Source organism: Xylanibacter ruminicola (genome assembly GCF_900107775.1).
Lineage (GTDB): Bacteria > Bacteroidota > Bacteroidia > Bacteroidales > Bacteroidaceae > Prevotella > Prevotella ruminicola_C.
Genome location: NZ_FNRF01000004.1, coordinates 173,015 through 229,899, shown reverse-complemented (window position 1 = coordinate 229,899; position 56,885 = coordinate 173,015). Strand labels below are relative to the sequence as shown.

The following is a 56,885-nucleotide window of genomic DNA, read 5'->3' as shown; positions in this document are numbered from 1 at the left end:
GAGGAGTGGCGATGAGTAGTCGAGTATACGGATGCCGTAGTCGGTGTAGTTGCTGATGTTCTCGTGCTCGGCATATATCAGCAGGCGGCGCCAGTCAATCAGGCGTGCATCCACCTCCTTGGCCTCTTGCTCCACCCAGCGCTTATCGCCCAGAATACCAGCCTTGATAATCACCTTCAGGGCACGACGGGTGAGATCGTCCATCAGTTCGAGGGTGTTCGAGTCGAGTATCTTCTGATAGATGGCAAATGTTTGGGCAGCCATCTCGGCTGTACTGATGGTGTTGGTGGTTACGGCGTTGTGAACCTCTTCTACACGTGGGTTCCACCCAAGGGCCATAAACCCCAGTCGCTCCATCTTGCCCATGGTGATCACGGCATAGGCGCCCTCGATAAACTCGCTCTGTACCAGCGTCATAGCGGCACGCTGCTGGGCGGGCAGCATCTGCAAGGCAAAAGGCTGCAGCTGTCCGTGAGGTGTTACTACGGTGCGTATGTTCAACTTTCTGGCGCAGCGCATGGCTTTGGTCTGCACCATTTGGTTGGCACCGTGAATGTGGATGATATCGGCCTGCACGTCGCGAGCCTGTTGGTAGAAGGATTTGCTGTTATCGGCCACTACCACGGTGGCACTCTGTCGTAATCCCTCTACCAACAGCTGTACATGACGTTGTATCAGCTCGTTATTCTTTGGGTAGATATGTAATATATTCATATCTGCAGAACTGGTTTTTCCAGAAAATGCGCCAACGCAAAGCCTGACGCTGAACAAACGATGGCTTGAGCTCGAAGTACTTCAGCACATCGAAGGCTGCCGATTTCTTGATAACGATAAAATCGTAACGCCCCCAGCGGTAGTGGTGGCGCTTTCGGGTTCTCACCTTCTTGAGTCGGCGCTCTATGCGTGTAACATGGTCACTGGCATCATCTACATCGTAGAACGCCTGCAGTTTAATGCCTTTCTTGGTAAGATAGCCTAACGTCAGGTCGGCCGTATCACTCAGGTTGTCGTTGATGCCCTGCAGGATAGTTTCGTTGACGGGCGCATGACTGGCGTTGGCAAAGATTAGCCAATCGTTTTTAGCTGCCTTGATGCCAATGTTGTAGGCCTGCTTCTTGCTGATGGCATGACCTTCGGATTTTGGCAGAAAGGTGGTATAGAGGTTGGGGTAATCTTTTTTGAGAAGCTTGAGTATATCAGGCGTCTCGTCGGTAGAAGACTCATCTACCACCACAACCTCGTAGCCAGGCTGGTACTGCTGCGTGAGGAAGGCCGTTAGGTTTTCCTGCAGCTCGTACGCCTGGTCGTACACGGTCATGATAACAGAGAATCTCCGTTCGTCTTTATTCATTGTATAATTTTTACATTTTTACATTTTGCTTACAGCTCATCGCTCATGTAGCCCTTTGGCAGGCGGCGACAGTTGTACTGCGACGCCATAATCTCGCCATAGGCACCAGCCGATCGGATGGCCAGCAAATCGCCGCGCTTAGCCTTGTTCAGGTCGATCTGCTTAGCAAACACGTCGGTGCTCTCGCAGATAGGACCTACCACATCATAGGCCTCGGGTGCTTCGTCGCTGGTGATATTCTCGATCTTATGGTATGCCTGGTAGAGTGCCGGGCGGATGAGGTCGGTGAAGCCTGCATCGACAATGGCAAACTTCTTAACTGCACCTTCCTTAATATATAAGGTACGTGTGATAAGGCTACCGCACTGAGCCACAACGGCACGTCCCAGCTCAAAGTGCAGGGTTTGTCCGGGCTGCAGTTTCAGCTTCTTGGCATAGGTGTCGAAGTAAGCCTTGAAATCGGGAATGGGCACACGGTTGGGGTGCGCATAGTCGATACCCAGTCCACCACCCACGTTGATATGCTCAACACGGATGCGATGACTGATAAGCTCCTGCTGCAACTCGTTTACGCGATTGCAGAGTGCCTCGAAATCGCCCATATCCAATATCTGCGAACCAATATGGAAGTGCAAGCCTACAAATTTTACGTTCTCCATCTTCTCGGCCTCGCGAATCACCTTTACCATATCGCCCATAGCGATGCCGAACTTATTCTCGGCCAGTCCGGTGGTGATGTTAGCGTGGGTGTGGGCACCCACATTGGGATTCAAACGGAAAGCCACGCGAGCCACCTTGCCCTTCTGGGCTGCCAGCTCGTTGATAACCTCGAGCTCGGGGATGCTCTCTACGTTAAAACAGAAGATGTCGTTGTCCAGTCCAAGTTTGATTTCCCAATCGCTCTTACCTACACCAGCATAAACGATTTTCTCCTTGGGGAAGCCTGCCTTGATTGATGCTTCAACCTCACCGCCGCTCACGCAATCGGCACCCAGTCCGGCTTCGCGTATGATGCGCAGAATGCGTGGGTTGGCATTTGCCTTCACGGCATAGTGCACTACAAAGCCTTCGTGCTTGCTGGCTTCGTTGTTAATCGTTTGTAGTGTCTGGCGCAGCAGAGATGTGTCGTAGTAGTAGAAAGGTGTCTCCATCTCGTTGAACCTCTCTACTGGGAATATTCCTTTAGCCATTGTCTTGTTTGTCTCTTTCTAATTTCAATTCTTACATTTTTTAATTTTTACATCTTTACTTTTTAAAGATGGTGTCGCTCAGCTTCTGCAGGGCACGCTTCTTATCCTCCTCGCGAATCAGGAACGAGATGTTGTAGTTAGAACCACCGTAGCTTACCATGCGAACGGGGATATCCTTCAGCGCGTCGAGGGCGATAGTCTCGAAGCCAACATTGCTCCAATCCAGGTCGCCAACCACACAGATAATGCACATGTTGGTATCAACGGTAACGGTACCGTACTTCTTCAACTCATCCACAATCTCGCCCAGGTGAGCGCTGTTGTCGATACTCATCGATACACCAACCTCTGAGGTACAAACCATGTCGATAGGAGTCTGATAGCTCTCGAAAATCTCGAATACCTTACGCAGGAAACCTGTAGCCAGCAGCATGCGAGAAGACTTGATTTTGATTGCGGTGATATTGTCCTTAGCAGCGATGGCCTTAATCTTGCCATACTCGGTCTTGTTGCTGATGGTGGTACCCTCAGCCTCAGGATCCATGGTGTTGAGCAAGCGAACGGGGATACCTGCATATTTGGCAGGCTGCACGCAGGTGGGGTGCAGAATCTTTGCACCAAAGTAAGCCAGCTCGGCTGCCTCCTCAAAGTGCAGCTGGTGTACAGGCTCTGTGCCGTCAACCACACGTGGGTCGTTGTTGTGCATACCGTCGATATCGGTCCAGATCTGAATCTCATCAGCACCGATAGCAGCACCAATCAGCGAGGCTGTGTAGTCGCTACCACCACGCTGCAGGTTATCAATCTCGCCATAAGCGTTGCGGCAGATAAAACCCTGGGTAAGGAATACCTGAACACCCTCGTGCTCCTGCATCAGCGCAGCCAGCTTCTCCTTGATATAAACAGGATCGGGCTCGGCATTCTTATCAGTACGCATAAAGTCGAGTGCATTCAGCAGTACGGCCTTGATACCAATCTCGTTCATGTAGTTAACCACCATGTTGGTCGACATCATCTCGCCCTGAGCCACAATACTCTTCTCCTCGAAAGAAGTAAAGAGCTCCTTGGTGAACGAGCGCAGGTAGTCGAACTCGCTCTTCAGGAACTCGCGGGTTGCGGCCTTGGTCTCGTCCTTGCTGTAAAGCTCGTCAACATGCTTGTCGTACTTCTGCTCCAAGCGGTTAATCACCTCGTTAGCACCATCGGGGTTCTTCTTGTAGAGATAGTCGGAAATCTCGACAAGACTGTTGGTGGTGCCCGACATAGCTGAGAGCACTACGAAAACGGGTTCGTTAAACTTGGTAACAAGTGCTGTTACCTCCTTCATTCTCTCTGGTGAGCCGACGGATGTTCCGCCGAATTTCATTACTTTCATAAGCCTTATATATTTTTCAATGTTCAATCTTCAATGTTCAATGTTCAATGATCTCATGCCTTTGGCTTGATAATCACCTGTTCCATTTTGCCATCCTGGCACTGGAAGGCTTTGCCTGGGTACTTGTTTACCAAGCCGATGTTGTGGGTCGACATGATAACGGCAGTACCTGTTTCGGCGATGCTCTTCAGCAGCTGCATAATGCTGTCGGCAGTCTCCTTGTCCAGATTGCCTGTAGGCTCGTCGGCGATGATGAGCTTAGGATGGTTCAAGATGGCGCGGGCGATGGCCACACGCTGCTGCTCGCCACCCGACAGTTCGTTGGGCATCTTAAACAGCTTCTCGTCCAGTCCTATCTGCTCCATCACCTCGCTGATGCGGTTGTTGATGGCATCGTTATCTTTCCAACCTGTGGCCTTGAGCACAAAGCGCAGGTTCTTATATACGGTGCGGTCGCTGAGCAGTTGGAAGTTCTGGAACACCACGCCCAGGTCGCGGCGCAAGCCTGGAATATCTTTTCGACGGATGGTCTTCAGGTCGCGCTCCAGCACAATAGCCTCGTCGGCTTCGTCGACATCCAGTTCGCCGTAGAGTGTCTTCAGGAGCGAGCTTTTACCCGAGCCTACGCGACCAATCACGTAAACCATCTCGCCCTCGTTAACCTCAAGGTTCACCCCCTCGAGCACCTTAATGCCCGAATCCTGGTAAACGTTTACATTCTTATACGATATCAGCATACCTAATGCTTAATGTTTAATCTTTAATGTTTAATGTATAATGTTATTTCATCTTGCCTGCAGCTTTAGCTTCGCGGCGCTGCTTGTCCCAGTTGGGATCGTGGCGCTTGTGCAGCTCGTCGGCCACCTGCTCTATACGCAAACCCTTGCTGGTGAGCAGTACGGTGAGGTGATACAGCAGGTCGCTGGCCTCGTAAACCAGGTGCTCGTCGGTACCGTTAGTAGCCTCGATCACTGTCTCCAAAGCCTCTTCGCCCACCTTCTGGGCAATCTTGTTGATACCATCCTTAAACAGTTTGGTGGTATAGCTGCCCTCGGGCATCTCCTGATGGCGCTTGTCGATAAAGTCCTGCAACTCGGTCAGGAATGTAACACCGCTGTCGTTGGTCTCGCCCCAACAAGTGTCGGTACCTGTGTGACAGGTTGGTCCGTCGGGGGTTGCCTTCACCAGCAGGGTATCGTTATCGCAGTCCACTTTGATATCTACCAGATGCAGGAAGTTGCCGCTGGTCTCGCCTTTGGTCCAAAGGCAGTTACGACTGCGACTCCAGAATGTAACCTTCTTGGTATCGATGGTTTTCTGGTAGGCTTCCTCGTTCATATAGCCCAGCATTAGCACGTTCTTAGTCTGGGCATCCTGGATAATAGCGGGCACTAGGCCTCCGCTCTTTTCAAAATCTATCTTCATTTTTTAATTTTTACATTTTTGCATTTTTACATTCTTACGTTGATGCCTTCAGCCTTCAGGTAGGCTTTCAGTTCGGGGATGGGAATCTCGCCGAAGTGGAACACACTGGCGGCGAGGGCGGCATCGGCATGACCATCGATAAAGGTATCGCGGAAATGCTCTTTTTTGCCTGCACCACCGCTGGCGATGATGGGGATTGAGAGGTTGTCGGCCAACTCGCGCAGAGCCTCGTTGGCATAGCCTTCTTTCACACCGTCGTGATCCATACTGGTAAACAGTATCTCGCCTGCACCACGCTCCTGGGCCTCGTGTGCCCATTCAAACAGGCCGCGCTCAGTACGCTCGCGTCCGCCTTTCAGGTAGCAATGCCAGCCATCGGCATCAAAACGGGCATCGATGGCCACAACGCATACCTGCGAACCAAAACGACTGGTAATCTCGCTAATCAGTTCGGGGCGGCGGATGGCAGCGCTGTTCACGCTCACCTTATCTGCTCCGGCATATAACAGGCGCTCAACATCAGCCAACTCGTTAATGCCACCACCCACAGTAAAGGGGATATTTATCTCTTTGGCCACACGTGTTACCATATCGGTAAACGTTTTGCGGCCCTCGAAGCTGGCGGTGATATCCAGGAAGCAGAGCTCGTCGGCACCTTGCTCGCTGTAGGCCTTACCCAGTTCAACCGGGTCGCCAGCCGAGCGCAGGTTTACAAAGTTGGTGCCTTTAACGGTCTCACCGTCTTTTACATCCAAACAGGGTATGATTCGTTTTGCTAATCCCATAATCATTTATTTAGTTTGATCAGTTCGCGAAGGTCAATCTTACCTTCGTAAATGGCCTTGCCGAACACAACGGCTGGTACGCCGATAGCTTCGAGGGCCTTGATATCTTCGATACACGATACACCGCCACTGGCAATCAAGTGCAAATCGGGATACTCTTTCATTACACTAGCGTAGAGCTCGAAGGCTGGACCGCCGAGGGTGCCGTCTTTCGAAATCTCTGTGCACAATACGTTCTTCACACCAGCATTCACGTATTTCTTGAGGAAAGGCAGCAGGTCTTCTTCCGAATCCTCCTTCCAGCCGTTGATGCTGATTTTGCCATTGCGCACATCGGCACCCAGAATCATGCGGTCGGGACCGTATTTCTGTAGCCACCAGGTAAACAGGTTGGGCTGGGTAACAGCAATAGAACCAACGGTTACCATCTGTGCGCCAGCATCAAAGGCAGCCTCGATATCGGTATGGGTCTTAATTCCACCACCGAAATCTACTTCGAGTGATGTTTCTGACGTGACCTGAGTGAGCACCTTGCTGTTAACAATATGTTTTGATTTGGCGCCATCAAGATCTACCATGTGCAGACGCTTAAAGCCGATGCGTTCAAACTCGCGGGCCATCTCTAATGGCTCGCCGTACTCGGTTTTCTGGTCGTAGTCGCCCTTGGTCAGTCGTACACACTTACCAGCAATAATGTCGATAGCGGGAATCAGTTCAATCATAAATCGATGAAGTTTTTAATGATTTGTTCACCCACCTTACCACTTTTTTCGGGGTGGAACTGGCAGGTATAGAAATTATCCTTGTGCATAGAGGCCGAGTAGGGCAGAATGTAGTCTGCCGTAGCGATGGTCTCGTTACACACAGGCACATAGTAGGAGTGTACAAAGTAAACGTAAGGGTGCTGGCCTAAATTTTTTAGAATCGGGTTATCGCTTACCCGCAACTCCTGCCATCCCATGCAAGGTACCTTATCCTCATGGCGCTGGGGCTGGAAACGTTTTACTTCGGCATCAAAAATGCCTATACACTCGGTATCGCCCTCCTCAGAGTGGCGACATAATAGTTGCTGACCTACGCAGATGCCGAAAACGGGCTGCTTCAGGTCGCGTATCAGCAGGTCGAGCTTGCGGGCACGCAGATAGTCCATCGCTTCGCCAGCATGACCCTGTCCAGGAAACAGCACCTTATCGGCCTTCATCAGCAGTTCGGCATCGTCGGTCAGCGTGGGTTCTATACCCAGGCGCTTCAGTGCGTTCACCACCGAATAGATATTTCCTGCGTTATATTTTACTATTGCTACATTCATGAGAAAATAATCGTCTTGTTCTTGTATGTGAGGATTTTGCGCTGGATGTGCTTGCTCACAGCGTGTGAGAGCACGATTTTCTCCAAGTCCTTACCCTTCAGCACTAAGCTCTCGGGGGTGTCCTTGTGGGTAATGCGGGTAACATCCTGCTCGATGATTGGACCGGCATCCAGCTCGGCTGTAACATAGTGGCTGGTGGCACCGATAATCTTTACACCGCGCTCGTAAGCCTGATGATAGGGCTTGGCACCGATAAAGGCAGGCAGGAACGAGTGGTGGATGTTGATGATATGATGCGGATACTCGGCTATCATCTCGTCGCTGATAATCTGCATATAGCGGGCCAGCACGATAAACGAGATATCCTCTTTCTTCAGCAGCTCCATCTCGGCCTTCTCTACCTCCTCCTTGTTACTGTGGTCTTTCTTAATGCTCCACACGTAGTAAGGTATGCCAAACTGCTCGGCTACGTAGCGCAAATCCTCGTGATTAGATACGATACAAGGAATGTCGCACTTAAACTCGCCAGCCTTCCAACGTGCCAGCAAGTCGTACAGACAGTGACTCATCTTACTAACGAAGATAGCCATACGTGGACGCTTATCGCTGAAGTACAAGCTGAATTTCATTTGGTAACGCTGCGCATAAAGGGTGGTGATGTACTCGTAAATCTTGTCGCGAGGAATCATAAATCCTTCCAGTTCCCACTCAATACGCATAAAAAACATGCCGTCCACCTTGTCAACATACTGATCCAGGTAAACGATATTTCCCTTATTATCGGTGATAAACTTAGTTACTTCCGAAATAATGCCCTGCTGATCGGGGCAGTGGAGTAGCAGAATTGCTGTTGTTTCCATCTCTACATCTTTATTTTTTTACCTATAAAATTCAAGGTGCAAAGATAAATAAAAAGATTGTAAAAACTGCCGAAATTTGAATAAATATCTAAACTTTGCCAAAAATAGTGCTCTAAATCGTAAAATATGCGTTTTTTTTGCTAATTTTGCAGCCGAATTGATAGTAAATAACACGAAATTGTATCATTATGGAATATATGTCGCAAGAAGGCTGGGACAAGCTCGTAGCCGAATTGAAACAACTGGAGACGGTAGATTTACCTGCTTGTAAGGATGCCATCAGCGAGGCGCGTGATAAGGGCGACCTGAGCGAGAACTTTGAGTATCATGCAGCCAAGCGCGAGCAGGGCCGCCTGTTGGGTCGTATCAGCTTTCTGCAGAAGGTGCTCGAGAATGCACGCGTGATTGATACCTCGCTGTTGGGTAAGGATTGCGTGGGACTTCTGAGTAAGGTTGAGATGACCAATTTAAATAACAATGCTAAGATGACTTACACCATCGCCAGTCCCCACGAGGCAAACCTGCGCGAGGGTAAAATCAGTATCAAGTCGCCTATCGCTCAGGCCCTGCTGAATAAGAAGGTTGGCGATGTGGTAGAGGTACGTGTGCCCGCTGGTATGGTGAAGCTTAAGATTGAGAATATCACAATGGAATAATTAACACAAAAATTATGAAAAAGATTGTATTGATTACAGGTGCCACAAGTGGCATTGGTGAGGCTTGTGCCCGCAAGTTTGCCCAGAATGGCGACAAGGTGATTTTGACTGGACGTAATCAGGCCCGTATGACTGTGATTGCCGACGAGCTGAAGGCCCAGGGTGCCGAGGTGCTTACCTTGATGTTTGACGTGCGCGACCGTGAGGCTGCCCGTCAGGCTATCGAGAGTCTGCCTGCTGAGTGGCAGGAGATCGACGTGCTGGTGAACAACGCCGGACTGGCCTTAGGTCTGGAGCCCGAATTCGAGGGTAACAGCGATGATTGGGACGGTATGATTGATACCAACGTAAAGGGACTTCTGACTATGACCCGCCTGATTGTGCCTGGTATGGTGGCACGTGATCGCGGACATGTGATTAATATGGGTTCGGTAGCTGGTGATGCTGCCTACGCTGGCGGTAACGTGTACTGTGCTACCAAGGCTGCCGTTAAGGCGCTGAGCGATGGACTGCGTATCGATGTGGCTAACACCGCCGTACGTGTAACCAACCTGAAGCCCGGACTGGTAGAGACCAACTTCAGCAACATCCGTTTCCACGGCGACGAGGAGCGCGCTGCCAATGTATATAAAGGTATCAAACCTCTTACCGGCGACGATATTGCCGATGTAGCTGTTTACGCTGCAAACGCTCCCGCTCACGTGCAGATAGCCGAAGTGCTGATTCTGGCTACCCATCAGGCAAGCGGAAGCGTGATTGTTCGCAAATAAAATCTATGCGGCTGCGCTGTTTATTGCGCGGTGGCTTGTTTCATCCCCTCAACAAACTTGGCTTGTAACTGTGCGGCCAGTAGGTTGTGGGGATTTAATTTGAGTGCTTTCTCAAAGTTCTGCAGCACATCCAGATAGTACTTCTGTCCGTTTTGGGATGGGTTCTGCACAATACGCGTCATGTACAGGAAACCACGCAGGGTACATAGATCCGACTGGTCAGTACCTTCCATCTGTGCCATCTGCTCGATGGTCTGTTCGGCCTGTGCCAGCATCGGCTCTGTCTGGGCTGCATGCGGGTTGGTGATGGCGAAATTCAAACTGGCCAAAGCCAACTTGTACTTAGGTGCCACGCTGTCGGGCTGCATGGCCTCCAGGCGCTTCAGCATGCCAATCTGGTTCAGCATCTCATCGGCCGATGGCTGCTGTGCCTGTTGGGCATTCAGGTTCATCACGCTTGCAAAAACTAACACTACTGTAGCAACTACGTGCTTAGAAATTTGATACATCATAAGCTTTATTGTTTTTAAGTGAAACTAAAACTGTTATATAAAAAAATCTGTCGCGATTGGAGATGATGCCCCTTCCCTGGGCATCGTAACGATGAATGTTGGTGCGGCCCAACACGTTGTTCAGCGAGGTGTAGATAATCACCTTGGGACTGAGCAGATACGTCAGGTTTACATCTACGCTGTTGTAATGCGGGGTGGTGCCCTGGGCAAAATGGCGCCCTGTGGCATAGCTCTCGGCCACACCTAAGATACATTTGCCAATGCTGTATTTTGCTGACAGGCGTAGGTTGTGTCGCGAGGCAAAGCTGGGTGTGCACAGTTCGGTATAATCCTGATACAAGCGCTCCGAATCGTTCAGCGAGTAGGCCAGGGTGGTAGTCAGGCGTGGCGAGATGGAGTGATCTTCTACATAGATATCTACACCCTTGCTGGTGCCGTAACCCTCGGCCTGCCACTGGTTCTGCTGCCATAAAGGCAGATGGCGATAACGCTTGTAATAAGGCTCGATACGCAGCAGGCTCGATGTGCCTTTGTACTGCATGCTCAGTATCAGGTGGTCGGCTGTGCTCTGCCCTAAGGTGTAATCGCTCTGGGCCAGCTGGTCGTCGTTAGGTGTCTGACTGTATCGGCCTGCCACCAGCGATACCTGCCACTGCTTGTTGGGTATATAGCTTAGCGTGGCGCGTGGCATCAGCTGCCAACGGGTGCGCATCAGTTCGGCACGGGCCGAGAGGTTTACAAATACCTTTGGCATCACACGCAACTGGGCATCGGCATGGGCACCAAATATGTTGTAATCAAGGGTGTACTGATAAGGCATGAAGTCCAGCGTGCTGTGGCGCAGGTAGTCTTCAATACCTGTCGACAGCTTCAAGCGGTCGTTTACCACCTTGCGCAGTTCGGCTTTCAGGTGTACCTCGTTGCGATGGTTGCGGTAGTGGTCACCAGCGCTTACGGCATCGTCGATATGGTTCCAAACACTCGAGTTGGCTATGCCTGCAAACAGCGTGGTGCCGCGAGCGATAGGTGCCTTGTAAGTCAGGTTGGCATAGATGTTATGCTCCTTCAGACTCAGATGGCGATCGTCCTCGTGCAATCCTACCGAAGTCAGGTCGTAACCCACGTACGATTTCAGCACGCCGCCACGTGTATATTCCTTTTTATATTGCGCTTCGCCCGAAAGCTTGCGATAAGGTCGGGTAAAATCCTGGCGCTGGGTAAACAATCGGTCGTACAGGGCCATGCTGGTATAAGTGGCGTTAAACGATAGGGCGCTGTTGGTAAAGGTTTTGGTACCGCCTATATTCCAATCTACCAGCGAGGCACTTACACCCAACTTATCGCTGGTAGCCATATCGGTAGTCTCCATTGGCAGCACGGCACTCAGCGCCTGTCCGTACTCGCCGTTGTAGCCACCTAAAGTAAAATTGATGCCCTTAAACAGAAATGGTGAAAAGCGGCCACGCACGGCGGTATTCTCGGTATTGGTGCTGTAGGGCACCAGCACGTGCATGCCGTTAACAAATGTCTGGCACTCGTCGCTTTCGCCACCACGTACGTACAGCTTGCCGTCTTCGCCCACCTTCTGGGTGCCGGGCAGCGACTGCAGGGCGGCTACCACGTCGCCACATGAGTTGCCACTCATCACCACATCCAGCGCGTCCATCGTTTTAAAACCGTCGCTCTTGCCAAAGCTGTAGGTGCTGGCTGTTACCACCACCTCGCTGATGGCTGTGGCACGTTCCTGCAGGCGTACATTTATATCCTTCAGTGTGCTTACAGGGGCGGTGCGGGTGTAGTCGTCGTAACCCATATAGGTCACCTTCAGTGTTACGTCGCCCGTCTGGGTGGTCTTAAAACTGAATCGACCTAAGGTATCGGTCAGACATCCGTCTATCGTACCTACAATAAATACATTGGCGGCGGGCAGGGGGGCGCGTCCGTCAGTAACTGTTCCCGTTACGGTGGTTTGTGCGGCCAGGTTGCAGGCCCAGAGCAAACCGATGATGATATGTGCAAACTTCTGTTTCATGCCGCAAATGTACGGCACGTTTTTCATAGTTCCAAATTTTGCTGACCATCAGCTAAAACTACTGACGGAAAGCTAGCTGCGCTGACGAATGACGCGTTTTGAGGACGAATGACTAAGCAATAAAATCCTTCAGCCGGGGTACGTATTGGCGCGATACAGGTATGGTGGTATAGCTGTTTGTAAGGCGCAACTGGTAACCGTTGCTGTTGCCCTTGGCCTGGGTGATATTATTCACGTTTACCACAAACGATCGGTGGCACTGAAAGATATTCTCGTACTGTCGCAACTCGTCGATGGCTGCCGATAGGGTGGTGTGCAGTTCAACGGTGGTTGGCTTGTTGTCGCGCAGGTAACACACGGCAATATTGTTTTTCTGCGCCTCAATATATAATAGGTTATTAATGGGCAGCTCCAGATCGTTGCCACGCACGTTCTGGTCGTGTATCGTGATAGTAATGTCGCGCTGTTCCTCGGTGGTATTACTTAGCAGTGCTTCCATCTGGTGCTTCAGATAGCGGTTGTACTCTATGCCTACCGATATGGCTGTGATGGCGGCGCCTATAATCAATGTCCACCACAGGAACTGAAGGAACACGCCCGCACTGAAGGGCACGCTGAACATCAGTACCAACAGCATGAAATTGCCGATGGCAATAAACAGTATCAGTCCTAACACCGCTGCAGCATCGTGCCATACGCGCAGGGTATTAACCAGTTTGGGTAAGTTTTGCATCACCGTGTAGCCGTACACTATGTAGCACACCATCGTTACCAAGCCGAAAGCGGCTGCCACCAGGCATTTGTTGCCCTGATACTGACTGAATCCGAATGGTTGCAGTAAGTAGAGTATGGCCCAGATAATCACACCGTATATCACACTGTCTCTCAACCAGTGTTTGCTTTGCCCAAAGGGGTATTTTCGTGTCAACAGATTCTTCATCCTGCGTTAAAGTTTCAAGTTTCTGGCCACAAAGGTACAACTTTTTCGTAAATTCCTCAAAGAAATAGGGATTTTCCTATCCGTCGTATCGAAAATTTTCGCATCTTTGCACCGTTGAATCAATCAAAACATTAAAGCGTATGAAAGAGAATCGACTGATTGCATCGGCACTGATAGCTATAGGCATCGTGCTTTTGGGTGTGTTTATCAAGGCTGGTATTGATAACTTTGCCAACAAGGATCGTAAGGTAACGGTTAAGGGCCTGGCCGAGCGCGAGGTGCCTGCCGATAAGGTTACATGGAGCATTGGCACCAAGGTTACTGGTAACGACCTGCCCCTGCTGTACGAGAACATTAACCTGCAAACCAACAAGATTAAGAAGTTCCTGACCCAGAACGGACTCGAAGAGAAGGAGATAACGGTGAATCCGCCTACCATCAGCGACTTGGAGGCACGCGAGTGGGGCGACAACCAGAAGAACTTCCGCTACATTGTTAATACCACTATTACTGTGGCCACCAACAAGGTAACCGAGGTTAATAAGGCCATCTTTAAGCAGGCCGAACTACTGAAGCAGGGTGTGGCTATCGAGAACAGCAATCCGCAGTACGAGTATGCCTCGTTCCAGCAGATGAAGCCTGAGATGATGGCCGAAGCTATTAAGAATGCTCAGAAAACCGCCGTGCAGTTTGCTGAGGCCAGCAATAGCGAGCTGGGACAGATTCAGACAGCCGGTCAGGGCCAGTTCGAGATCGAGGATCGCGATCAAAACACACCTTACATCAAGAAACTGCGCGTGGTAACCACCATTACCTATTCGCTCAAAGATTAATCAGCACCTATTGGTGTTTCAGATAATCGCTGGGCGAGGTGCCGTAGGTATCACGGAAGTATTGAGCAAACATCTTTGGCGAGAGTCCCACCATGTTGGCCACCTCAGAAATATTGGTGCGCCCCTGGTCCAGGAGGCTCTTGCCACGCTTGATGCGGATGGTTCGGATAAACTCTATTGGCGACTTGCCCACGATGGCCATTAGTTTTTTGTAGAGTGTGCCGCGTGTCATGCCCAGATTGCTACTAAGCTGTACTACCGAGTAGGCCGGATTGCTGATGTTGGCCTCTACCTCTGTCAAAACATGACTGATAAGCTCTTCGTCGAGCGAGCTGACGGTAATCTCGCTTGGGGTGATGTCGATACCCGTAGCCACCTGCTGGTGTACATGTTGTGTCCACTCCAGAATCTTGCTGATACGTAACTTTAGCACATTAAGACTGAAAGGCTTGGTAAGATAGTCGGCCACGCCTTCCTGCAGTCCTGCTACGATATCCTCCTCGCTGCTCTTGGCTGTGAGCAGGATAACGGGTATGTGCGAATAACGGATGTTTTTGCGTATGTGTTGTACCAGTTCCATACCATCCATTACAGGCATCATCACATCGCTTATAATCATGCTAACACTATCGTTCTTGGCCAGCTGTTCTAATGCCTCCTTGCCGTTGGCTGCTAAAAGCACTTGGTACTCGTCGCTCAAACTGCGCTGTAGAAACAGGCGCGCATCCGAATTGTCCTCAACTACCAGAATGGTGAGTTGTTTGGGTGAATCGCTTACTGTTTGTGGGGTGGGGATGGTAGACAAAGCAGGAAAATCCTCGTTCTGGCTGGAACTTGCAGCTGTGGGCTCGGTGTATGGCAGTTTGATGGTAAATATGGTGCCTACAGGTTTGTTGTCGGTCACCTGGATGCTGCCGCCCATCATCTCTACATACAGGCGTACAATGTGCAGTCCCAACCCGCTGCCCTCTTGCTCTTGTCCGTGCGTTTCCTGTACAAATCGGTTGAAAATGCTGCGTTTATTCTTGATACCAATGCCAGTATCGGCCACATTAAGCGTAATCTGACTGCCGTTTCGAGTCATACTGATAACAATGCTGCCGTCCTCGACATTATACTTGCAGGCATTCGACAGCAGGTTGGTGATAATGCGGCGCATCTTATTCTCGTCGAATGCCATCTCGATGGGGTCTTCGGGCAGTTGTAACTCTATTTTTATTTGCTTGCGGGCGGCATAGTAGTCGAAACCATGAACGGTTTGGCGCACAAAGTTTACCAGTTCGCCATGACTCAGCTTCAGTTTTTCCTTGCCCTCGTCGAGGCGGCGGAAGTCGAGTAGTTCGAGTACTAAATCGTAGAGCTGGTGGGCATTTTGCCACGCCACATCAATTTCTGTTCGTACAGCAGCAGGCAGACTGGCATCGCGAATCTTCTCGAGTGGTGCCATTACCATGGTGAGTGGCGTTTTAATATCGTGGCTGATGTTGGTAAAGAAGCTGATTTTCTGTTCCTCCATCTCGTACTTCTTGTGATTCAGTTCCATCTGTTTTATGGCCAGTTCGCGCTTTTGGCGACGACGCATGGCGCGCCATGCCAGATAGATGGCAACTATCAAGAATAGCAGATAGCACAGTATGAGTGGTTGTGATAGCCAAATGGGTGGTAGAACCTTAAAGGTTAGTTCGCTCACCTCGGTAACAGCCATGCCAGGCAGTTCGGCTTTTACCTGTAGCACATGGGTGCCAGGTATGAGTGATGCAAAATACAGCATGTTACTGGGCGCACGCATCCACTCCTTGTCGCCCTTAAAGCGGTACAGATAGCGTGCCTTATGGCTAAGTACGGGCACCATCATTGATATGGATACACCTAGACGCTCGCCATAGTCGATGGTAAGGTTGTGGGGCGATTTTACCACAGGATTGCCGTTAATACGGAACTCAGTAAACATGACATGGGGTAGGGGCGGCGAATAGGAATTGTGGCTAAACATCTGGTTTGAATTGGCTGGAATGTTGATGTAGCCAGTAAGACTACCTAACAGTACGTTGCCACCTTTGGTAGTAAGAGCTGCATTATTTGAGAAGATAATATTGTGCAAACCATCCGAATCGAAGTATGGACGGCACTTATACTCGCCGTTGATGGTGCTGATGGATGTAAGTCCGTTGTCGGTACTGGCCCAGATTGTGCCACCTGTAGTAGCCAGTGCACGCACTACATTGTTGGTTAAGCCTTGTTCTGAGGTGATATGCGTAAGCTTCTTGTCTTTTATCCACAAACCATCGCGGCTGCCTATCCACAGCCTTCCGTTGTTATCAACCAAGAGCGTGGTGGCATTAACATGCTGCAGACTGTCGAGCAAACGGTCGTTAACAAACGAGTTGTGCTGGCAATCGTAGGCTGCAAGACCTACCGATGTGCCTATGTATAAGCGATCGGTTTTGGTGTCGTAGGTAAGGCACAGTATGCCATCGGAACGTAATGTCGAGTTGCCAGCTGTGTAGTTGGTAATCTTTTTATCGGCTGTAATACGTACCACGCCCTGATCTACTGTAGCTACCCAAAGTGCGCCATGACGATCGGTGGCAATGGCCTTTACATAGCGCAGACGATCGTATTCGGGAAACAGACGTACAAAACGCTGTCCGTTAAACTGCGAAATGCCACCACCATACGTGCCTGCCAAAATGTTGCCTTGCGCATTGCTGATAAGGGCTGTAACGTTATCGGATGGTAGTAGGCCTTGCTTGGCCGTGTAACTGGTGTTACCCCTCATAATACCGCCGCCATCAAAACCTATCCACAATTGTCCTTGGGCATCCTCCATCAGGGCACTAACATCCTCGTGGTTGTCGGTAGATATGTGGATAAACTCCGGACTGTTTAAATCGGCATATGCAGCACCAAGTTTGGCCGAACCGGCCCAAATAGTGTTGTTGGGGTCGACGTAAAGGCAGGTAATGTGGCTGCTGGTGGGGCGGAACGCACTTACGCGTATAACTTGCCCATGACCAGCCATTACATATACACCGTGATTGCCGGTGCCTACCCACAAGCGGCCCTCGCGGTCCTCAGCTATGGCGTTTACAGTAACGCCGCTGCCCAGGTTTAGCAGAAACTGTGACTGCTGCCACTGGCCACTATCCAACGAATAGCGCCACAGCGAGCCTATGGGTTCGTGCCCGTGATATATCCACAGATTCATGCGACTGTCCATCATGGCGCGGCTGTCGCGGCTGTCAACAGCATAGCGAGGGTGCTGGGTAAGATAGATAAGCCGGTTATAATCGCCGCTTACCTTATATATTTTATAGTCGGTGGTAACCACGAGTGTTGCCCCGTTTTTTGATGCGATGTGTAATATGGGCGACATACGTCGGCAGTCGATATGGCTTAACCGCTCGTTGCCGTAGTTGTAATGGTATAGTCCGCGTTCGGATACCACCCATAGGTTACGTTCGTCGTCCACATAGAATAATCTGATTTTCTCGCCCTCAATGCCCATACGTTGCAGTTGGCTAAGTCCGTTGTTTCGCCATGCCAGCTCGTTGCGTTCGAAGATGAAAATCATTCCTGAGGCAATCATCCACAGGGTGCTGTCGGCAGTTTCGCGCACCATATCCACATCGCCCGACCAGGCTCCCCACTTCTGTGGTTGGAAATTCATGAATCGGTAGCCATCGTAGCGGCTCAAACCGTTAATGGTTGATAGCCACATATAGCCTTCGCTGTCGGTTGTTATGTCGCGTACATAGTTATCTGCCAGTCCGCTTTTTACGTCAACCGTATTGAACAGCCATTCTCTTGCCTGAGCCGTTTGCCACGCAAACAACATGCTTATTGTCAGGATTATGGATCGGAACATAAGTAATATTCATTTTGTTTAGTAGATGCAAAAGTATTAAAAATAGTTCGATATGCAATAATAATAATCTAGTTTATCGATGTGCGATAGGTTTTTTTAACTATTTTTATCCCAAATGTATCTGATGACGCCCCAAATGTATCCAAGATACAAATGAGATAGTATCGGATACATAAACAAATAATTCGGTAGCACATATTACTTATCTTTGCAACACTGTAAACTGTATGAATCATATATTTAACTAACAAATTAATTTTTTTCTTTTAACTAATAACCAGATGAAGAAAAGTAAATGTTATCTATTAGGTATCTTGGCACTATTGTGCCTTATGCCTGCTAAGGTGTTTGCCCAAAGTCTGACGGTGGAAGGAACAGTAAAGGATGAGACGGGAGAACCGCTCATTGGTGTTTCTATTATTGTTCAAGGCAAGGGAACAGGTGCCATCACCGATTTTGATGGTAACTTCCGTATTCCATCTGTTAGTCAGGGAGCAACACTCGAGTTTTCGTATGTGGGCTATCTTACCCAGAGCCATAAGGCAAGGGTTGGCCACATGAACGTAGTAATGCAACCCGACACCAAGACCCTTGAGGAAGTGGTAGTTATTGCCTACGGACAGCAGAAGAAGGTAACTATTACCGGATCTGTATCAGCTGTAGGAGGAGATGAACTGCTTAAGTCGCCGGTTGCCAACGTGGGTAACGCCCTACAGGGTAAGCTGCCAGGTATCTCGGTTGTTCAGCCATCAGGTATGCCTGGTGCCGATGAACCCGTGATTCGTGTGCGTGGTACGGGTTCGCTGAACAGTGCTGAGCCACTGGTGCTGGTGGATGGTGTAGAGCGTTCGTTCGGTCAACTCGACCCAAATGAGATTCAGGACATCTCAATTCTGAAGGATGCTTCGGCCACAGCCGTATTTGGTGTACGTGGTGCTAATGGTGTTATCCTGGTTACTACCAAGCGTGGTACTGCAGGTAAGGCTTCGGTTTCGGTATCTGCTAGTGCTGCCGTACAGCAGATTGCCAAATTCGTAGATTTTGCTGATTCTTATACCTATGGTAAGATGTGGAACTATATGGCTATTACCGATGCCCTGCCTATGAGTCAGTGGCCTGGCACTGCCAATATTAAGGATTACACACCTTATGCCGATGCTGGTATCCGTTTCAGTCAGGATGTGATGGAGCATTTCCGTACAGGCGACATGCCTGTTACCTTCCCAAGCACCGACTGGATTGGTTATATTATGAACGATGCTGCTTGGCAGGAGCAGGTAAACGTGAACGTGAATGGTGGTACTGAAAAGGTAAGATACTTTGTATCAACTGGTTTCCTGAACCAGAACTCGCTGTTCAAGACCTTCTCTAATAATAAGGACGAGACCTTTAAGTACAATCGCTTTAACTATCGTGCAAATCTTGATATCAACGTATCAAAGTACAGTCAGTTGGCTCTTACATTGGGTGGTCGCGTTCAGAACCGTACTACGATGGGACAGGGCGAAGGTTTCTTATTCCGCTACCTGCAGGGTGCCACACCTTATGCTGGTATTGGTGTTGACGACCAGGGGCGCCATATTGTAGCTGATGAGAACTTTGTTGGTCCGTACGATCGTGATGCCCTGTCGAACTACTATGATCTGGGTTATCAGAACGAAAGTACAAATGTGCTTAACCTCGACTTGCAGTACAAGCTCGACATGAGCTTTATCACCCCAGGTCTCGACTTTAAGATTAAGGGTTCATATAATACAGAATATACTGCGCGTAAGAACCGCCAGAACGGATATGGTACAGGTGTAACTTATGTGGCTACGATTGTTGACGGCCAGGAGGTGCTGCGCAAGGAGAATATTACTTGGCCATTACCTTATAGCGAGGCAAAATGGGGTAGCCGTAACTGGTATGCCGAGGCCAGCTTAAACTACGCTCGTAAGTTTGGTAAACACAACGTAGGTGCATTGTTGCTTTACAACCAGAGCAAAACTTACTATCCTTGGGACTCTGATGGTAGCATTTACCAGTCGATTCCAAAGGGTTATGTGGGACTGGTTGGACGTGTAACCTACGATTACGATACTCGTTATATGATCGACTTTAATATCGGTTACAACGGATCGGAGAACTTTGCCGAGGGCAAACGCTATGGTACATTCCCATCGTTCTCGTTAGGATGGATTCCTTCAAGCGAGAAATTCTGGGAACCTCTGAAGAAATATTTTGGCTACCTTAAACTGCGTGGTTCGTGGGGTAAGGTTGGTAACGACAATACCAATGGTCACCGTTTCCTGTATCTGCCAGGTGCATGGACGTTCTATCAGGGCTCTATGACTGGTAATACACGTTTGCGTGGCGCAAACTTTGGCCAAACTGGTAATACATGGCTTAAGGGTGTATATGAGTTAACTGCTGGTAACCCCAACGTAACATGGGAGACTGCTACTAAGATAAACCTTGGTTTGGATGCTGCATTCATTAACGACCGCCTGAGTTTGAATCTCGACTTCTTCTGGGAGGACCGTAAGGACATCCTTGAGAGTAATGCCAGCACACTGCCTGCTATTACAAGTCTTGTAGCCAGCTATGTTAACCATGGTCGTGTAAAGAATCATGGTTATGAGATTACACTGAAATGGGCCGATAATATTGGTGATGTGCGCTATCAGATTTCGCCAAGCTTTGCCTACGTAAAGAATAAGGTAATTGATATGTACGAGGTTCCACCCATGTACGACTATCTGAGCAGAATCGGTCTGCCAGTGGGACAGCGCTTCGGTTACGATCTGTTTGAGTTCTATCAGCCAGGAACCGAGGCCCGTTATAAGGAGGCCTATGGCGTAGATATGCCTGACCAGATGATTGAACTGAAATATGGTGATGCCGTTTACGTTGACCTGAACGACGACGGTGTGATTGACCAGAACGATCAGAAGCCTCTGGGCTATACTGATAACCCTGAGATTACATGGAGTGTAAATGCGAGTCTGAACTGGAAGGGACTCGACTTCTCGATGCTGTGGGTAGGTGCCGACCATGTAAGTCGCACACTCGATGGCTACTTCCGTCCGCAGTTCGGCTCAACCAACACCTCTGCTTTAGCACAGTGGGTAGCCGACAATTCTTGGACCGAGGATAATCCTGATGCCATCCTGCCACGTATCTCAATGACCAACCGTGTGCATAACACCCGTAATTCGCGTGCATGGGTTGTTGACTCTAAGTATGTACGCCTGAAGAACGTGGAGATTGGTTATACTATCAATAAGCCCAAGTTCTTACCACTGCTTAACTACGTAAGATTCTATGCATCGGGCCAGAACCTGCTGACATTTGCCGACTTTAAGGGTAACGACCCTGAGGCTCCTGGTTCAGGTCTTGATTATGGTGTACGCTATCCTATGACGCGTGTGTATAACTTTGGTGTACAAGTTAACTTCTAATGAATTGTAATATTGAAGATTATGAAAAAGATATTTAATTACATGATGGCTCTGGGGATATCCACTGGTATCTTCTCGGCCTGTGTCGATGATATCAATGTGGGTAATGCTTTTCTGGAGAAAGCGCCAGGTGTAGATGTAAATATCGATACGGTATTCTCGAAGGCTGAATATACCCGCAACTTCCTGTGGAGTGCCTACGGACAACTGTATTGTACCTACACCTCAGGAAATATGATGAATGGTGCGCCTATCGACGTGCTTTCTGACTCGTATCATTGCTATTGCGGATGGGGTGGACCTATTCAGAGTTATTATCCAGGTGGACTGACCGAGGATGCTCAGGATACCGAGGATGGTAACTATCAGGGTAAGTTCTCGTATTCTACATTCGAGGGTGGTCTTACATCGGATGCAGGTGGTCGTATATCCATTTACGAAACCGTACGTAAGTGCTGGCAGCTGATTGAGAATATCGAGCGAGTGCCCGATATGGCCGATGCCGAGAAGAGTCGTTTACGTGGCGAGGCTTATACCATTATGGCCAGCCGCTACTTCGACGCTTTCCGTAATTTTGGTGGTCTGTGCCTGATAAAGAAGGCTTATCCTGTTGGCGAAGAGTTTACCGAGGGTCGCTCTACAGCTTTTCAGACTGTTGAGTTTATCGACTCGCTGATTGATTGCGCCATCAAGGAGCCTGGTTATATCTGGAGTATTCCCGATGCAGATATAGGTCAGTGGTCTGGTCGCTTAACACGTGCTGCAGCCCGTGCACTTCGTGCCAAGGTATGGATGTTTGCTGCATCACCTTTGTTTAACAACGATCAGCCTTATATGACATATAGCAAAACTCCTACAGGTTTGGAGAGTGAGCTGCATGTATGGTTTGGCAAGAAAGATCCTACACTATGGAGCCGCTGTTTGTCGGCTTGTGAAGAGTTCTTTGCCGATAATGCCGCTAATGGCGATTATTACCAGCTGATACAGCCTGCAACACAGGATGAAGGCGGTTACCGTATGGCTTATCGTCAGGCATACCGCTATCGTAATAATTCTACACGTCACGAAAAAATCTTCGATGTTCATCCTTCACAGTATCTTACAGATGCCGTTCTGCCTGATGGCTCTCGCGATAATCGCTGGGGTTGGGGATGGCCAGGATTTGCTATGGACTGCTATCGTCAGGGTGGTGCTGTACCAACCACCGAGTTGGTAGAGTGCTTCGGAATGGCCGATGGTCGCGTTTTCCCATATACCGATATTTATGGTGCCGGTAAGAATCCTACTGGTATCGATATCTTTGCCGAGCGCGATCCTCGCTTGTATGAAACGGTAACAGTACCACGCCAGTCGTTCCCAGCTGCTGTTGTTGGTGGCTATCATAACGACGACTATATCGACTGTTGGGAAGGTGCCAACAGATTTAATACTGGCGACGGTAACTATGTGGACCGTACCAATAGCGACGACTTCAAGTCGGGTTATGGTAAGTTTAAGTGGATGCTCGACTATGATCAGAACAAGATGAATGATGAGTACATTGGTGTATCTTATATTCGTATGGCCGAGATGTATCTTATCCGTGCCGAGGCTAAGGCTGAGACTGGTGACCTGAAAGGCGCTTTGGATGATATCCATGTGGTTCGCAGTCGCGTAGGACTGGGCCGTCTGGAGACCATGAATCCAGAACTGAATCTTACCAGCAATAAGGAAAACCTGATTAATGAGATCTTGCGTGAGCGCAACTGTGAGATTGGTGCCGAGTGTGGCGACCGTTTGTACGATATGGTTCGCCGCATGCGTCAGGACCTGTTTACCAAGCCGCTTCATGAGATTCGTATCTATCGCCTCGACTCAAATGGTAACCGTATGGAAACCGACACCAAGTGGGATAAATCTACCCCATGGCCTAAGTTCGAATACGAGAAGCCCGAAATTGCAATAGGCCATCGCCGCTGGTGGGATCCTGGTTATTGGACCAACAAGTGGTATCTTGATCCTGTATCTCGCCGTGAGATTCAAAAGGGATATGGACTTACTCAGAATCCTGGTTGGTAATTCTTTAAGTATCGAAAAATTGAAGAATTGAAAAATGAAAATTTGAAGATTATGAAAATTAAGAATATATTTATATATACCTTGGCGGGGCTCTGCAGCGTTCCTATGGCGATGAATGCCCAGTTGAAGCTTAGTGATAAGGCTTCGCAAAAGGTAGATTTAGGCTATGGTGTTCAGCAGTCAGAGCTTCTTACTACCGCTGCAGTCACCACTATTACCGCTGAAGAATTGCGCCGTACATCAGCCATCAGCTTAGCAGATGCCTTGTATGGTAAGATTCTCGGATTGAATGCTTATCAGAACACTGGTTTTAAAGGCGAAGAAGGCCGTGGTGCCACATTCAATATCCGTGGCGTCCAAACCACAGGCGAAAGAGACATCTTGATACTTGTTGACGGTGTTGAGCGTCCTATCGACCGCTTGACAGTTGAGGAGGTTGAGAGTGTAACGGTGCTGAAGGATGCCGCAGCTGTAGCGCTTTATGGTCACGAGGCTATTAATGGTGTGCTTTATGTAAAAACCAAACATGGTAATAAGGACGGAAAATACCATTTTAAAGCAGGTGTTTCGCACAAAATCCAGTTCGACCCTCAGTCGGCCGATATGCTCGATGCCTACAATTATGGTCGTGCCTTGAATACGGCTCGTGCCAACGATGGTTTGTCACCCGCTTATTCGGATTCTGAACTGCAGAAGTTCCAGGATGGTAGTAGTCCGCTGATTTATCCTAATGTGAATTGGAAGGATGAGACGTTCAAGAAAACGGCTCATGAGTCGAACGCATATCTGTCGTTCTTCGGTGGTACAGAGAAGGTGCAGTATTATGCCCATCTTGATTATACCGATGCTCGCGGACTCTATAAGAATCCCAATCAGGGCGATTTTAATTCACAGCTCAAGTATTCAAAGGCTAATATCCGTGCAAATGTTGATTTCGAGGTCAGCGCAACCACCCGCGTAAGTGCCAACCTGTTGGGTATCCTGATGGAGACTAATGGTGTGCCAAACCTCAACTCTAGCGATGCCTGGTGGCACTTGTATAAGGTGCCTGCACTGGCATTCCCCATCCGTACCCAGAGTGGTGTGTGGGGTGGAAGCCAGACCTTTGGTGATTATAACCTGCTGGCCAAGTCGCAGGGAGCTGGATTTATGAAAACGCACCAGCGCCAGATTTGGGCAAACATGACCCTTGAGCAGGATCTCGACTTTATTACTAAGGGGCTGAAGTTCTATGTTGGTGCCTCGTACGACAACTCTTCTAACACGATCGAGAATCGTACGAAGGGTTATCAGTACGGCTGGCACGAGGCTGATGGCAGCGAGCATGTGATGGGTACTATCGAGGATAAACTGCAGTTTAACAACTGGGTTGACTCGCAGTGGCGTATTGCAACCTTTAACGCAGGATTCAAGTATGCTACACAGCTTAACAATGGTGATAATATCGTTGCCAATGCTAACTATAATATGAAGAGCGAGATTCGTGATAACCGAAACAACACCTGGTATCGCGCCAACTGGCAGTTGGCCATGCACTACGATCATGCTAACCGCTTCATGGCCGACGTAGTACTTGCAGCTAACGGTTCAAACCGCAGCTATCCTGCCAAGTGGGCATTCTCGCCAACATTAGGTTTGGGTTATATCTTTGCCAACAATCAGGAGAGCAGCTTCCTTAACTTTGGTAAGGTTCGTCTCTCAGGTGGTATTCAGCACACCGACTATGTGCCTGCAGCTGGCCTGTGGCTTGAGCAGTGGGGATGGTCGCATGGTAACTACTGGTACGGCACCAACTTTACAAGTTCGGCCGGTTCGTTCCAGACACGTTTCCCAACCAGCGACTTTACTCAGGAAACTGCTTACAAGGCAAATATCGGTGCCGACTTGCGCCTGTTTAACCAACTCGATGTAACATTCGATGCTTTCTATCAGCAGCGTCGTAACATCCTGGTTAGCGCTGCTTCTCTTAATTCGGATGTTGTTGGTATTCAGTCGTCGTACGATGATAAGGGGCGTATTGCTAGCTATGGCATAGAGCTTGGATTGCGTTATGCCAAGACCTTTAGCAATGGTTTGAACCTGAATGCCGGCGCATCGTTCTCAACCGTAAAGAGTGAGGTGCTGGAGTGGATTGAGACACCGGCTTATCCAAACCTCTCGAGAGTGAAGGGCCCTGCCGACGATGAGCGTGGATTGGTTGCTATCGGTTTCTTCCAGAATCAGGCCGAGATCGATGCTAGCCCAGTTCAGCAGTTCGGACAGGTTAAAGTGGGCGACATCAAGTATAAGGATGTGAATGGCGACGACGTGATTAACGAGAACGACTTTGTGGCTCAGGATTACGGCAATGCTTTCCCAGCACTTAACTATGCATTCAGTCTGGGTGCTGAGTATAAGGGCTTTGGTATCAATGCCACCTTCCAGGGTGCTGCCCATCAGGTAAAAAATCTGCTTTATGTAGATGGTGTTTGGGGTGTTCTTTCTGCAACTGCCGATAACCCCACACTTCGTAACATCTCTAAGGAGTATTACGATAACTGTTACGACGTAGCTGGTGCTAATGCACTCTATCCGCGTTTGTCAACCGAGAATGTGGCCAACAATGCCCAGAACTCTACCATTTGGTATCGTAACGTAAGCTGGCTTAAGATGCGCGACTGCGAACTCTACTACAAATTGCCGGCCAAGGTAATCGAGCCACTCAAGATTACAGGTGCACGTATTTTCGTTCAGGGTCAGAACTTGTTGTCGTTCGACAATATCGACGCTATGGATGCCGAGAACCTCAATACAGGTTATCCTGTGATGAAGAGTGTTAATATTGGTCTTAACGTTACATTCTAATTGATAATTAAGCATTTAAGAATATGAAGACAATGAAGATAAAACAATATTTTGGTAAGCTCTGTGTCCTCAGTCTGCTTTGTGTGCTCGGTATTTCGTGTGCCAATTTGGATTATACCGAGGAGACCGGACGCGACGAGGAGTGGACCTACAATTATTTTGCGCAAGGTATCAAGGGCATGGTTTGGGATGTTTATGCTCAGATATATAATAATGAGTTCGAATCAAACAGTGCCTATTTCCTTGCCAGTGCCACCGATGAGGCCCAGTATGCTCTCGAAACAGGTGCTGTAAATAACTATGTTAACGGTGGTTGGAGCCCGGCCAATCCATATTCGAATACTTGGACCAAGGCTTATACTGCTATTGCCGAAATCAATACCTATCTGGAAAAGATAGATAAAACCGATATTTCCGATTGGCAGTATAACAACGACTATCAAAGTTGGATAGCCCAGATGGAGTTGTTCCCCTATGAGTTGCGATTCCTGAGAGCTTACTTCTACTTCGAACTGTTTAAAGCTTATGGCGATGTGCCCCTGGTAACCACTACGCTCACAAATGCACAGGCCAACAACATTAAGCGTACGCCTGCCGACCAGATTGTGAAGTTTATCGTTGATGAATGCGATGCTGTGGCACCTTATCTGCCTGTTTCGTACTTAACCGAGGTTGCTTCCGAGATTGGACGTGCCACACGTGTGGCTGCATTTGCTCTCAAGGCCCGCACACTACTTTATGCCGCCTCGCCTCTGCACAATCCAACGGGTGATAAGACCAAATGGACCAAAGCTGCCCAGGCCAGCAAGTACATTATCGACAATGCGTCGGCATGGGGCCTGAACCTGAGTAAGTATGGTGCTTTGTGGGGGCAGGATGCCTTCTTCAATACCGAAATCATCTTTGGTGTAGGTCGCGGCGAGAGCAACGCCTTCGAGATGGCCAATTATCCTGTTGGTATCGAAAATGGTGCTTCGGGCAACTGTCCAAGTCAGAGTCTGATCGATCAGTATGAGTATCAGAGCAACGGTCAGACCTTTGGCGATCGCTATCCAGGCTCTATCGACTTGAATACGGTTGATCCATACGATGGCCTTGATCCACGCTTTGCACTTACCGTAGTAAAGAATGGCGACCAGTGGCCCACTAACGGTGCGCAGAAGAAGACTATCGAAACCTTCAGTGGCGGATTTAATGCAGCACCTAAGTATGGTGCAACCCCAACTAGCTACTATCTGCGGAAGTTTGTTGATGGTTCGTGTGTTACCACAGCCGACAACCAGACACGTACCCGCCATACTTGGATTGTGTTCCGTTTGGGCGAGTTCTATCTCGATTTTGCCGAAGCTGCGTTTAATGCAACAGGTAGCGCCAACGATGATACCTTTGGCATGACAGCCAATGATGCTGTCAACGTGTTGCGTACACGTGCCGACATCGGTATGCCAAAATTCAAGGAAGATGGCGATGCATGGGTGGTACGCTACGAGCGCGAGCGCCTGGTTGAATTGGCATTCGAGAACCATCGCTTCTGGGATGTGCGCCGTTGGAAAAAGGGTGCTCAGTACTTCAAAAACATCCAAGTGGCCAGCATCAGCAGCAATCTGCAGCTTTCGCGTTCTGTTGTTAATCGCCAGTGGGACGAGAAGTTTAATTTCTATCCTATTCCACAGTCGGAACTGAAAAAGAATCCTAATCTTACTCAGAATCCTGGATGGTAATGAATCAAAGTTTTGAAGAATTTGAAAATAAAAGAATTATGAAACATTTATTCAAATATTTAGGCGCGCTGCTGGCGGTGGTTCTCATGGGTGCCACATTCGCAGCTTGCTCTGAAGACGACGATAATGGTTCGGCTAACTTGGGCTTGGGCATTAAAACCTTCTTCCCTACGAAGGTAGTTGCTAACCAACCGATGACCATCAATGGTTCTGGTTTCGATGGGGTAAAGGAGATTGAATTCCCTGGCGGCACCAAAGTAACCGATTTTGAGATTGTAAGTAACGAGATGATTCGTGTTAATGCGCCTGCTGGTATCGCTTCGGATGGTGGTACGATAAAGGTACGTACAGCCGACGATGAGGCCGAATCCACTCTGCCACTTACGCTTGGCCATACCAAGATTTCTGGCTATTCAAAGCAGGAAGGTGAGAAGGCCGAAGGCGGCGAACTGATTACCATATTTGGTACCGATCTTGAGTTTATTAATGGTCTCGAACTGCTGGATGCCGACGGCAACACACAGTTCATCGACCATAACGACTTTTATCGCAAAGGTACTGATAACCTGGCGTTCCGCGTGCCGCTTAAAAACATCTATAAGGGCACTTTCGCTGGTAAAGTTTATACCTACGACGGACAGAGCTTTACCATGCCAGAGTTTGCTTATGAGCCAAATACCGGTGGTGGCCATTGGGAGACTCAGGAGAACACAATCTGGGATACCGAGACTGTATTCGATGGCTGGAGCGTAAGCTTCCTTATCGGTCCAGAGCAGTTCGCCAATGTTCAGGAGGGTGATATCATCCGCGTTTATATTAAGGATAAGGGCGGCGACTACAACCCAATCTTCAAGCACGATGACTGGAGCGATTGGAATGAATTGCAGAGCATTAAGGTTGAGGGCGATGGCTACTTCGAGTCGACTGTTACTGCTGCTATTATCGACGAGCTGCAGACTAAGGGTCTGCGATTCCAGGGTGTAGGATTCACAATCACCAAGGTTACCCTGATTCAGAATGTGTGGATTCCTGGTGGAGGCGTTGCCGATATCGTTTCTACTATCTGGGATACCGAGACAGTATTCGATGGCTGGAGTGTAAGCTTCCTTATTGGTCCTGAGCAGTTTGCCGATCTCCAGGAGGGCGACCTCATCCGCGTTTATATTAAGGATAAGGGCGGCGACTACAACCCAATCTTCAAGCATGATGACTGGAGCGACTGGACTGAGCTGCAGAGCATCAAGGTTGATGGCGATGGCTACTTCGAGTCTACTGTATCTGCAGCTATTATCGATGAGTTGCAGACTAAGGGACTGCGATTCCAGGGTGTAGGATTCACTATTACCAAGGTCGAACTTACCATGTATGCTCGTCCTACTGGTGGCGGTGGTGGAGCACGTACAACCGCAACTATCTGGGATACCGAAACCGTATTCGATGGCTGGAGCGTAAGCTTTGTAATTGGCGCCGATCAGTTTGCCGATGTGCAAGAGGACGATATTATTCGTGTTTACATCAAGGATAAAACTGGCGATTATAACCCCATCTATAAGCACGATGATTGGAGCGACTGGACTGATATCCAGAGCAATAAGGTTGATACCGACGACTATTTTGAGGCTCCTGTTCCAGCTTCGGCTGTCGACGAACTGAAATCTATCGGTTTGCGTTTCCAGGGTGTAGGCTTCACCATTACCAAGGTTGAACTTATTCCTGGTAGTTAAATGATAACAACAACTCTAGACGATATGAGTAAAATTCAAAACGTTTTTGTACTATTAGTTTTAATACAATTGGTTTGTGATAGGATTTAGTTGGTTAAAGTTTTAGTCAAAAATGTCGGAGGGCCTGATTCTTACGTCAGGCCCTCCTTATTTTATGTCATGTCATCATTAATCAATGATGGTCATGCGCATGTCGATATCGTTGGTAGGACGATCGGCACGGCCTGTAGCTGTGTTCTGAATCTGCTCTACCACGTTTAATCCTTCCTCAACCTCGCCAAACACGGTGTACTGTCCGTCAAGATGGGGTGTGCCGCCTACGGTAGAGTACAGCTGCATCTGCTCGTCGGTCAGTCCCTGCTTGCCAACCTTGTTCTCAGCTTCGGCTATCAGCTGGTCCTGCAGCTCCTGCAATCCTGCACGGTTGCGCTCGCGGCGCATCTGCATAATTTCTTCGCGACGGGCTTTGGCCAGGTCGTTAAACGCATCCTGCACCTTCTGCATACGTATCTGCTTACCCAGCTGGTTCAGCTGATTCTCCTTATACACCTGTCCCCATACAATGTAGAACTGCGAGCCGCTGCTACGGCGCTCGGGGTTAACCTCGTCGCCCTGTCGTGCTGCAGCCAGCGCGCCACGCTTGTGGTACAGGTTGTCCTTAATCTCTGCCTCCAGTGTGTAGTCAGGACCGCCCACGCCCAGCATCTTGCCGGCAGGCGCACCCTTCGAGTTGGGATCGCCGCCCTGAATCATAAAGTCCTTAATCACACGATGGAACAAGGTGCCATCATAATACCCCTCTTTTACCAGTTTTACAAAGTTGTCGCGGTGGATAGGAGTCTCGTCGTACAGGCGAACGATGATATCGCCCAATGTAGTTTCAATCTTAACTTTCATATGCTCAAATTTTGGGTGCAAAGTTACTAAAAATTTGGCTTTTGGCGCACTATTATCATCATTTTGTTTGGTGGTTTAAATCTAAAAGCGTATTTTTGCACCCCGAAACTGTTATGCGTCGTAAAGAAATCATGCAAGGCTTTCGCGACGGCATCCCCATAGCCTTAGGCTATTTTGCCGTTGCTTTCTCGCTGGGCATCATTGCCAAGCAGGCAGGCTTGTCGGCTGTTATCGGCTTTGTTAGTAGTTTCTTTACCCGTGCCTCTGCTGGCGAGTATGGTGTTTATACGTTGGTGGCTGCCCAGGCCGCCTATGCTGAGATTGTAGCCATGTGTTTGGTGGTTAATCTGCGATATATGTTGATGAGTGCCGCACTCTCACAGAAAATCGCCCCTGGCACCTCGTGGCTGCATCGTGTGCTGATGGCCAGCTGCGTAACCGACGAGATTTTCGGCATCTCCATCGCCCGTCAACCTTACTGCCCACCCGCTTACACCTATTCCGCAGCCCTTATCTCTACGCTGTTCTGGGCGTCGGGCTGTGCGGCTGGCATTGTGGCTGGTGGCATGCTGCCTGCTAACATCGTAGCTGCCCTCAGTGTGGCTCTCTACGGCATGTTCCTGGCCATTATCATGCCCCCTGCGCGCTCCGATCGTAATGTGCTGTATGCAGTGGTGGCCAGTTTTGTGCTCAGTGGTCTCTGCGCTGTAGCTCCTGTAGTGAGTGGTTGGAGTAGTGGCACCCGTACCATCGTGCTCACCATCCTTATCTCGGCTGTTGCAGCCTGGTTAAAACCCATTAAATCTGTCGAGGCCCATGGATAACCGTAGCATCATCATCTGCATACTGTTGGGCATCATCACCACCAACCTGATCCGTGTGGTGCCCATGCTGCTTATTAAGGGACAGATAAGCAACCGTTTTGTGCGCAGTTTCCTGTATTACGTACCCTACGTAACCCTCGCTGTGATGACCTTCCCCAGCATCATCCAAACCACCCTCACACCCCTCTCAGGCACCATCGCCCTCATCATCGGCATCATCGCCGCCTGGCGCCGCCTAGGCCTCTTCCCCGTAGCCGCCATCTGCTGCGCCATTGTTTATCTGATAGATAGCTTTTGTTAATATGTACCTTTTATTTTATAATGTGTAAATACATCTTGATTATGCTTTTATTTCGAAAAGAATTTGTATTTTTGCAGGCATGAAACAAGCTCAGATATTTCACCAGTACATCTGGATTATTAATACGCTTAGGGCCTGTCGCAAATTGACCCTGGAGGAACTGAACCAGAAGTGGATGAATGATGGCGTAATAGATGGAAATCCGTTGCAGCGTTCGTCGTTCAACCGCCATCGCGATGCCATCCTGAATATTTTTGGCATTGTGATAGAATGCGAGCCACGTACCTATAAATATTATATCAGCAATAACGAGGCGCTCAACGATGACAGTATAGAGCGTTGGATATTCTCTACGCTCGCAGTGCATGGCGTGCTGGCTGATAGTGCTGCTGTGAAGGATAGATTGGTGCTTGAAAATGCACCTGCTGGCGAGGAATATCTCGACGTGATTATCCAAGCCATCCACACGAATCGTCGCCTGCGTATGGGCTATAAGAAGTTTGAGGCTGAGGGGTACGAGAAGCTGGTTTGTCCCTATGCCTTGAAGTTGTTTCACCAGCGCTGGTACTTGTTGGCACTTAACGATGAGGAGCAGATGCGTATATACGCCCTGGACCGTATGACGATGATGGAAATAACTGACGAGACCTTTGAGATGCCCGCCAATTTCTCGTCGCAGGCGTATTTTGCTGAATACTATGGTGTGCTGACGGATAATACGCCGATGGCGCACGTGGTGGTGCGTGCCCATAAGTGGATGCCTAACTATCTGCGCACGTTGCCCCTGCACCACTCGCAGCGTGAGCTGGATTCGACACCCGATTATACGGATTTTGCATTCGATATCCGACCAACATCCGACTTTTTGGGTGAGCTGTTGCGTCACGGCGACGGCATAGAAGTGCTGGAACCACAGGAAATTCGTGTAAAAATGTGTGAAATTGTAGCTAGAACGCTTAAAAGGTATTAAAATTCGGAGGGGTGTCCTGCGTTCTGGGACACCCTCCGGTTTATTTTGCACCCGATAACTTAATTGTCGAACTAAAAAATGATTATTGTTATGGAAGGTGCATTTATTATGTTTGTAATCGTGTTTGCCGTAGGTAGCATGGTGAGCGAGCTGATTAAGAATGTTGATACAGATTCAACGGTAACTGAGTAGGAATGAAGATTATTCATGTGGATATGGACCAGTTTTTCGCGGCTGTAGAGCAGCGCGATAATCCGGAACTGAAGGGCAAGGCGATAGCGGTGGGGCACGACGTGGAACGTGGCGTGGTGTCGACGGCCAGCTATGAGGCCCGACGGTTCGGGGTGCATTCGGCGCAATCTATACAGTTGGCTAAGCGTCTGTGTACGCAACTAATCATCGTTGAGCCGCATTATCAGCGTTATAAAGAGGTGTCGATGCAGCTACACGAGATATTTCACGATTATACCGACCTGATTGAGCCGATATCGCTGGACGAGGCTTTTCTGGATGTAACGGAGAATAAGCGGGGAATAGAGCTGGGTGTGGATATTGCACGCGAAATAAAGCAGCGCATACGTGAGACTACCGGACTGACGGCATCGGCAGGTGTGAGCTACTGTAAGTTCCTGGCTAAGATTGCCTCTGACTGGCGCAAGCCCGATGGACTAACGGTGATTCACCCTGACAGAGCACTCGACTTTATTGCCCAGCTGAAGGTGGAGAAGATTTGGGGAGTAGGGCAGAAGACTGCTGAAAAGATGCATCGTATGGGCATTTTTACGGGCCAGGATCTGAGGAACACGTCGCTATCACGATTGACTCAGGACTTTGGCAAGATGGGACAGGTGTTTTACGATTTTGCGCGAGGCATTGATAACCGTCCTGTCATCAGCGAGTGGGAGCGGAAAAGCGTGAGCTGCGAACAGACTTTTGAGGCGGATATCAGTGAGAATGCAGCTGTTACCATCCACCTATATCACACGGTTCTGGAACTGGTGCGCCGTATCGAGAAAAACGATTTTGAGGGCCGTACGCTAACATTGAAAGTCAAGTTTCTGGATTTTAAACAAATCACCCGCAGCATGACTGTGGATCATGTTCTTTGCACAAAAGATGATATTCTGCCATTGGCCAAACAACTGATGCAAGGAGTAGAGTTTCACTCGCATCCCATCCGTTTGTTAGGCTTGGGTGTGTCCAATCTGGTCACTTCAACACCACAAAAAGGTCCCCAATGGATAGAGCTAGAACTCCCCTTCGCCCCCTGCCCAGATGAATAAAGATACTCCACCACGAGCACCAATTCACGTTTGATAGGTTCCATGCTAATTTCTACTAGAACAAGTAACTTTATCAAATAGGCAATTTTGTTCTCAATGGGTACATAAATTTGAAAAGTATCACTTTTTGATGTAACTAATTTATAATCAATAAGATAAATGTAGTGAAGGTTGTGGTTTTACTATCACTTTTTAGGCATAAATGCAAATTTTTTGGTAAAAAGCTTGCATTTGGCTTAAATATTTTGTATATTTGCAGGTATAATTAATCAATAATAACAATGAGAATAACTATTATCAATCTGGATAAAAATGAAAAGAGGTTTGCGCGCGAGGAACTTGATGAGTTTGTGGCGCAGTTGAAGGATGGCATCTATCGCCAGCAGTATATCAGCGACTATTCCAAGGAGGTGTGCTTTGCGGCTGAATGGGTGAAACAGAGTGGAATGCTGAAGGCTAAGAGCTACAACAGTTTGGTACTGCTGTCGCTGGAAAACCTGCGCGACATGAGCACCGTGGAGGAATACAAGCGACTGGCCACCCTACAGCCTTATACCTTGCTTTGCTTTATGGGGCACGACGGTCATTCGCTACACATCGTATGTCCATACGCTGTTTCCGAAGGTTCCACTAATGGTCAGTCAATGCTCAACGCTTTCCGTAAACTGCATTACATCTATTCGTCGCAGTTGGGAACGCCGCTGGCTGAGCACGAGCCTAGCTTTGAAACTAGCTGTAAGGTGAGCTACGACCCGCAGCCATTCTATCATCCATCGGCTATACCCATAACTGTTTCGTCGGAACCCGAAACAACGCCCGAGTTCCGAACGATACAGGAGCATATCAGCGACTATAATTATCCTGAGGAGATTCCGGGGCTTAGCGTGCGCGACAGTCGGATGCGAAGGTTTCATGATTGTCTGGATGCGGCTATCGAGAAAAACAGCGACTTGCAGAACGACGAGGAGTTTGCCATCATCGTATTGGAGCAGTTGGCCGACGGTTGTCGGGTGATGGGACTGCCTCAGGCATGGTGTGTGCGTGTGGCTTCGTATATCCCCCTGCTATCCGATAGTCTCGGTAGTGATGCGATAGCGTCGGCCTTTAAGACGGCTTATCTGCGTGATTCGCTAAAAAACGTCCCGATGAAGTTCACCCGTCCATCGGCGCTGTTGGCTTTTAAAACCGAAGCGTATATGAAGGAGCATTATACCCTGCGCCTTAACGTGATGACTGGCGCGCCCGAATACCGCATGAATGCCATTGGCTATGGTTTTCAGCCGCTCGACCAGGCTGCCCGCAACACCATGGCCATCAAGGCACTGAAGGCGGGGGTGGAATCGTGGGATAAGGACCTGAACCGCTATATCGACTCGAATCTCATCCCCAAGTATTATCCTATGGAGGACTATCTGCGCCACCTGCCTAAATGGAATGGCAAGCACGACTATGTGGGCGAACTGGCCCGACGGGTGAAGACCGACAACAAGCACTGGGAGAGCGATTTCCACACGTGGATGCTGTCGATGGTGGCCCAGTGGGTGGGGAAGGACCGCCAGCATGGTAATGCTATCGTGCCCCTGCTCATCGGACCGCAGGGATCGGGTAAAAGCACCTTCTGCCGAAGGCTGCTGCCTGATTATCTGCAGATATATTATAACGACCGACTGTCGATGAAAAACGACAATGATATCTTCCTTGCCATGTCGGGCTATGCGCTGATTAATCTCGACGAGTTTGATGCCATGTCGAAAAGTCAGCAGCCTATTCTGAAGTACCTGATATCGAAAAACGACATCAAGTTCCGTCCGCCATACGGCAAGGTGATGGAAGAGCGCCAGAGGTTTGCCTCGTTTATTGCTACGACTAACAACCTGCGCCCGCTGACCGACCCCACAGGCTCGCGCCGTTTTGTCTGCATCTATGCTGAGGAGATTGACAACTCGGGACTAATTAACTACGACATGCTATACGCCCAGCTCTATACCGAACTGCAGCAGGGACGCCACTACTGGTTTGAGGACGAGGACAACGAACGTATCATGCAGCAGAACGAACCGTTTCAGCAGGTGAACAGCTACGAGCAGATGATAGCTCTGACTTACCTGGCCCCCGAGGAGACACCGGATGATGCGAAGTTTGTGCTTCTACAGGACATCATGAAACACCTGGAGAAATCGTTCCCTACGTTTACTATAGGCAAAAGTACCGATATGGAGTTGGGACGCAGGCTTTGCAAGATGGGGTATGATAACAAACGGCGTAACAAAGGTTCAGCTTTTAGGGTGAAAACCAAGTAGTTTACGACTACAAAACAAGTTGTTTTGTTATGCAAAGTGCATTATCTTTCAATTAAAAAGAATAGGTTTGAGAGTACAAAACAACTTGTTTTGTAGAGGTGTGTGATAGTGTATCTTTTATAAAAAGGTACACTCGGTGTAATAAACTGATATTTAATATATTACGAACAATAGTGCATCTTATAATAAAATAGCAAAAAGAAAATGGCAGTACATATAAGACTGATAAGAAACAATATTAAGCGTAGCAGTTCCTACGGCAAGTATTTCGCCAAAGCAGTGAGTCAGGGCGAAGTAACGATGAGCGAGTTGGCCGAAGAAGCCGCCATCAACAGTGGAATCTCGAAAGGTGCTTTTGTCAGGGGAGTAACTGAACTTCAGGATATGATGAAACATCGCCTAGCCAATGGTCAGACGGTGGTCATCGAAGGTATAGGCCGCTTCAGTCTACGCGTTGAGAGTATTGGTGTAGAAGAACCCAAGCAGTTTAATATAGGCAGACATATCAAGCGAATCGTGTGTGGTTTCCTGCCAGCAGGCAGCCGCATCAACATCGGTAAAGGGACCAAAAACGGTCGTATCCTCTACGATTTCTGCGAGGGTGCCAAGGCTGTGTGGCAGACGGGCTTTAAGCCGTAGGGGCTAAATAATCTAATTTTGCAAAATAATAACCGTCATTATTATAATGACCATTATCATTTCGGGTTATGAAGTTCTATGATAGAGAGTCAGAGCAGCAACTGCTCAAAGAGGTTTTGGATCAAAGTAAACGTGAGGCGCGAATGACTGTCCTCATGGGGCGCAGACGTGTCGGTAAGACGGAACTATCGCAAAGATGACCATTCAATCGGCTTACTCACTAAGGAGGATATGTAAAAATGATATCAAAAAGGAGCGGCAATTGTGTCGCTCCTTACAAATTGCTCTTATCACACTTTTATCGTTTGTCGGGAATGCCATAGTCTGGCCAGCGTTCCTGTGGATAGTAGCCCTTTAGGGTCTTTTTTGACTCGGCGTAAGATGCTTTGACGAGGGTCATTAGGTCATTCATTTTCTTTACCTTAGGAGTCAACTCCTCACGCAGACGATCCACTTCGGCATTGGCTTCAGAAAGCATTGCCACAGTCTTGTCCATCTCGTTAATCTCGTTGTTAGAGACACCTCTTTCACCCATTTCTCTCACATGACGACGCAGGCCCTCAATGAGGTTGCGCGACTTCTCAATTTGAATTTCTGTTGTCTTTGACATAAATCTAAAAATGAAGTTGTTAATGATACTTTTGAAGTATAATTCCAAGCACAAAATTAATAAAAAAAGTCGATTTTACGAACGCTACAGAGCATCACTTTTTCGATTTTTTAAGATGAAAAGTGTATTGTGTTTAACGTTTTTTTTGTACCTTTGCAGCCGTTTTTAGGATTTCGTAATTAATAGTGCTCGAAATTCTTCTCTGGATTTGTTCCCTAATCCGAGAAGTTTGTAGCGCATTGTGGCAAACGGGAGGTTTGTCCGAACCATGAAGGTTCATTATTCGTATTTCCGAGGGAAGGAATATTTTTAGTACGAGTAATGAATTATAAGAGAAAAAATTTCTTTGTAATGAGTAGTCACAAGTATTTTTGTGCTCTGACAGTCTCGATGATAGTCGGAGCAGGTTGCTGTGTACCTACGTATGCACAGCACAAGATGAGTCTTCAGTCGCTTTTTGACCTGGCTGACCGTCAGAATCAGCGCATTAAGGTGAGCGAAGCGGCATTGAAGGCTGCAGAAGAAGGGGTGGTATCGGCAAAATCAGCCATGCTGCCAAGTGTTGAATTTAGCTTGCAAGGCTCTTATACGGGCAATGCATTCCTGATGTCAAGAGGTTTCTCTACCAGTGGCACCACGGAGTATATCGTTCCTGGGTTGGGCCCTCAACAGGTGCAGAATGGCAAGCAGCCCACACCACATTGGGGCAACAGCTTCACCGCTCAGGCAAGTCAGGTGATCTATACTGGTGGGGCCATCAGCTCAGGCATTGAAATGGCAAAGCTGGGACGCCAGTTGGCAGAGCTTGATGTGGAGAAGAATCGTCAGGAGGTACGTTTCTTGCTAACCGGTTATTATCTTGACCTCTACAAACTGCAGAACCAGCTGCAGGTGATAGCGAAAAACATAGAACTGACTGAGAAGGTCATCGAACAGATGAAGGCGCGCAGAGAACAGGGGACGGTGTTGAAGAACGACATCACACGATACGAACTGCAGCTGCAAAGTCTTCTGCTTACAAAGACACAGATTGATGATGCACAGAAGATTATCCGTCATCAGATAAGCACAGCCATCCATCTGCCTGAGGGTGAGGATTTCGATGTGGATACGCAGTCGTTAGAGCAGGAGAGTAGGGCACTCAAAACACTCACCTCTGAAGGCGTGTGGCAACAGACTGCAGCTGAAAACAACATTGGCATTCGTCAGGCTTCGCTGGCCACAGAGATGTCGGAACAGAAAATCAGAAACACGCGTGCGGCTTCACTGCCATCGGTGGCTGTGGTTGCCGAGAACAACCTGGCAGGTCCATACACCTCCGACCTGATTCCAAAGAATGCCAATGTCAACGTGTGGTTTGTTGGCATTGGTGTGAAATACAATCTGTCAAGTCTTTGGAAGAACAAGCATGACATCCGGAAGGCGAAGCATGAAAACACTCAGGCTCGCCAAAGTGTGCAGTTGGCACGCGAAGGCGTAGAGAATGGTGTACAGGCTAACTATACCAATCTGCTGACCAGCTCGGTAGAGGTGAGCACTCAGGAGAAACAGGTGGAGCTGGCCAATCAGAACTATACGGTGGTGAAGAACCGTTACGATAATGACCTGGCCTTGCTCACCGACATGCTTGATGCCTCAAACATGAAGCTCTCTGCCGATATGGCGCTGGTGAATGCGCGCATCAACATGCTATACAACTATTTCAAACTTAAATATATAACAAATACACTATAAAGATGGAAAAGAATAAGATTACGACTTATATTTATAATGCGATTGTGATACTTTGTATCGTAGGCGGCGCTGTTTATGCAGCCAGTCAGTTTATGTATTTCGGTGGTGGCGAGGTGACGGATAATGCCCGTGTGTGCCAGAATATCGTGCCACAGAACTGCCGCGTGCAGGGTTTTATCCGCGAGGTGCGCTTCAATGAGTTTCAGGAGGTGAAGAAGGGCGATACGCTGGTTGTCATTGAGGATGCCGAGTTCCGACTTCGTCTGGCTCAGGCAGAAGCCGATTTGACCCGTGCTGAGCGTGGTTCGCAGGGTACAGCAAGCAGTATCCATACCACTAAGACCAGTATCGGCGTGACCGAAGCAGGCATTGAAGCTGCTCGTGTGCAGATGGAGAATGCAAAGAGAGAGGATGCGCGTTTTCAGAAACTGCTGGAACAGGATGCTGTAACACAGCAGCAGTATGACAATGTCCACACGGGTTATCTGAGTGCCAAGGCCGGATATGAGCAGGCACTTCGTTCGCGCAACACACAGACGGCCGTTGTGGCAGAGCAAGGACATCACCTCTCAGCTTCAGAAGCTGCCATCGAACTGGCTCGTGCACAGGTGGAGATAGCCCGACTGAACCTCTCGTATTGCTACATCATTGCCACTTGCGATGGTGTGGTGGGTAGCAAGGATATTCATGTGGGGCAGCTGGTTAATCCCGGTCAGACAATGGTGAGCATCGTTGACAAACATGAGAAATGGGTGGAGGCCAACTATCAGGAGTCGCAGATGCCAAATATCAAGGTGGGCGATAAAGTGCGTTTTACTGCCGATGCTGTTCCTGATGTGGAATATACAGGTGTGGTAGAGCGTATCAGCGATGCTACAGGCAGTGCGTTCTCGTTGATTCCTATCGACAATGCAACTGGCAATTTTGTTAAGGTAGAGCAGCGCGTGACGGTACGTGTACGGATTGATGCCTGCGATGAGGTGAACAAGCTGCATGGCGGCTATAACGTGGTTTGCAAAGTAGAAGAGTAATGGGAAAGCTGACTGAGTTTTTGATGAAGGCACCACCGCCACCAGCAGGCATGGGTTTCGCTATGCCGATGATGAAAGGGTGGGTGCCTCGCAAGTTGCAGCCTTGGATTTACGTCCTTACGGCTCTGTGCTTCCAATTCTCGGGAGGTATATATCTGGGTGCTCTCGACGAGATTCGTGGCACCACCAACTTCATGATTGAGGATGTGATGTTCCTGCTCTATGCCACGCTGGCAGGCATGGCCGTGTGGTTCCCGATGCTGTTCAGGATGAAGTTTCGCTTCACCAATCAGCAGTTGCTATGCACCTCGGCCATCGTGATGGGCATCTGCAACGTTATCACCATGCATAGCCAGTCGATGCCAGTCCTCATGGTGGCCTGCTTCATTGCAGGCATTGCCAAGATACAAGGAACATTCGAGTGTATGAGCAACATCCAGTTGTGGATTACGCCAAAGCGCGACTTCGCCGTGTTCTTCCCTGTGCTCCACATCATACTTCTCACAGCCATTGAAGGCGGTGGCTGGCTTGCTGCTTGGATGGGGCATCATTTTACATGGCAGATGATGCACACCTTTACCGTAGGCACCATGTCGTTCGTGCTGCTGACACAGATGGTTCTGTGTCGTCCGTTCTGTCCTATGCCCAACAGGTTCTCGCTGAAGGGGACTGACTGGCAGGGCGCACTGCTCATCTGCGTCACGATGCTTCTGTTCTCGTACATCTTTGTCTATGGTGATCACTACAGGTGGTTCGCAAACCGGTATATCAGAATGGTGGGGGCATTTGCACTCATCTTTGCAGGACTTACCCTATACAGACTGATTCACAATCGCTATCCATACGTCGAGCTGCGACTGTTGAAATGCCGCAACGTGGTACCCATACTCATCGTCACCATATTGGCAGAACTGGCTTTCGGTGCCGAGCATACACTGGAGGAGATACTCTATACAGAAGTTGTCGGACTGGAAGAACTCACCAAGGAGAGTCAATATATGTGGGCATTGCCAGGCATGTTTCTGGGTATAGCGCTCGATCTCTACTGGCTGAAGGTTCAGAAGTGGAAGATATGGAAACTGATAGGTATAGCCTTCCTCTCCATTAGCGCTTACGCCTTGCTGATGTATTCCACGTTGGGTATGGCGGTGAACATCGAGCAATACCAACTGTCAATCATGCTCCGCGGCTTTGGTTATGGTGTTCTTGCACCAACCCTGATGTGGGCTTTGGATGAATCGGTACCCAGTCTTGAGATGTTCTTTATGGGACTGTTCGTGTTCAACATCCCGCACATGTATCTTGGTGGTGCTATGGGCTATGGATTCTATACCACCATTTTCTCGCATTTCCTGAATGAGGACATGATGAACTATGGTCGTCAGCTGACACTCACAAACCTCGACCTCTCACAATTTGATTTCGGGGCGTTCATGGGCAATAGTTATTTGCATTCTATGATGCTCGTAGCCATCAAGCAGGTCTATGGCTACGTCATCTGGTTTGCCCTGCTCCTGGCGTCCATCTTCTTGTTGTGCGATATTCCTGCTGTGAGAACCAACATACGCAAGGTGCCTCTATGGCCTGTATGGGCAATAGAATATCTGGCGAGGAAACATAAGAATGCTTAACTGAGTTTAATGGATTGTCAGCATAGTTTAGCGAGTTTAAATCCGTGCCAGTTTGACTTCAGCGATTGTCATTCTGGCACGGATTCTTTTAGCAAAACCTCGACATGAAGTGTATCGTGCCTAGGATTCAGAATCAGTCATAATACTCAATCTTCAGTTCCTCGCTGACATTGAAATCATCATGAAAGCCATCGTCATAGTTATAGATGATACGCATACCACGATAGGTTGAAGGGACTTTCAATACCTCAAGCAGATGCCATTTGGGCCGACCAAAATCGTATGATTCCCTGTCGAGCAGGATGCGGTTGGTAGTATAGTCGAAATGATAATAGCCGCCACCGATGCATTGATCGCCAGGTTTCAGCAGGTCTTTATGCTGATTGACCATGCCGAGGCGAAACACGCCATCCATTGTGATGATGAACTTGGGGAGTGCCATACCTTCAATCGGTTACCACTTCATTGAAATGTTCCTTGCCCCAAGCTATCAGAGCCGTAAGTGCTGGCATCAGCGATTTGCCTGTCTCTGTCAGGGAATATTCCACTCGGGGAGGGACCTCCGGATAGACCTCACGATGTACCAGATGGCTCTGCTCCAGGTTCTTCAGCGTCTGCGAGAGCATCTTCTGGGAACAGTCCGTCATCAGGCGACGAATCTCATTAAACCGCAATACCCCTGTCTCGCTGGTATGGAGCATATAGAGCACCAGCATAGACCACTTGTCGCCGAAACGACTCACTACTTGCCTGATAGGACAGGCTAAATACTCTGCTTTGATATCTGCCATAATTCATGATTTTAGTGCAAAGGTAACCAATAGTTACTGAATTACCAAATTACACTTAGTTAATCTAAGTTAATGTCACCTTCGCAGAAGCCCGATAACATCACAATTCCTACTTTTTGGTAACTATCTCACCAAAAAGTGCCTTCTTGTGGGAATGATTTTTTCGCTGTACCTTTGCAGCGTCAAAACGAACAAATAACATTTTAAACGAATAAGAATTATGAAACAGATTGAGACAATTAAGAGTGGAAAGAACTTCAGCGCAGTAAGCGTAGGTAAGATGAGTGAGATTATCGAGCACGTGCTCCCCATGGGACCGAACGTAACCATTCAGGGCAAGGTGTTCGCAGGTCAGGCCGTAGGTGCAACTGGTAGCGAACTGAGTTTCCAGACACTCATTCCTGGTCAGGACAGCGGTTTCCTGCACACCCACAAGACTCACGAGGAACTTTACATTATCCTGAAGGGTGAAGGCCAGTATCAGGTGGATGGTGAGGTATTCCCCGTCAGCGAGGGCACCATCATCCGTGTCGCTCCCGATGGCAAGCGTGCGCTGAAGAATACTGGCAGCGAGAACCTGACTATGCTCTGCATCCAGTACAAGGCCAATGCCTTCACTGAGGCTGACAGCCCTATGACCGACGGTGTAATTCTGCAGGAAGAACTGAAATGGTAAGCGAGATGTTCGACAAAGCAATTCAGTTCCTGAAAGACCACAAAGAGATTGCCTTCGCTACCAGCGAGGGCAATTTGCCTAAGTTGCGCATCTTCCAGATTATGAAGCAGGAAGGGCATGTGCTCTACTTCGCTACTTCTGCAAAGAAGGCTGTCTATCGGGAGTTACGCCAGAATCCCAATGTTGAGATACTGGCCTACGCAGATAATATATCCGTTAGATGTTCAGGGATGGTGAACTTCAATGTGGAGGATGATGTAAAGCGATGGATATACGAGAACAATCCCGTACTGCCCCGTCTTTATACGAGCTATGACCAGATGGAATATTTCTGTCTGCCAATAGCAGAGATGGACTATTACGATTTATCTCCGACACCGCCCGTATTCCAGCATTTCGACCTCATTGCAGGCGAGGTTGGACAAGGTTTCGTAGGCGAAAAATTCAAGAACAATTAATTATTTCACTTTTAATGATTCAAGATATGAATACAAACAGACAACTCATTGAGCAATTTCTTCAGTTTATCAACACAGGTGATGCTACCATTGGCAAACCGATTATTAGTGACGACGTTATCTTCTACGCTCCTACTTCACCAGAGCCAATGAAGGGCTTTGAGGGGTATATGAGTGTGCTGGCTATGATGCGTGGCGCAATGCCTGATATTCAATGGAAGATAGAGGAAACCATTTCCGAGGGTGACAAGATTCTAGTGCGCTACACAATGACAGGCACACAGACGCAACCACTGATGGGCATGCCCGCCACAGGCAAGAAAATCTGTGTAACGGCCATGAACATCTATGAATTCAAGGACGGAAAGATTATCCGTGAGCATGGCTTACCTGATATGTTCTCACTCCTAATGCAACTTGGGGTGATTCCTGCTCCAGGACAGTAAAAAAATCCGCAATCTCAATAAGGTTGCGGATTTTTTATATTCTTATTCGCCTATGATTGTCACTACCAACTCCCTGGAACCACCATAATTGCGGTACTCGCAGAAGTAGATGCCCTGCCAGGTTCCCAGATTCAAGCGTCCGTCAGTAATGGGAATAGTGAGGCTGACACCGCTCAATGTTGACTTGGCATGAGCAGGCACAGCGTTACAGCGATTTCGTCAGCATGGCTCACGACAAGCGGATGCTATTACTGGAGTTTGGTGTAGGTTTCAACACGCCCGTCATCATCCGTTTCCCATTCGAACAGATGGCTGCACGATTCCCAGACACCACGCTTGTCCGCTTCAACCGCGATTATCCCCAGCTGACTACACAAGGCATCAGCCGATACGTGGCTTTCTCCGAAGGCGTGGAGCAAATCCTGTATGAAAATACGGTGTACCTTCCTTGATGCCCATCTTCTTAGCCTCGTTGAATCACCCTCCACGTCACCATAGAACGAGGCTTCAGGATGACGGATATAGTCACGGTTGAAGTCCTGCGTCTCATGCCTATAATCATCAGCCGGACTGGGAAATCCTGCTGCTACACCAGCATGTTCCAGTTCCAACTTGGTGTCGAACACACACCTCTCACTATCTTGATGTTACCCATCTATAAATCCTAATTATTCTCAATTCTCGGAGCAGCGAACGCCAATATGCTTGCATGATTGGCTGAGTCGTGACGAGATTCAACTTTTGTTAAAACTGATGGCAAAGATAGCGATTTTACGCTGATTATTGGTAAATTTGCAACAAAAGTTGCGAAAATGGGCTGCATCTCAGCAAAAAGCAAGCTTTCTGCATTCGATTTGCACCATCTTTGCCACCATATTTAAATGTATTTATGCAAAAGAGAATTTAAAAACAAATATTATGAAGAGTTTTAAGTCTACAGCGTGGCTACTGCCACAACCAGTGCTGATTATCGGCACTTACGATAAAGAAGGAAAGCCCAATGCCATGAATGCTGCTTGGGGAGGTCAGTGGGATATGCATGAGATTATGATCTCACTTGGTTCGCATCAGACTACGGACAACCTTGCCGTTAATCCTGAGTTCACAGTTACCTTCGCAACTGCTGACACTTTAGTAGCATCTGACTATGTGGGCATCGCCAGTGGCAGGAACACCCCTGACAATATGCAGAAAGCGGGGTGGACTATCGAGAAGGCTCCCAATGTGAATGCACCTGTATTCAAGGAGTTTCCTATGACGCTTGAATGCCGTGTAAAGCAGAAAATTGACGAGAGTGAGACCGGCTATTTCCTCGTAGCTGAAATCGTGAACATCCTCTGTGATGAAAACTACCTGGCAGAAGACGGAAAGCCCGATGTGGAGAAGATGAAGTTGATCACGTTCGACCCAGTTCATCACACTTACATCCAGCTAGGTAAGTCCATAGGTAACGCATTTGCAGACGGCAAACAGTTGAAATAAAAACGTCATATGAAAAAGAAACAATTCTCAATATTATGCATTGGCCTCATACTGACAGCATGCGGACAGCAGAACAAAAATGAAACGACAATGGACTTCACAGATGATGTTCAGACAGCACTCGCCGACAGCGGGCGCATTGATTTAAACAGCCTTCAATGGACACGTGAGCCAAAGGGCTACGAGGTAAAGGGCGACACCATCCTTATCACCACCGCACCAAAGACCGACCTCTGGCAGCGCACTTACTATCACTTCCAGAACGACAACGCCCCCGTTCTGCAGATGAAGACCCGTGAGAAATTCTTCAGTTTCGTGGTGAAGACCGACTTCACAGGCAGTCACCATCGCTTTGACCAGTGTGGTATCGTGATGTATCTTGGCAGCGAGAACTGGCTGAAAGGCTCGGTGGAATACGAGAACGATGAGTTTCAGCATCTGGGTAGCGTAGTGACGAACAATGGCTACTCCGACTGGGCCACGACGGCTATTCCCGCAAACGTGAAAACCATGTGGTATCGCTTCTCCCGCCGCGAGGATGACTACTGCATTGAGTGCTCTTCCGACGGACAGACGTTCAGTCAGATGCGTGTCTGCCACATGCCTGCTGCCGCCGATGAAATCAGCTTCGGCATTTATGCCTGCTCGCCCGAGGAGTCCTCATTCACAGCCATTTTCTCCGATATGAAGATTACCGAATGTGCCTGGCAGGCTCACGATGGTCAACAGCCTGACGAGTAAATTCCAATTTGACAAGTCCCTTTATTTGTACCTTTTCACTTTATTTCGGCTGAAGACTCTGGCGATACTCGCTGGGCGACAGGCCAAGATGCTTGGTGCAGTAACGGCTGAAGTATGAGAGCGATGTAAAATTCATCGCATCGGCTATCTGGGTGAGGGACAGGCGTTCATCATTCAGATATTCTTTTAATATAGGTACGGTGTGTCGGTCGATGTATGAGGTGACACTGTGTCCTGTCACGCGCTTGATGGTGGCCGAGAGATACTTTGGCGATACGTTTAGTCGCTCTGCGTAGTAGCTCACATCACGCTCCGTTCGGCTGATGCCGGTGGCAAGCAGAGCCATCAGTTGTTTCACGATGTAGGCTGTGCGGTCGGTATGGGTGTCTGTTGCATCACGCCCAGCATGGGCCTCGAAGATGTCGTACATCATCGTCAGGCAGAGACTGCCCATCAGTTCGCGATAGAACTGCAAATGGCTGTCGTCCTTGCGGTCACGAAGACGATGGAAGTCATCCTGCAGATGTCGTGCCTGTTCATCTGTCAGTTTGATGACGGGGTCTTGGTTCAGCGAGATACTGCCTCCGATGCTGTAGTTGTTCGACGGCAGCAGGTTCTGTAGAAACTTGTAATCGGCAGCAAACCATTCTACCTGCAAGTCTGCATGTGCCGCCAGGTTGCTGATACGATCGGGCATCGGTATCACAACCAGGTCGTTTTTCACGATGTGATAGCAATGCTCGTTGAACACAAAACTTGCCTCACCTGCCAAGCAAAGCAGATGCATGCAGGTGTGGCTCAACTCACGGGCATTCATCCCGTAGAAGTCTGTGGAATATTGAAAATCAGTACTCATATCTTGCCTTTTGCTGCAAAAATACACATTATTTTATATATAAAAGAACGATTTAGGCAAAAAGTGAAAATTGTGAAGTAATTTGTGAAACAAAAGTATCAGGAAATCGTCGTAACTTTGCACCCAAATTCAAAAGTATATTTAAAATGAATTTCAAAAGTATCATCACAGCCGCCATAGCATTGCTGATTTCCACAGCTTGCAGCGGTGGCGCAAAACAGGAGAAAGTTATGGCAAAGGACGGAAAGGCATTAGTAGTGTTCTTCTCACATGCGGGAGACAACTATGCAGTAGGAAACATTGAGGTGGGCAACACGAAGATAGTGGCCGACTACATCACGGAATTGACCGGTGCAGAGCAGTTTGAAATCGTTACGCATAAGTACGACGGGATGGCTTATACACCACTCATCAATCTGGCGAAGGAAGAGACCAAGAAAGGCGAATTGCCAGAGTATGAGGGCGACATTGATTTGTCAAAGTACGATACGGTGTTCATTGGTGGACCTGTATGGTGGGGCACCTATCCGCAAGTGATGTTCACCTTCTTCAAGAAGCATGCTAACGACCTGAAGGGTAAGACCGTCATTCCTTTCACCACTCATGAAGGTTCTGGATTGGCCAACTGTGTGGAGGATGTGAAGGAAGCATTCCCTGGGGCAAATGTTACCAAGGGCTTCAGCATCTATGGTCACGAAGTGCGTACGGAAAAGAAAAAGGTCGAGAAGTGGTTGAATGGTTTAGGATATTAACGACGAATAATATGGAATACATAAAACTATACAATGGTGTTCAGATGCCGACATTGGGCTACGGTGTGTTTCTTGTAAGCCCTGAAGAGTGTGAGCGTTGCGTGAGTGATGCATTAAGTGTAGGCTATCGCCTGATTGATACGGCACAGGCCTACCAGAATGAGGAGGGCGTTGGCAATGCCTGGCGCAAGGCTGGACTGAAGCGCGAGGATCTGTTCCTTGTAACAAAGGTCTGGATTTCGAACAACGGCGAGGAAAAGGCCGCCAAGAGTATCGATGAGAGTCTGCGCAAATTGCAGACGGAGTATATCGACCTGCTGCTCATCCATCAAGCCTACGGCGACGTGTTCGGTACTTGGCGGGCGATGGAGAAAGCCTATCGTGCTGGCAAGGTTCGTGCCATCGGTGTGAGCAACTTCCAGGCTGGCCGTTTCTTCGACTTCGCCCACTATGTGGAGCTAAAGCCGATGGTGAACCAGTTGGAGTGTAACACCCTCTCTCAGCAGACAGGCATCGAGCCGATTCATGGCGAGTTTGGCACCAAGATGATGGCATGGTATCCACTCGGTGGACAAGGTACTGACGGCATCGTGAAGAGTGAACTGCTGGCAGCTATAGGTGCTAAGTACAATAAAACAGCTGCCCAGGTTGCCCTCCGCTGGCTCACCCAGCGCGGCATCGTAGCTATTCCCAAGTCGAGTCATAAGGAGCGTATGGCGCAAAACTTCGACGTCTTCGACTTCTCGCTGAGTGAGGATGATATGGCTCAGATAGCCAAGATGAACCAGCACGATGCAGGCACCAGAGATTTCGGTGACCCGCAGTTTGTGAAGTACTTGATAAAGACATACGGATGATGAAACAGGTATCAGTATTAGTGGGTGCTGGCAGTATCGGACAGGCTATTATCCGTCGTGTGTCGGCTGGTAAGCACATCGTGCTGGCAGACTACTCCATAGAGAATGCTCAGCGAGCAGCAAAGACGCTGGAGGATGCAGGCTTTGAGTGTTCAACTATCCAATGCGACCTCGGCTCAAAAGAGGACATTTTGAAGTTGGTGGAGTTTGCCACCAACAAGGGAGACGTGACAAATGTTGTCAATGCTGCTGGTGTATCGCCGTCACAGGCTCCTGTGGAAGAAATACTACGCGTAGACCTCTATGGAACAAGTGTCCTGTTGGAAGAGTTCGGTAAGGTGATCGCAGAGGGTGGCTCAGGAGTGATTATCTCATCACAGAGCGGTCATCGTCTTCCTGCTTTGCCACAGGAGCAAAACGACGCATTGGCAACAACTCCCGTGGATGAACTGTTAGATTTGCCATTCCTAAAGGAAATCAACGACACGCTGAAAGCATACCAATACTCGAAGCGTTGCAATGTGCTCCGGGTGATGTTTGAGGCTACCCGCTGGGGGCGTCGTGGAGCTACCATTAACTCTATCTCACCAGGTATCATCATCACGCCATTGGCTAACGATGAACTGCATGGCCCGCGCAAGGATGGTTATCTGAAGATGATAGAGGGCATGCCAGCCCGTCGTGCAGGAACGCCAGACGAAGTGGGCGATATGGCTGAGTTCCTAATGTCCTCGCGCGGACGTTTCATCAGCGGTGCCGACTTCCTGATTGACGGAGGCTGCACAGCTTCCTATTGGTATGGTGACCTGCAATATCTAAAAGCGACACATTAATGAACCGCCTTATTACGATATTGTTTTTGGGAATAACAACAATCACCATGCAAGCAAAGACGGACAAAGAACAGATAGAAACTCTCTATCGAGACATGTACGAGGCTATGGTGGCAAAGGACACGGTGGTACTAAACCGTGTCCATGCCGATAATTTTGTGCTGACTCACATGACAGGGATGCACCAGTCGAAGCAGGAATACATCAAGGCGATCACCAATGGTACACTAAACTATTTTTCTGCAGAACATGAGCAGATGGAGATCAAAGTCAGCGGCAATCATGCTACGCTGACAGGTCGCAGCCGAGTTACTGCAGCTGTTTTCGGAGGCGGACGTCATACTTGGCATCTGCAACTCACGTTCCAGTTAGTTAAACGTAACGGTCAGTGGATGTTCACCAATGCCAGAGCATCAACATATTAAACTCCTGCTGTGGTTACCCATGTATAAATCCTAATTATTCTTAATTCTCGGAGCAGCGAACGCCAATATGCTTGCATGATTGGCTGAGTCGTGACGAGATTCAACTTTTGTTAAAACTGATGGCAAAGATAGCGATTTTACGCTGATTATTGGTAAATTTGCCACCATATTTAAATGAATTTAGGCAAAAGTGCAAAAAGGAATGGACGTAACTGAGTTACATGACGAAGAAAACCTGCTGGTTCAGCTTCAGGACAGATGGGAGAACTACGGCAGTCTGGATGCGATTGTCGATACCCATGACCCGTTCACCCTTGAAGGTGCGCCAAGGTTTGAACTGTCTGAGAAGATCGACAGTCTTCTGAGTCATGCACTCACTGAGGATGAGAACCTGCTGCTTCGCCAGACGCTCGGCATGGGCTGTAAGCAACGCTCCGTAAAGAGTCTTGCCCAACAGATGGGGACCACTCAGAAAGCCATTCAGAAGAAGCTCGTCTCGATTGTCGAGAAACTACGGTATCACGACGATTCCATCGAGCTCTGGAAATATCTGAATCGATAAAATAACTATTAAGGATTATGGAAAGTATCATCACGAGAGAGGCAGCCTGGGAGCTGCTGAGAAAGTATAACAAAGACCCGTTTCACCTGCAGCATGCGCTGACAGTGGAAGGTGTCATGCGCTGGTATGCCGAGCAGCTTGGGTTTGCCAGTGAAGTGGACTTCTGGGGAATGGTCGGGCTGCTGCATGACATTGACTTTGAACTATATCCCGAGGAGCATTGTATCAAAGCCCCAGAACTGCTGCGTGAAGGTGGCGTTGGCGAAGAAATGATCCATGCCATCTGCAGCCACGGTTATGGCATAACCGTAGACGTGAAGCCAGAGCACCTGATGGAAAAGGTACTCTTTGCTACCGATGAACTGACGGGACTGATATGGGCTGCTGCCCTGATGCGCCCTTCGAAGAGCGTTCAGGACATGGAACTGAAGTCGCTCAAGAAGAAGTACAAGTCAAAGGGCTTTGCCGCAGGCTGCTCTCGCGAGGTTATTGAACAGGGAGCAGAAATGCTGGGATGGCCGTTGGACGAGGTGCTGCAAAAGACCCTTGATGCCATGAGGGACTGTGAGGCCCGTGTAGCAAGTGAGATGGAGGAAATTTAATACCTATGCCAAAGGAACGAAACAAGGCAGACGGCTATCGTGAGAAGGCTTACGAGGGTGACACCAAGGCAATGAACAACCTTGGGGTCTGCTATGAGCGTGGCACAGGCGTAAAAGTCAGCCTTGAACTGGCTTTCGAATGGTATATGAAAGCCGCTGAGCAGGGCGATGTCTATGGATGCTTCAACGTAGGCGAGTGCTATTCCCGTCGTTGGCGGTGTACCTGCCAAGGTGATAAAAAAGATAGAGGCGTAAACAGATGATGGAATATAAGGTTTTGAATAATGGCCTGAGGATGCCGATGGTCGGGCTTGGGGTCTATAATATCTCCGATGGGGAAACCCAGCGAGTAGTGGAAAATGCCGTGTCGGTAGGCTATAGGAGTATCGACACTGCTGCTATGTACTACAACGAGAAAGGCGTTGGTGATGCAGTTCGGGCATGTGGAGTTCCCCGTAAAGAACTGTTCATCACGACCAAGATATGCGATTCCTGCTATACGAGGGAGGAAACACTGCGCACAGCCCGCCATTCCATGAAGCAGTTGGGACTTGACTATGTGGATTTGATGCTGATTCACTGGCCTGTCGGAAATCCAACCGTCATGTGGCATACGCTCGAAGAACTCTATGAGCAAGGCGTGTTCAAAGCCATTGGTGTGTCAAACTTCTATCCCAATACGTTCCCCAAGATTGTAAATGATGCAAAGGTGATGCCTGTTGTGAACCAATGCGAGACCCATGTGCTCTATCAGCAAAGGAAGATGCTGGAATACCTGAAGCCGTACAACACGGCATTGGAAGCATGGAGTCCGCTGGCAGAGGGGAAGCACGGCATCTTCAGGAACAAAACGCTGACGAATATCGGCGAGAAATACGGCAAGACATCTGCACAGGTGGCCTTGAAGTTCCTGATTCAGAACGGCATTGTCATTATCCCAAAGACAACCCACAAGGAAAGGATGGTTGAGAACATCAATCTCTTTGACTTCAACCTGACAGATGATGACCTCCAAGAGATCCGCTTGCTTGACACTGGCAGGAATGTCACGGGATGGCCCTCGGATGCGCTGAGGCACGAAGTATAGGCAGAATAAACTTAAACATATTATTATGGAAGAAAAGAAATTAAAAGCGATGTTCTTCAATGGTAGTCCGCGAAAGAACAAGAACACTGCTGACATGCTTCAGAGTGCAATGCGTGGAGCAGAAGCCAAAGAAAAAATAAATAGAAAATACAAAACAACATGAAAGAGCGAATAGCATTTGTTGATTACATCCGCGTCATTGCCTGCCTGCTGGTAATGGTAGTACACGCCAGTGAGCAGTTTTATAACATGGGACCGATATCCCAGGTAGTCAATGAGGACAACCGTCTTTGGGTATCTATCTATGACGGCTTCTTCGGGCGCATATCCGTACCGCTGTTCATGATAGTCTCGGCCTTCTTGCTGGTGCCGATGAAGCCAGGTATGACAATGAGCCAATTCTATCATCGTCGTTTCCTACGCATCCTTCCCCCCTTTATTTGTTTCTTGGTGCTGTATGCCCTATTGCCAGCCACTTGGGGCGGATTGACATGGGATGATGCTATCGAGCAACTGAAGATGGTGCCCTTCAACTTCCCACTATGGGGCGGTCATCTGTGGTTCATGTACCCGCTCATTAGTATCTACCTCATCATACCCGTGGTGTCGCCCTGGCTCGAAAAGTCCAGCGCGAAAGACGAACGGATATTCCTCGGCATCTTTGCCTTCTCCACGCTCATCCCTTGGCTGCATCGCTTTGTGTCGCCCGAACTTTGGGGTGAGTGCTTCTGGAATCAGTATTCTGCCCTGTGGTACTGCTCTGGTTATTTAGGCTATCTCGTATTGGCTCACTATATCCGAGTACACTTGAAGTGGAGTAAGCAGAAAAAGTTGACCATTGGGGCAATCAGCTTTGTCATAGGCGGTCTGTTTACTGCATGGAGCTTCTGGTGGAAGGCCGTGCCCGGCTTGCAGATGGAAACGCCGATGATGGAATGGTCGTGGGAGTTCTGCACACCCAATGTGTTGCTTGCCACCTTCGGATCCTTCCTGCTGTTCAGCTGCATCCAGAAGGCTCCCCGATGGATTAACAGCCTTGCCAAACTCACCTTTGGTATGTATCTGATGCACATTTTCTTCCTGACTTTTATCGCAGAATGGATCATCAGCGGCGATGTTGCCAACCCTATACTGCCCGTATGGTTTGCCATTCCCGTTATCGGACTGCTTACATTCCTGTGCTGTGCAGTTACCACAAAAATTATCTCGCTGATACCGGGCAGTAAATACATAATCGGTTAAATTCCAATTTATCTGTTGGAACTGAATAACAGTTAATTTTAAAAGGTCTTGGTAGAGACCAGAGCCGTGACTCGAAACACTCCAAGAAAATATGAAGAAAGTAATGTTTTTGCTGGCAGTAGGAGTGATGTGCCTGACAGCCTGCGCCCAGAAGAAGGGCGGTGAACGTGGTCCTCGCCAAGGTGGCCACATGGTGATTAACAAAGATTCTGACAGTGTTTTCGCGGCATTGAAGCAAGAGACACTAGGAAAGTTCAAGCAACTGACGTACAACGACAAACAGACAGGCAAGACAATGGAGTATAATCTGCTGGTTCCCGAAGGTGCCGAGGCAGGTCAGAAACTCCCCTTAGTGCTCTTCATGGCTGATGCCAGTACTGCAGGAAAGGAAGTGACGGCTCCGCTCACGCAAGGGTATGGTGCCTTGGAGTTCGCTTCAAATAGAGACCAGCAGAAGCATCCCTCTTTCGTGCTGGTGCCACAATATACCGACTGGGCCGTACAAGACGACTGGAGCACCACCGACGAGGTGGAGATGACAATCCGACTGCTTCAGACCGTCTGCAAGGAATACAATGTAGATACCAACCGACTATACACCACAGGACAGTCTATGGGAGGCATGATGTCGTTCTATTTCAATATCACGCATCCTGAACTCTTTGCAGCCTCATTGTTTGTCAGCAGCCAGTGGGACACCTCGAAGATGCAGGACTTCGGCAAGAAGCATTTCTTCTATATCGTGGCTGGCGGCGACCAGAAAGCATCGGGTGGCATGAAAGATTTGGCTGAGGTGATGAAGGAGAACAATGCCCGTGTTGACTCCACATCATGGAGTGCAAAGCTTCCAAGCGAAGAACAGGAACGATTGGCCGAGGAACTGATAGCCAAGGGCGGCAATATCAACTTCATCAAGTGGGAGGCAGGCAGTGTACTCCCTGAATCAGGCAAGGGTATGGAGCACATGGCATCTTTTGACTACGGCTATAAGATTGCAGCCGTCAGGGATTGGCTGTTCAGGCAGAGCAAGAAATAAATTTCTAAAAGACAAACAGATAAATCTGAATTTACGCCTCAGTTATGAAAAGATATATAGTATTACTCACAGCCCTTGTCATTAGTCATTTTGCAATGGCTCAGGATTTCAAGCCGATGGAGCATAATGGGCTGCTCTATCAAGAATTGGTTTTCTGTAATGACGTAAAGGGCAAGATTCCTTTGGTCATCTACCTTCATGGCAGACATGCCAGTGGAAACGACAATCAGAAGCAACTGTCTCAGGCTGGTGTCCAAGAGATAGACAAATACCTACGGAAGAACGCTATTCCAGCCTACTTTCTTGTTCCACAATGTCCAGAGGACTATGAGTGGGACGGACGGAACGGCAATTCTGGCTACACAGACAAAGTGGTGGATTTGGTAACCTTTTATCTGAAGACAAAAGATATTGATATGAACAGGATTTATATATGCGGCGCATCTATGGGTGCATGTGGCACATGGAAAATCTTGAAGGATAATCCCAAACTATTTGCAGCTGCTTTAATCGCTTCAGGTCAGGCCCAACATGAAAAGCCTTCTGACTATACGGACACCCCTTTATATGTGACTGTAGGCTCGGAAGAAAGGAGTTATAATGCCCTGAAATGGTTAACTACAGAAATCCGCAAAGCAGGAGGAAACGTAAAGTTTGACGTTCTGTTTGGGCAGAAACATCGCAATGCGTGTGACAATGCCTTTTCGACAAAAAGAATAAAGTGGCTGTTTTCACAAGTGAGAGATTAGGTAAATTCCAATTTAGCGAACTATAAAATAGAGTAACTATTAAATTAACATTTAGGTTAAACAAAAAACAATAACATGATGAAAGTATTGTTATTAAACGGAAGTGCCAACAAGAATGGCAACACTTTTACTGCACTATCGGAGATAGCCCGTCAATTGGAGAAGAATGGTGTAGAGTCGGAAATCATGCAAATGGGCAACAAGCCTGTACGTGGTTGCATTGCCTGCGGACAATGTAAGGCGAAGCAATTAGGGCATTGTGTCTTTGATGACGACATCTGCAACCGTATCGTTGAAAAGCTCAATGAGGCCGATGCGCTCATCGTGGGTTCGCCTGTCTATTATGGTCAGCCCAACGGTGCTGTAATGGCAGTTCTGCAACGTGCCTTCTTCTCAGGTGCCCAAGTACAGAACAAGCCTGCGGCAGCGGTAGCTATCTGCCGTCGTGGTGGTGCTACGGCTGCATACCAGACGATGAACATGATATTCGAGATGAAGAACATGCCTGTGGTTACTTCGCAATATTGGAACATCGCCTACGGCTTGGCACCCGGTGAAGTAATACAGGACACAGAGGGAATGCAGACCATGCGAGTGCTTGCCGACAACATGGCCTGGTTACTGAAGAAGATTCACGCCAATGGTAATCCCGATTATCCTGAACGCGAAGAGTGGCAAGGCATGAACTTTATCAGATGAATCAGAGACAATGACAATACAAGAATTTCGTGATTACATGGCATCGGGCAAACCCGTCGTTGGCAGGCGTGACCATTGGTGATGGAGCTGTGGTTGCTGCAGGTGCTGTAGTCACAAAAGATGTTGAACCGAATACGATTGTTGGAGGTGTGCCAGCAAAGGTGATTAAAAAGATAGAAGAATAAAATATGAAAAAGGTTATTGTTATTTCTACGAGCCTACGTCATGGCTCAAACAGCGACATACTCGCCGACCAGTTTGTGGAAGGCGTCAAGTCTGCAGGAAACGAGGTGGAGAAAATTTCTCTCGTTGGCAAGAACATCCAGTTCTGCAAGGGTTGTCTGGGTTGCCAAAAGTTAGGGCGTTGTGTCATCAATGATGATGTGAACGACATCATGGCCAAGGTGCTGAAGGCTGATGTTATCTGCTGGGCAACACCTATCTACTATTACGAGATGAGCGGCCAGATGAAGACCCTCATAGACCGCATGAATGCGATGTATGAACAGGATTATGCGTTTCGTGATGTCTATCTGCTGACTACGGCTGCAGAGGATGAAACCGAGACTCCGAAGCGTGCAGAGACGGGGTTGACGGGCTGGATAGACTGCTATCCCAAGAGTCGCCTGGCAGGAACGCTTTTCTGCGGAGGTGTGAATGACCCTCGTGAGATTG

Annotated in this window: 56 protein-coding genes and 2 pseudogenes (2 of these 58 running past the window's edge); 38 read left to right on the top strand and 20 right to left on the bottom strand. The window is 48.6% G+C overall.

From position 1 onward, the window contains the following. The 10 genes in view from BLU97_RS11335 to purU are tightly spaced (at most 55 nt apart) and all read right to left on the bottom strand, a layout consistent with a single transcriptional unit that may run on beyond the window. Positions 1-714, bottom strand: partial view of a glycosyltransferase gene (locus BLU97_RS11335; RefSeq protein ID WP_074761668.1) — the 5' portion only. The gene continues 366 nt to the left of window position 1, outside the view; the window shows 714 of its 1,080 coding nt (coding positions 1-714); its start codon is at positions 712-714; its stop codon lies beyond the left edge, outside the window. Then, the gene (locus BLU97_RS11330) at positions 683-1,351 is read right to left on the bottom strand and encodes a glycosyltransferase (protein ID WP_081352997.1); all 669 of its coding nucleotides are present in this window, start codon (positions 1,349-1,351) and stop codon (positions 683-685) included. Before BLU97_RS11330 ends, BLU97_RS11335 begins: the two co-directional genes overlap by 32 nt. A gap of 29 nt (positions 1,352-1,380) precedes the next feature. Continuing rightward, positions 1,381-2,541, bottom strand: a complete 1,161-nt coding sequence (gene lysA / locus BLU97_RS11325) for a diaminopimelate decarboxylase (protein ID WP_074761666.1) — start codon at positions 2,539-2,541, stop codon at positions 1,381-1,383. Positions 2,542-2,596: 55 nt separating this feature from the next. Next, complete coding sequence (locus tag BLU97_RS11320; protein WP_013063559.1) at positions 2,597-3,916, bottom strand: aspartate kinase; 1,320 nt, start codon at positions 3,914-3,916, stop codon at positions 2,597-2,599. Between the two features lie 53 nt (positions 3,917-3,969). Further along, positions 3,970-4,653, bottom strand: a complete 684-nt coding sequence (locus BLU97_RS11315; protein WP_074761665.1) for a cell division ATP-binding protein FtsE — start codon at positions 4,651-4,653, stop codon at positions 3,970-3,972. A 43-nt stretch (positions 4,654-4,696) separates the two neighbouring features. After that, a complete protein-coding gene (hisIE, locus tag BLU97_RS11310) occupies positions 4,697-5,341 on the bottom strand; it encodes a bifunctional phosphoribosyl-AMP cyclohydrolase/phosphoribosyl-ATP diphosphatase HisIE (RefSeq protein ID WP_013064526.1) in 645 nt (214 codons plus the stop codon). A gap of 26 nt (positions 5,342-5,367) precedes the next feature. Then, positions 5,368-6,126 carry an imidazole glycerol phosphate synthase subunit HisF gene (gene hisF, locus BLU97_RS11305; RefSeq protein WP_074761834.1) on the bottom strand — a complete coding sequence of 253 codons (759 nt, stop codon included), beginning with the start codon at positions 6,124-6,126 and terminating at the stop codon, positions 5,368-5,370. 2 nt (positions 6,127-6,128) lie between these two features. Next, a complete protein-coding gene (hisA, locus tag BLU97_RS11300) occupies positions 6,129-6,848 on the bottom strand; it encodes a 1-(5-phosphoribosyl)-5-[(5-phosphoribosylamino)methylideneamino]imidazole-4-carboxamide isomerase (protein WP_074761664.1) in 720 nt (239 codons plus the stop codon). Beyond that, positions 6,845-7,435: an imidazole glycerol phosphate synthase subunit HisH gene (gene hisH, locus BLU97_RS11295; RefSeq protein WP_073045034.1), complete on the bottom strand. Its 591-nt coding sequence runs from the start codon at positions 7,433-7,435 to the stop codon at positions 6,845-6,847. Before hisH ends, hisA begins: the two co-directional genes overlap by 4 nt. Beyond that, on the bottom strand, positions 7,432-8,295 hold the full coding sequence (gene purU, locus BLU97_RS11290; RefSeq protein ID WP_074761663.1) for a formyltetrahydrofolate deformylase: 864 nt from the start codon (positions 8,293-8,295) through the stop codon (positions 7,432-7,434). Before purU ends, hisH begins: the two co-directional genes overlap by 4 nt. A gap of 188 nt (positions 8,296-8,483) precedes the next feature. On the opposite strand from purU, the gene greA reads away from it, so the two are divergent. Together greA and BLU97_RS11280 are read left to right on the top strand one after the other, a co-directional pair. Next, complete coding sequence (greA, locus tag BLU97_RS11285; protein WP_013063638.1) at positions 8,484-8,951, top strand: transcription elongation factor GreA; 468 nt, start codon at positions 8,484-8,486, stop codon at positions 8,949-8,951. Between the two features lie 14 nt (positions 8,952-8,965). Further along, on the top strand, positions 8,966-9,721 hold the full coding sequence (locus BLU97_RS11280) for an SDR family oxidoreductase (protein WP_175456370.1): 756 nt from the start codon (positions 8,966-8,968) through the stop codon (positions 9,719-9,721). Positions 9,722-9,741: 20 nt separating this feature from the next. Here the strand turns inward: BLU97_RS11280 and BLU97_RS11275 are convergent, their stop codons facing one another. From BLU97_RS11275 to BLU97_RS11265, 3 genes are all read right to left on the bottom strand, one after another. Then, a complete protein-coding gene (locus BLU97_RS11275; protein ID WP_139209014.1) occupies positions 9,742-10,233 on the bottom strand; it encodes a hypothetical protein in 492 nt (163 codons plus the stop codon). Further along, positions 10,214-12,265 carry a TonB-dependent receptor gene (locus tag BLU97_RS11270; protein WP_074761660.1) on the bottom strand — a complete coding sequence of 684 codons (2,052 nt, stop codon included), beginning with the start codon at positions 12,263-12,265 and terminating at the stop codon, positions 10,214-10,216. Before BLU97_RS11270 ends, BLU97_RS11275 begins: the two co-directional genes overlap by 20 nt. 112 nt (positions 12,266-12,377) lie before the next feature. Beyond that, a complete protein-coding gene (locus tag BLU97_RS11265) occupies positions 12,378-13,205 on the bottom strand; it encodes a LytTR family DNA-binding domain-containing protein (protein ID WP_074761659.1) in 828 nt (275 codons plus the stop codon). A gap of 140 nt (positions 13,206-13,345) precedes the next feature. On the opposite strand from BLU97_RS11265, the gene BLU97_RS11260 reads away from it, so the two are divergent. Then, a complete protein-coding gene (locus tag BLU97_RS11260; protein ID WP_013064955.1) occupies positions 13,346-14,038 on the top strand; it encodes an SIMPL domain-containing protein in 693 nt (230 codons plus the stop codon). Between the two features lie 7 nt (positions 14,039-14,045). Here the strand turns inward: BLU97_RS11260 and BLU97_RS11255 are convergent, their stop codons facing one another. Then, positions 14,046-17,906, bottom strand: a complete 3,861-nt coding sequence (locus BLU97_RS11255) for a two-component regulator propeller domain-containing protein (protein ID WP_074761658.1) — start codon at positions 17,904-17,906, stop codon at positions 14,046-14,048. Between the two features lie 281 nt (positions 17,907-18,187). Here BLU97_RS11255 and BLU97_RS11250 point away from each other — a divergent pair, with 281 nt between their 5' ends. The 5 genes from BLU97_RS11250 to BLU97_RS11230 are packed head-to-tail and all read left to right on the top strand — an operon-like array spanning position 18,188 to position 29,696. Further along, the gene (locus tag BLU97_RS11250; protein WP_074761657.1) at positions 18,188-21,349 is read left to right on the top strand and encodes a SusC/RagA family TonB-linked outer membrane protein; all 3,162 of its coding nucleotides are present in this window, start codon (positions 18,188-18,190) and stop codon (positions 21,347-21,349) included. Positions 21,350-21,370: 21 nt separating this feature from the next. Beyond that, a complete protein-coding gene (locus BLU97_RS11245) occupies positions 21,371-23,407 on the top strand; it encodes a RagB/SusD family nutrient uptake outer membrane protein (RefSeq protein WP_139209013.1) in 2,037 nt (678 codons plus the stop codon). A gap of 51 nt (positions 23,408-23,458) precedes the next feature. Next, positions 23,459-26,251 carry a SusC/RagA family TonB-linked outer membrane protein gene (locus BLU97_RS11240; RefSeq protein WP_074761655.1) on the top strand — a complete coding sequence of 931 codons (2,793 nt, stop codon included), beginning with the start codon at positions 23,459-23,461 and terminating at the stop codon, positions 26,249-26,251. A 23-nt stretch (positions 26,252-26,274) separates the two neighbouring features. After that, positions 26,275-27,972: a RagB/SusD family nutrient uptake outer membrane protein gene (locus BLU97_RS11235; RefSeq protein WP_254771715.1), complete on the top strand. Its 1,698-nt coding sequence runs from the start codon at positions 26,275-26,277 to the stop codon at positions 27,970-27,972. 38 nt (positions 27,973-28,010) lie between these two features. Then, complete coding sequence (locus BLU97_RS11230) at positions 28,011-29,696, top strand: hypothetical protein (RefSeq protein ID WP_074761653.1); 1,686 nt, start codon at positions 28,011-28,013, stop codon at positions 29,694-29,696. Positions 29,697-29,864: 168 nt separating this feature from the next. On the opposite strand, the gene BLU97_RS11225 is transcribed toward BLU97_RS11230, so the two are convergent. Continuing rightward, positions 29,865-30,593, bottom strand: coding sequence for a peptidylprolyl isomerase (locus tag BLU97_RS11225; RefSeq protein ID WP_074761652.1), 729 nt, complete (start codon positions 30,591-30,593; stop codon positions 29,865-29,867). A gap of 113 nt (positions 30,594-30,706) precedes the next feature. Between BLU97_RS11225 and BLU97_RS11220 the strand changes: the two genes are divergently transcribed. The 6 genes from BLU97_RS11220 (at position 30,707) to BLU97_RS11195 (ending at position 36,910) form a co-directional block, all read left to right on the top strand. Continuing rightward, entirely contained in the window at positions 30,707-31,417 is a 711-nt protein-coding gene (locus BLU97_RS11220) for an AzlC family ABC transporter permease (RefSeq protein ID WP_074761651.1), read from the top strand. Then, the gene (locus BLU97_RS11215; RefSeq protein ID WP_074761650.1) at positions 31,410-31,718 is read left to right on the top strand and encodes an AzlD domain-containing protein; all 309 of its coding nucleotides are present in this window, start codon (positions 31,410-31,412) and stop codon (positions 31,716-31,718) included. The genes BLU97_RS11220 and BLU97_RS11215 overlap by 8 nt, the downstream gene beginning before the upstream one ends. A 79-nt stretch (positions 31,719-31,797) precedes the next feature. Continuing rightward, on the top strand, positions 31,798-32,688 hold the full coding sequence (locus BLU97_RS11210; protein ID WP_074761649.1) for a helix-turn-helix transcriptional regulator: 891 nt from the start codon (positions 31,798-31,800) through the stop codon (positions 32,686-32,688). A 194-nt stretch (positions 32,689-32,882) separates the two neighbouring features. Beyond that, positions 32,883-33,971, top strand: coding sequence for a DNA polymerase IV (gene dinB / locus BLU97_RS11205; protein WP_074761648.1), 1,089 nt, complete (start codon positions 32,883-32,885; stop codon positions 33,969-33,971). 281 nt (positions 33,972-34,252) lie between these two features. Beyond that, positions 34,253-36,271 (top strand): VapE domain-containing protein, encoded by a 2,019-nt coding sequence (locus tag BLU97_RS11200; RefSeq protein ID WP_074761647.1) that lies wholly within the window; start codon positions 34,253-34,255, stop codon positions 36,269-36,271. 204 nt (positions 36,272-36,475) lie between these two features. Then, entirely contained in the window at positions 36,476-36,910 is a 435-nt protein-coding gene (locus BLU97_RS11195) for a hypothetical protein (RefSeq protein WP_074761646.1), read from the top strand. 298 nt (positions 36,911-37,208) lie between these two features. Here BLU97_RS11195 and BLU97_RS11190 read toward each other — a convergent pair whose 3' ends face one another. Next, positions 37,209-37,520 carry a hypothetical protein gene (locus tag BLU97_RS11190; RefSeq protein WP_074833920.1) on the bottom strand — a complete coding sequence of 104 codons (312 nt, stop codon included), beginning with the start codon at positions 37,518-37,520 and terminating at the stop codon, positions 37,209-37,211. Between the two features lie 351 nt (positions 37,521-37,871). Between BLU97_RS11190 and BLU97_RS11185 the strand changes: the two genes are divergently transcribed. The 3 genes from BLU97_RS11185 to BLU97_RS11175 are packed head-to-tail and all read left to right on the top strand — an operon-like array spanning position 37,872 to position 41,916. Next, entirely contained in the window at positions 37,872-39,254 is a 1,383-nt protein-coding gene (locus BLU97_RS11185) for a TolC family protein (RefSeq protein WP_074761644.1), read from the top strand. Between the two features lie 2 nt (positions 39,255-39,256). Then, positions 39,257-40,285: an HlyD family secretion protein gene (locus BLU97_RS11180; RefSeq protein WP_028908702.1), complete on the top strand. Its 1,029-nt coding sequence runs from the start codon at positions 39,257-39,259 to the stop codon at positions 40,283-40,285. Next, positions 40,285-41,916, top strand: coding sequence for a hypothetical protein (locus BLU97_RS11175; protein ID WP_074761643.1), 1,632 nt, complete (start codon positions 40,285-40,287; stop codon positions 41,914-41,916). Before BLU97_RS11180 ends, BLU97_RS11175 begins: the two co-directional genes overlap by 1 nt. A gap of 133 nt (positions 41,917-42,049) precedes the next feature. Here the strand turns inward: BLU97_RS11175 and BLU97_RS11170 are convergent, their stop codons facing one another. Next, positions 42,050-42,358 (bottom strand): hypothetical protein, encoded by a 309-nt coding sequence (locus BLU97_RS11170; protein WP_074761642.1) that lies wholly within the window; start codon positions 42,356-42,358, stop codon positions 42,050-42,052. A 4-nt stretch (positions 42,359-42,362) separates the two neighbouring features. Continuing rightward, complete coding sequence (locus BLU97_RS11165; RefSeq protein WP_027449815.1) at positions 42,363-42,707, bottom strand: winged helix-turn-helix transcriptional regulator; 345 nt, start codon at positions 42,705-42,707, stop codon at positions 42,363-42,365. 220 nt (positions 42,708-42,927) lie between these two features. On the opposite strand from BLU97_RS11165, the gene BLU97_RS11160 reads away from it, so the two are divergent. The 3 genes from BLU97_RS11160 to BLU97_RS11150 are packed head-to-tail and all read left to right on the top strand — an operon-like array spanning position 42,928 to position 44,287. Continuing rightward, complete coding sequence (locus tag BLU97_RS11160; RefSeq protein ID WP_074761641.1) at positions 42,928-43,383, top strand: cupin domain-containing protein; 456 nt, start codon at positions 42,928-42,930, stop codon at positions 43,381-43,383. 5 nt (positions 43,384-43,388) lie between these two features. Next, positions 43,389-43,841, top strand: a complete 453-nt coding sequence (locus tag BLU97_RS11155) for a pyridoxamine 5'-phosphate oxidase family protein (RefSeq protein WP_254771714.1) — start codon at positions 43,389-43,391, stop codon at positions 43,839-43,841. 26 nt (positions 43,842-43,867) lie between these two features. Then, the gene (locus BLU97_RS11150; protein WP_074761833.1) at positions 43,868-44,287 is read left to right on the top strand and encodes an ester cyclase; all 420 of its coding nucleotides are present in this window, start codon (positions 43,868-43,870) and stop codon (positions 44,285-44,287) included. Positions 44,288-44,329: 42 nt separating this feature from the next. Here the strand turns inward: BLU97_RS11150 and BLU97_RS11145 are convergent. Then, positions 44,330-44,488: pseudogene (locus BLU97_RS11145) on the bottom strand (YjbQ family protein); the annotation flags it as partial. Between BLU97_RS11145 and BLU97_RS16090 the strand changes: the two are divergent. The 3 genes from BLU97_RS16090 (at position 44,464) to BLU97_RS11130 (ending at position 46,510) form a co-directional block, all read left to right on the top strand. Next, positions 44,464-44,739, top strand: a complete 276-nt coding sequence (locus BLU97_RS16090; protein WP_175456369.1) for a hypothetical protein — start codon at positions 44,464-44,466, stop codon at positions 44,737-44,739. The pseudogene BLU97_RS11145 and the gene BLU97_RS16090 overlap by 25 nt on opposite strands. A 466-nt stretch (positions 44,740-45,205) precedes the next feature. Then, the gene (locus tag BLU97_RS11135) at positions 45,206-45,769 is read left to right on the top strand and encodes a flavin reductase family protein (RefSeq protein ID WP_074761832.1); all 564 of its coding nucleotides are present in this window, start codon (positions 45,206-45,208) and stop codon (positions 45,767-45,769) included. A gap of 9 nt (positions 45,770-45,778) precedes the next feature. Continuing rightward, a complete protein-coding gene (locus BLU97_RS11130; protein WP_254771713.1) occupies positions 45,779-46,510 on the top strand; it encodes a DUF1349 domain-containing protein in 732 nt (243 codons plus the stop codon). 40 nt (positions 46,511-46,550) lie between these two features. On the opposite strand, the gene BLU97_RS11125 is transcribed toward BLU97_RS11130, so the two are convergent. After that, complete coding sequence (locus tag BLU97_RS11125) at positions 46,551-47,366, bottom strand: helix-turn-helix domain-containing protein (RefSeq protein ID WP_074761638.1); 816 nt, start codon at positions 47,364-47,366, stop codon at positions 46,551-46,553. A 146-nt stretch (positions 47,367-47,512) separates the two neighbouring features. On the opposite strand from BLU97_RS11125, the gene BLU97_RS11120 reads away from it, so the two are divergent. From BLU97_RS11120 to BLU97_RS11060, 15 genes and pseudogenes are all read left to right on the top strand, one after another. Further along, positions 47,513-48,118, top strand: a complete 606-nt coding sequence (locus BLU97_RS11120; RefSeq protein WP_074761637.1) for a flavodoxin — start codon at positions 47,513-47,515, stop codon at positions 48,116-48,118. An 11-nt stretch (positions 48,119-48,129) separates the two neighbouring features. Next, positions 48,130-48,975 carry an aldo/keto reductase gene (locus tag BLU97_RS11115; RefSeq protein WP_074761636.1) on the top strand — a complete coding sequence of 282 codons (846 nt, stop codon included), beginning with the start codon at positions 48,130-48,132 and terminating at the stop codon, positions 48,973-48,975. Beyond that, positions 48,972-49,808 carry an SDR family oxidoreductase gene (locus BLU97_RS11110; protein WP_074761635.1) on the top strand — a complete coding sequence of 279 codons (837 nt, stop codon included), beginning with the start codon at positions 48,972-48,974 and terminating at the stop codon, positions 49,806-49,808. The genes BLU97_RS11115 and BLU97_RS11110 overlap by 4 nt, the downstream gene beginning before the upstream one ends. 47 nt (positions 49,809-49,855) lie before the next feature. After that, a complete protein-coding gene (locus BLU97_RS11105; protein WP_074761831.1) occupies positions 49,856-50,233 on the top strand; it encodes a nuclear transport factor 2 family protein in 378 nt (125 codons plus the stop codon). Positions 50,234-50,435: 202 nt separating this feature from the next. Next, a complete protein-coding gene (locus BLU97_RS11100) occupies positions 50,436-50,795 on the top strand; it encodes a hypothetical protein (RefSeq protein WP_139209012.1) in 360 nt (119 codons plus the stop codon). Positions 50,796-50,812: 17 nt separating this feature from the next. Next, entirely contained in the window at positions 50,813-51,397 is a 585-nt protein-coding gene (locus BLU97_RS11095; protein ID WP_074761633.1) for a hydrolase, read from the top strand. Between the two features lie 5 nt (positions 51,398-51,402). Continuing rightward, entirely contained in the window at positions 51,403-51,660 is a 258-nt protein-coding gene (locus BLU97_RS11090) for a tetratricopeptide repeat protein (RefSeq protein ID WP_074761632.1), read from the top strand. Between the two features lie 38 nt (positions 51,661-51,698). Next, on the top strand, positions 51,699-52,484 hold the full coding sequence (locus BLU97_RS11085) for an aldo/keto reductase (protein WP_254771712.1): 786 nt from the start codon (positions 51,699-51,701) through the stop codon (positions 52,482-52,484). Positions 52,485-52,509: 25 nt separating this feature from the next. Then, positions 52,510-52,647, top strand: a complete 138-nt coding sequence (locus tag BLU97_RS16085; protein ID WP_175456368.1) for a hypothetical protein — start codon at positions 52,510-52,512, stop codon at positions 52,645-52,647. Continuing rightward, positions 52,644-53,726 carry an acyltransferase gene (locus BLU97_RS11080; protein WP_074761631.1) on the top strand — a complete coding sequence of 361 codons (1,083 nt, stop codon included), beginning with the start codon at positions 52,644-52,646 and terminating at the stop codon, positions 53,724-53,726. The genes BLU97_RS16085 and BLU97_RS11080 overlap by 4 nt, the downstream gene beginning before the upstream one ends. A 91-nt stretch (positions 53,727-53,817) precedes the next feature. After that, positions 53,818-54,762, top strand: a complete 945-nt coding sequence (locus BLU97_RS11075; protein WP_074761630.1) for an alpha/beta hydrolase-fold protein — start codon at positions 53,818-53,820, stop codon at positions 54,760-54,762. Positions 54,763-54,806: 44 nt separating this feature from the next. Beyond that, on the top strand, positions 54,807-55,511 hold the full coding sequence (locus tag BLU97_RS11070) for a prolyl oligopeptidase family serine peptidase (protein WP_139209011.1): 705 nt from the start codon (positions 54,807-54,809) through the stop codon (positions 55,509-55,511). Between the two features lie 78 nt (positions 55,512-55,589). Then, a complete protein-coding gene (locus tag BLU97_RS11065) occupies positions 55,590-56,210 on the top strand; it encodes a flavodoxin family protein (RefSeq protein WP_074761829.1) in 621 nt (206 codons plus the stop codon). A gap of 59 nt (positions 56,211-56,269) precedes the next feature. Further along, positions 56,270-56,395, top strand: a pseudogene (locus BLU97_RS15855) (sugar O-acetyltransferase); the annotation flags it as partial. Positions 56,396-56,398: 3 nt separating this feature from the next. Next, positions 56,399-56,885: the 5' portion of a flavodoxin family protein gene (locus tag BLU97_RS11060; RefSeq protein ID WP_074761628.1), read on the top strand. The gene runs 53 nt beyond the window's last position; the window shows 487 of its 540 coding nt (coding positions 1-487); it begins with the start codon at positions 56,399-56,401; the stop codon falls past the right edge of the window.

Bases quoted from the DNA above. Each gene is read 5' to 3' on its own strand.
- BLU97_RS11330 (WP_081352997.1), bottom strand. From the start codon at position 1,351: ATGAATAAAGACGAACGGAGATTCTCTGTTATCATGACCGTGTACGAC.
- lysA (WP_074761666.1), bottom strand. From the start codon at position 2,541: ATGGCTAAAGGAATATTCCCAGTAGAGAGGTTCAACGAGATGGAGACA.
- BLU97_RS11320 (WP_013063559.1), bottom strand. From the start codon at position 3,916: ATGAAAGTAATGAAATTCGGCGGAACATCCGTCGGCTCACCAGAGAGA.
- BLU97_RS11315 (WP_074761665.1), bottom strand. From the start codon at position 4,653: ATGCTGATATCGTATAAGAATGTAAACGTTTACCAGGATTCGGGCATT.
- hisIE (WP_013064526.1), bottom strand. From the start codon at position 5,341: ATGAAGATAGATTTTGAAAAGAGCGGAGGCCTAGTGCCCGCTATTATC.
- hisF (WP_074761834.1), bottom strand. From the start codon at position 6,126: ATGGGATTAGCAAAACGAATCATACCCTGTTTGGATGTAAAAGACGGT.
- hisA (WP_074761664.1), bottom strand. From the start codon at position 6,848: ATGATTGAACTGATTCCCGCTATCGACATTATTGCTGGTAAGTGTGTA.
- hisH (WP_073045034.1), bottom strand. From the start codon at position 7,435: ATGAATGTAGCAATAGTAAAATATAACGCAGGAAATATCTATTCGGTG.
- purU (WP_074761663.1), bottom strand. From the start codon at position 8,295: ATGGAAACAACAGCAATTCTGCTACTCCACTGCCCCGATCAGCAGGGC.
- greA (WP_013063638.1), top strand. From the start codon at position 8,484: ATGGAATATATGTCGCAAGAAGGCTGGGACAAGCTCGTAGCCGAATTG.
- BLU97_RS11280 (WP_175456370.1), top strand. From the start codon at position 8,966: ATGAAAAAGATTGTATTGATTACAGGTGCCACAAGTGGCATTGGTGAG.
- BLU97_RS11275 (WP_139209014.1), bottom strand. From the start codon at position 10,233: ATGATGTATCAAATTTCTAAGCACGTAGTTGCTACAGTAGTGTTAGTT.
- BLU97_RS11270 (WP_074761660.1), bottom strand. From the start codon at position 12,265: ATGAAACAGAAGTTTGCACATATCATCATCGGTTTGCTCTGGGCCTGC.
- BLU97_RS11265 (WP_074761659.1), bottom strand. From the start codon at position 13,205: ATGAAGAATCTGTTGACACGAAAATACCCCTTTGGGCAAAGCAAACAC.
- BLU97_RS11260 (WP_013064955.1), top strand. From the start codon at position 13,346: ATGAAAGAGAATCGACTGATTGCATCGGCACTGATAGCTATAGGCATC.
- BLU97_RS11255 (WP_074761658.1), bottom strand. From the start codon at position 17,906: ATGTTCCGATCCATAATCCTGACAATAAGCATGTTGTTTGCGTGGCAA.
- BLU97_RS11250 (WP_074761657.1), top strand. From the start codon at position 18,188: ATGAAGAAAAGTAAATGTTATCTATTAGGTATCTTGGCACTATTGTGC.
- BLU97_RS11245 (WP_139209013.1), top strand. From the start codon at position 21,371: ATGAAAAAGATATTTAATTACATGATGGCTCTGGGGATATCCACTGGT.
- BLU97_RS11240 (WP_074761655.1), top strand. From the start codon at position 23,459: ATGAAAATTAAGAATATATTTATATATACCTTGGCGGGGCTCTGCAGC.
- BLU97_RS11235 (WP_254771715.1), top strand. From the start codon at position 26,275: ATGAAGACAATGAAGATAAAACAATATTTTGGTAAGCTCTGTGTCCTC.
- BLU97_RS11230 (WP_074761653.1), top strand. From the start codon at position 28,011: ATGAAACATTTATTCAAATATTTAGGCGCGCTGCTGGCGGTGGTTCTC.
- BLU97_RS11225 (WP_074761652.1), bottom strand. From the start codon at position 30,593: ATGAAAGTTAAGATTGAAACTACATTGGGCGATATCATCGTTCGCCTG.
- BLU97_RS11220 (WP_074761651.1), top strand. From the start codon at position 30,707: ATGCGTCGTAAAGAAATCATGCAAGGCTTTCGCGACGGCATCCCCATA.
- BLU97_RS11215 (WP_074761650.1), top strand. From the start codon at position 31,410: ATGGATAACCGTAGCATCATCATCTGCATACTGTTGGGCATCATCACC.
- BLU97_RS11210 (WP_074761649.1), top strand. From the start codon at position 31,798: ATGAAACAAGCTCAGATATTTCACCAGTACATCTGGATTATTAATACG.
- dinB (WP_074761648.1), top strand. From the start codon at position 32,883: ATGAAGATTATTCATGTGGATATGGACCAGTTTTTCGCGGCTGTAGAG.
- BLU97_RS11200 (WP_074761647.1), top strand. From the start codon at position 34,253: ATGAGAATAACTATTATCAATCTGGATAAAAATGAAAAGAGGTTTGCG.
- BLU97_RS11195 (WP_074761646.1), top strand. From the start codon at position 36,476: ATGGCAGTACATATAAGACTGATAAGAAACAATATTAAGCGTAGCAGT.
- BLU97_RS11190 (WP_074833920.1), bottom strand. From the start codon at position 37,520: ATGTCAAAGACAACAGAAATTCAAATTGAGAAGTCGCGCAACCTCATT.
- BLU97_RS11185 (WP_074761644.1), top strand. From the start codon at position 37,872: ATGAGTAGTCACAAGTATTTTTGTGCTCTGACAGTCTCGATGATAGTC.
- BLU97_RS11180 (WP_028908702.1), top strand. From the start codon at position 39,257: ATGGAAAAGAATAAGATTACGACTTATATTTATAATGCGATTGTGATA.
- BLU97_RS11175 (WP_074761643.1), top strand. From the start codon at position 40,285: ATGGGAAAGCTGACTGAGTTTTTGATGAAGGCACCACCGCCACCAGCA.
- BLU97_RS11170 (WP_074761642.1), bottom strand. From the start codon at position 42,358: ATGGCACTCCCCAAGTTCATCATCACAATGGATGGCGTGTTTCGCCTC.
- BLU97_RS11165 (WP_027449815.1), bottom strand. From the start codon at position 42,707: ATGGCAGATATCAAAGCAGAGTATTTAGCCTGTCCTATCAGGCAAGTA.
- BLU97_RS11160 (WP_074761641.1), top strand. From the start codon at position 42,928: ATGAAACAGATTGAGACAATTAAGAGTGGAAAGAACTTCAGCGCAGTA.
- BLU97_RS11155 (WP_254771714.1), top strand. From the start codon at position 43,389: ATGTTCGACAAAGCAATTCAGTTCCTGAAAGACCACAAAGAGATTGCC.
- BLU97_RS11150 (WP_074761833.1), top strand. From the start codon at position 43,868: ATGAATACAAACAGACAACTCATTGAGCAATTTCTTCAGTTTATCAAC.
- BLU97_RS16090 (WP_175456369.1), top strand. From the start codon at position 44,464: ATGTTGACTTGGCATGAGCAGGCACAGCGTTACAGCGATTTCGTCAGC.
- BLU97_RS11135 (WP_074761832.1), top strand. From the start codon at position 45,206: ATGAAGAGTTTTAAGTCTACAGCGTGGCTACTGCCACAACCAGTGCTG.
- BLU97_RS11130 (WP_254771713.1), top strand. From the start codon at position 45,779: ATGAAAAAGAAACAATTCTCAATATTATGCATTGGCCTCATACTGACA.
- BLU97_RS11125 (WP_074761638.1), bottom strand. From the start codon at position 47,366: ATGAGTACTGATTTTCAATATTCCACAGACTTCTACGGGATGAATGCC.
- BLU97_RS11120 (WP_074761637.1), top strand. From the start codon at position 47,513: ATGAATTTCAAAAGTATCATCACAGCCGCCATAGCATTGCTGATTTCC.
- BLU97_RS11115 (WP_074761636.1), top strand. From the start codon at position 48,130: ATGGAATACATAAAACTATACAATGGTGTTCAGATGCCGACATTGGGC.
- BLU97_RS11110 (WP_074761635.1), top strand. From the start codon at position 48,972: ATGATGAAACAGGTATCAGTATTAGTGGGTGCTGGCAGTATCGGACAG.
- BLU97_RS11105 (WP_074761831.1), top strand. From the start codon at position 49,856: ATGCAAGCAAAGACGGACAAAGAACAGATAGAAACTCTCTATCGAGAC.
- BLU97_RS11100 (WP_139209012.1), top strand. From the start codon at position 50,436: ATGGACGTAACTGAGTTACATGACGAAGAAAACCTGCTGGTTCAGCTT.
- BLU97_RS11095 (WP_074761633.1), top strand. From the start codon at position 50,813: ATGGAAAGTATCATCACGAGAGAGGCAGCCTGGGAGCTGCTGAGAAAG.
- BLU97_RS11090 (WP_074761632.1), top strand. From the start codon at position 51,403: ATGCCAAAGGAACGAAACAAGGCAGACGGCTATCGTGAGAAGGCTTAC.
- BLU97_RS11085 (WP_254771712.1), top strand. From the start codon at position 51,699: ATGGTCGGGCTTGGGGTCTATAATATCTCCGATGGGGAAACCCAGCGA.
- BLU97_RS16085 (WP_175456368.1), top strand. From the start codon at position 52,510: ATGGAAGAAAAGAAATTAAAAGCGATGTTCTTCAATGGTAGTCCGCGA.
- BLU97_RS11080 (WP_074761631.1), top strand. From the start codon at position 52,644: ATGAAAGAGCGAATAGCATTTGTTGATTACATCCGCGTCATTGCCTGC.
- BLU97_RS11075 (WP_074761630.1), top strand. From the start codon at position 53,818: ATGAAGAAAGTAATGTTTTTGCTGGCAGTAGGAGTGATGTGCCTGACA.
- BLU97_RS11070 (WP_139209011.1), top strand. From the start codon at position 54,807: ATGAAAAGATATATAGTATTACTCACAGCCCTTGTCATTAGTCATTTT.
- BLU97_RS11065 (WP_074761829.1), top strand. From the start codon at position 55,590: ATGAAAGTATTGTTATTAAACGGAAGTGCCAACAAGAATGGCAACACT.